Origin of the sequence: Pseudomonas sp. NPDC090201 (assembly GCF_044746825.1) — a bacterium.
Lineage (GTDB): Bacteria > Pseudomonadota > Gammaproteobacteria > Pseudomonadales > Pseudomonadaceae > Aquipseudomonas > Aquipseudomonas putida_AD.
On the sequence record NZ_JBIVCX010000013.1, the window covers coordinates 1 to 56007 of the forward strand.

At 59.6% G+C, this 56007-nt stretch carries 56 protein-coding genes, 3 tRNA genes and 2 pseudogenes (1 of these 61 only partly in view); 21 read left to right on the forward strand and 40 right to left on the reverse strand.

The annotated features are described in order from the left end of the window. Positions 1 to 243: 243 nt before the first annotated feature. Entirely contained in the window at positions 244 to 627 is a 384-nt protein-coding gene (locus ACIPOO_RS23440; RefSeq protein ID WP_400610143.1) for a winged helix-turn-helix transcriptional regulator, read from the reverse strand. Between the two features lie 87 nt (positions 628 to 714). Here ACIPOO_RS23440 and ACIPOO_RS23445 point away from each other — a divergent pair, with 87 nt between their 5' ends. Then, complete coding sequence (locus tag ACIPOO_RS23445; protein ID WP_400610145.1) at positions 715 to 1884, forward strand: alkene reductase; 1170 nt, start codon at positions 715 to 717, stop codon at positions 1882 to 1884. Positions 1885 to 1949: 65 nt separating this feature from the next. On the opposite strand, the gene ACIPOO_RS23450 is transcribed toward ACIPOO_RS23445, so the two are convergent. Then, positions 1950 to 2660, reverse strand: a complete 711-nt coding sequence (locus tag ACIPOO_RS23450; RefSeq protein ID WP_400610147.1) for an SOS response-associated peptidase family protein — start codon at positions 2658 to 2660, stop codon at positions 1950 to 1952. A gap of 97 nt (positions 2661 to 2757) precedes the next feature. On the opposite strand from ACIPOO_RS23450, the gene ACIPOO_RS23455 reads away from it, so the two are divergent. Further along, a complete protein-coding gene (locus ACIPOO_RS23455; RefSeq protein ID WP_274134351.1) occupies positions 2758 to 3189 on the forward strand; it encodes a LexA family transcriptional regulator in 432 nt (143 codons plus the stop codon). Further along, entirely contained in the window at positions 3176 to 4456 is a 1281-nt protein-coding gene (gene umuC, locus ACIPOO_RS23460) for a translesion error-prone DNA polymerase V subunit UmuC (protein WP_400610150.1), read from the forward strand. Before ACIPOO_RS23455 ends, umuC begins: the two co-directional genes overlap by 14 nt. A 107-nt stretch (positions 4457 to 4563) precedes the next feature. Here umuC and ACIPOO_RS23465 read toward each other — a convergent pair whose 3' ends face one another. From ACIPOO_RS23465 to ACIPOO_RS23525, 13 genes and pseudogenes are all read right to left on the reverse strand, one after another. Then, a complete protein-coding gene (locus ACIPOO_RS23465) occupies positions 4564 to 5421 on the reverse strand; it encodes an SDR family oxidoreductase (protein WP_400610152.1) in 858 nt (285 codons plus the stop codon). Positions 5422 to 5635: 214 nt separating this feature from the next. Next, complete coding sequence (locus ACIPOO_RS23470; protein WP_400610154.1) at positions 5636 to 6832, reverse strand: ATP-binding protein; 1197 nt, start codon at positions 6830 to 6832, stop codon at positions 5636 to 5638. Between the two features lie 107 nt (positions 6833 to 6939). After that, positions 6940 to 7164, reverse strand: a complete 225-nt coding sequence (locus ACIPOO_RS23475; RefSeq protein WP_274134356.1) for a DUF6555 family protein — start codon at positions 7162 to 7164, stop codon at positions 6940 to 6942. A gap of 171 nt (positions 7165 to 7335) precedes the next feature. Continuing rightward, the gene (locus ACIPOO_RS23480) at positions 7336 to 9693 is read right to left on the reverse strand and encodes an FdhF/YdeP family oxidoreductase (RefSeq protein ID WP_400610156.1); all 2358 of its coding nucleotides are present in this window, start codon (positions 9691 to 9693) and stop codon (positions 7336 to 7338) included. 13 nt (positions 9694 to 9706) lie between these two features. Next, on the reverse strand, positions 9707 to 10804 hold the full coding sequence (locus ACIPOO_RS23485; protein WP_400610158.1) for a catalase family protein: 1098 nt from the start codon (positions 10802 to 10804) through the stop codon (positions 9707 to 9709). 85 nt (positions 10805 to 10889) lie between these two features. After that, positions 10890 to 13094 (reverse strand): xanthine dehydrogenase family protein molybdopterin-binding subunit, encoded by a 2205-nt coding sequence (locus tag ACIPOO_RS23490; RefSeq protein ID WP_400610160.1) that lies wholly within the window; start codon positions 13092 to 13094, stop codon positions 10890 to 10892. Further along, on the reverse strand, positions 13094 to 14080 hold the full coding sequence (locus tag ACIPOO_RS23495; protein ID WP_400610162.1) for an FAD binding domain-containing protein: 987 nt from the start codon (positions 14078 to 14080) through the stop codon (positions 13094 to 13096). The genes ACIPOO_RS23490 and ACIPOO_RS23495 overlap by 1 nt, the downstream gene beginning before the upstream one ends. Beyond that, complete coding sequence (locus ACIPOO_RS23500) at positions 14077 to 14601, reverse strand: (2Fe-2S)-binding protein (protein WP_400610164.1); 525 nt, start codon at positions 14599 to 14601, stop codon at positions 14077 to 14079. The genes ACIPOO_RS23495 and ACIPOO_RS23500 overlap by 4 nt, the downstream gene beginning before the upstream one ends. A 163-nt stretch (positions 14602 to 14764) precedes the next feature. Next, a complete protein-coding gene (locus ACIPOO_RS23505; RefSeq protein WP_400610166.1) occupies positions 14765 to 15196 on the reverse strand; it encodes a DUF1810 domain-containing protein in 432 nt (143 codons plus the stop codon). Between the two features lie 113 nt (positions 15197 to 15309). Next, positions 15310 to 15480, reverse strand: a complete 171-nt coding sequence (locus tag ACIPOO_RS23510) for a hypothetical protein (RefSeq protein WP_274134364.1) — start codon at positions 15478 to 15480, stop codon at positions 15310 to 15312. Positions 15481 to 15663: 183 nt separating this feature from the next. Further along, positions 15664 to 15894, reverse strand: a complete 231-nt coding sequence (locus ACIPOO_RS23515) for a hypothetical protein (RefSeq protein WP_274134365.1) — start codon at positions 15892 to 15894, stop codon at positions 15664 to 15666. Positions 15895 to 16069: 175 nt separating this feature from the next. Beyond that, positions 16070 to 16468 (reverse strand): annotated as a pseudogene (locus tag ACIPOO_RS23520) (DUF72 domain-containing protein); the annotation flags it as partial. Next, on the reverse strand, positions 16464 to 16889 hold the full coding sequence (locus ACIPOO_RS23525; RefSeq protein WP_400610289.1) for a DNA methylase: 426 nt from the start codon (positions 16887 to 16889) through the stop codon (positions 16464 to 16466). The gene ACIPOO_RS23525 and the pseudogene ACIPOO_RS23520, both read right to left, overlap by 5 nt. A gap of 291 nt (positions 16890 to 17180) precedes the next feature. On the opposite strand from ACIPOO_RS23525, the gene ACIPOO_RS23530 reads away from it, so the two are divergent. Then, the gene (locus ACIPOO_RS23530; protein ID WP_400610169.1) at positions 17181 to 18404 is read left to right on the forward strand and encodes a zinc-dependent alcohol dehydrogenase; all 1224 of its coding nucleotides are present in this window, start codon (positions 17181 to 17183) and stop codon (positions 18402 to 18404) included. 20 nt (positions 18405 to 18424) lie between these two features. Further along, positions 18425 to 18646 carry a PLD nuclease N-terminal domain-containing protein gene (locus tag ACIPOO_RS23535; RefSeq protein WP_400610171.1) on the forward strand — a complete coding sequence of 74 codons (222 nt, stop codon included), beginning with the start codon at positions 18425 to 18427 and terminating at the stop codon, positions 18644 to 18646. 83 nt (positions 18647 to 18729) lie between these two features. On the opposite strand, the gene ACIPOO_RS23540 is transcribed toward ACIPOO_RS23535, so the two are convergent. From ACIPOO_RS23540 to ACIPOO_RS23550, 3 genes are all read right to left on the reverse strand, one after another. Beyond that, a complete protein-coding gene (locus ACIPOO_RS23540; protein ID WP_274134371.1) occupies positions 18730 to 19173 on the reverse strand; it encodes a DUF421 domain-containing protein in 444 nt (147 codons plus the stop codon). A gap of 7 nt (positions 19174 to 19180) precedes the next feature. Beyond that, positions 19181 to 19693, reverse strand: coding sequence for a hypothetical protein (locus ACIPOO_RS23545; protein ID WP_400610173.1), 513 nt, complete (start codon positions 19691 to 19693; stop codon positions 19181 to 19183). 85 nt (positions 19694 to 19778) lie between these two features. Next, complete coding sequence (locus ACIPOO_RS23550; RefSeq protein ID WP_400610175.1) at positions 19779 to 20093, reverse strand: glycosyltransferase; 315 nt, start codon at positions 20091 to 20093, stop codon at positions 19779 to 19781. Positions 20094 to 20345: 252 nt separating this feature from the next. Here ACIPOO_RS23550 and ACIPOO_RS23555 point away from each other — a divergent pair, with 252 nt between their 5' ends. Both ACIPOO_RS23555 and ACIPOO_RS23560 read left to right on the forward strand, forming a co-directional pair. Next, a complete protein-coding gene (locus ACIPOO_RS23555; RefSeq protein WP_400610177.1) occupies positions 20346 to 20783 on the forward strand; it encodes a short chain dehydrogenase in 438 nt (145 codons plus the stop codon). Between the two features lie 286 nt (positions 20784 to 21069). Next, positions 21070 to 21666, forward strand: coding sequence for a chemotaxis protein CheB (locus ACIPOO_RS23560; protein ID WP_400610179.1), 597 nt, complete (start codon positions 21070 to 21072; stop codon positions 21664 to 21666). Positions 21667 to 21778: 112 nt separating this feature from the next. Here the strand turns inward: ACIPOO_RS23560 and ACIPOO_RS23565 are convergent. The 17 genes from ACIPOO_RS23565 to ACIPOO_RS23645 all read right to left on the reverse strand — a co-directional run bounded on the left by ACIPOO_RS23565 (position 21779) and on the right by ACIPOO_RS23645 (position 35538). Then, positions 21779 to 21854, reverse strand: a tRNA-Lys gene (locus tag ACIPOO_RS23565). Positions 21855 to 21917: 63 nt separating this feature from the next. Next, positions 21918 to 22592: a 7-cyano-7-deazaguanine synthase QueC gene (gene queC, locus ACIPOO_RS23570; protein ID WP_400610182.1), complete on the reverse strand. Its 675-nt coding sequence runs from the start codon at positions 22590 to 22592 to the stop codon at positions 21918 to 21920. Between the two features lie 16 nt (positions 22593 to 22608). After that, positions 22609 to 23256: a 7-carboxy-7-deazaguanine synthase QueE gene (queE, locus tag ACIPOO_RS23575; RefSeq protein ID WP_400610184.1), complete on the reverse strand. Its 648-nt coding sequence runs from the start codon at positions 23254 to 23256 to the stop codon at positions 22609 to 22611. Between the two features lie 179 nt (positions 23257 to 23435). Next, entirely contained in the window at positions 23436 to 24266 is an 831-nt protein-coding gene (gene ybgF / locus ACIPOO_RS23580; RefSeq protein ID WP_274134378.1) for a tol-pal system protein YbgF, read from the reverse strand. Between the two features lie 6 nt (positions 24267 to 24272). After that, positions 24273 to 24773: a peptidoglycan-associated lipoprotein Pal gene (pal, locus tag ACIPOO_RS23585; RefSeq protein WP_074752666.1), complete on the reverse strand. Its 501-nt coding sequence runs from the start codon at positions 24771 to 24773 to the stop codon at positions 24273 to 24275. 52 nt (positions 24774 to 24825) lie between these two features. Then, on the reverse strand, positions 24826 to 26127 hold the full coding sequence (tolB, locus tag ACIPOO_RS23590; RefSeq protein WP_274134382.1) for a Tol-Pal system beta propeller repeat protein TolB: 1302 nt from the start codon (positions 26125 to 26127) through the stop codon (positions 24826 to 24828). Beyond that, on the reverse strand, positions 26124 to 27194 hold the full coding sequence (gene tolA / locus ACIPOO_RS23595; protein WP_274134384.1) for a cell envelope integrity protein TolA: 1071 nt from the start codon (positions 27192 to 27194) through the stop codon (positions 26124 to 26126). Before tolA ends, tolB begins: the two co-directional genes overlap by 4 nt. Further along, positions 27194 to 27649, reverse strand: a complete 456-nt coding sequence (gene tolR / locus ACIPOO_RS23600; protein WP_274134464.1) for a protein TolR — start codon at positions 27647 to 27649, stop codon at positions 27194 to 27196. Before tolR ends, tolA begins: the two co-directional genes overlap by 1 nt. Before the next feature lie 23 nt (positions 27650 to 27672). Next, positions 27673 to 28368: a protein TolQ gene (gene tolQ / locus ACIPOO_RS23605; protein WP_274134386.1), complete on the reverse strand. Its 696-nt coding sequence runs from the start codon at positions 28366 to 28368 to the stop codon at positions 27673 to 27675. Beyond that, complete coding sequence (ybgC, locus tag ACIPOO_RS23610; RefSeq protein WP_274134387.1) at positions 28358 to 28828, reverse strand: tol-pal system-associated acyl-CoA thioesterase; 471 nt, start codon at positions 28826 to 28828, stop codon at positions 28358 to 28360. Before ybgC ends, tolQ begins: the two co-directional genes overlap by 11 nt. A gap of 139 nt (positions 28829 to 28967) precedes the next feature. Next, positions 28968 to 30023 (reverse strand): Holliday junction branch migration DNA helicase RuvB, encoded by a 1056-nt coding sequence (gene ruvB, locus ACIPOO_RS23615; RefSeq protein WP_274134389.1) that lies wholly within the window; start codon positions 30021 to 30023, stop codon positions 28968 to 28970. Then, the gene (gene ruvA, locus ACIPOO_RS23620; protein WP_274134391.1) at positions 30024 to 30632 is read right to left on the reverse strand and encodes a Holliday junction branch migration protein RuvA; all 609 of its coding nucleotides are present in this window, start codon (positions 30630 to 30632) and stop codon (positions 30024 to 30026) included. Positions 30633 to 30746: 114 nt separating this feature from the next. Then, positions 30747 to 31271 (reverse strand): crossover junction endodeoxyribonuclease RuvC, encoded by a 525-nt coding sequence (gene ruvC, locus ACIPOO_RS23625; protein ID WP_110947335.1) that lies wholly within the window; start codon positions 31269 to 31271, stop codon positions 30747 to 30749. Positions 31272 to 31397: 126 nt separating this feature from the next. Beyond that, positions 31398 to 32144: a YebC/PmpR family DNA-binding transcriptional regulator gene (locus tag ACIPOO_RS23630; RefSeq protein ID WP_400610189.1), complete on the reverse strand. Its 747-nt coding sequence runs from the start codon at positions 32142 to 32144 to the stop codon at positions 31398 to 31400. Between the two features lie 135 nt (positions 32145 to 32279). Further along, positions 32280 to 34055 (reverse strand): aspartate--tRNA ligase, encoded by a 1776-nt coding sequence (gene aspS / locus ACIPOO_RS23635; protein WP_400610191.1) that lies wholly within the window; start codon positions 34053 to 34055, stop codon positions 32280 to 32282. A gap of 280 nt (positions 34056 to 34335) precedes the next feature. After that, entirely contained in the window at positions 34336 to 34677 is a 342-nt protein-coding gene (locus ACIPOO_RS23640; protein WP_274134398.1) for a ribbon-helix-helix domain-containing protein, read from the reverse strand. Between the two features lie 387 nt (positions 34678 to 35064). Then, positions 35065 to 35538 carry a Dps family protein gene (locus ACIPOO_RS23645; RefSeq protein WP_274134400.1) on the reverse strand — a complete coding sequence of 158 codons (474 nt, stop codon included), beginning with the start codon at positions 35536 to 35538 and terminating at the stop codon, positions 35065 to 35067. 412 nt (positions 35539 to 35950) lie between these two features. Here ACIPOO_RS23645 and ACIPOO_RS23650 point away from each other — a divergent pair. Then, positions 35951 to 36274: pseudogene (locus tag ACIPOO_RS23650) on the forward strand (cold shock domain-containing protein membrane protein); the annotation flags it as partial. A 60-nt stretch (positions 36275 to 36334) separates the two neighbouring features. Beyond that, positions 36335 to 36556 (forward strand): cold-shock protein, encoded by a 222-nt coding sequence (locus ACIPOO_RS23655; protein ID WP_218568412.1) that lies wholly within the window; start codon positions 36335 to 36337, stop codon positions 36554 to 36556. A gap of 55 nt (positions 36557 to 36611) precedes the next feature. Here the strand turns inward: ACIPOO_RS23655 and ACIPOO_RS23660 are convergent, their stop codons facing one another. Continuing rightward, the gene (locus ACIPOO_RS23660; RefSeq protein ID WP_274134404.1) at positions 36612 to 36818 is read right to left on the reverse strand and encodes a SlyX family protein; all 207 of its coding nucleotides are present in this window, start codon (positions 36816 to 36818) and stop codon (positions 36612 to 36614) included. Further along, complete coding sequence (locus ACIPOO_RS23665; RefSeq protein WP_274134406.1) at positions 36815 to 37246, reverse strand: HIT domain-containing protein; 432 nt, start codon at positions 37244 to 37246, stop codon at positions 36815 to 36817. The genes ACIPOO_RS23660 and ACIPOO_RS23665 overlap by 4 nt, the downstream gene beginning before the upstream one ends. Positions 37247 to 38231: 985 nt before the next feature. On the opposite strand from ACIPOO_RS23665, the gene ACIPOO_RS23670 reads away from it, so the two are divergent. From ACIPOO_RS23670 to ACIPOO_RS23680, 3 genes are all read left to right on the forward strand, one after another. Continuing rightward, entirely contained in the window at positions 38232 to 39554 is a 1323-nt protein-coding gene (locus ACIPOO_RS23670; RefSeq protein WP_274134408.1) for an OprD family porin, read from the forward strand. Positions 39555 to 39726: 172 nt separating this feature from the next. Next, on the forward strand, positions 39727 to 41442 hold the full coding sequence (locus ACIPOO_RS23675; protein ID WP_274134410.1) for a proline--tRNA ligase: 1716 nt from the start codon (positions 39727 to 39729) through the stop codon (positions 41440 to 41442). Positions 41443 to 41537: 95 nt separating this feature from the next. Next, positions 41538 to 42488 (forward strand): hypothetical protein, encoded by a 951-nt coding sequence (locus ACIPOO_RS23680; protein WP_400610195.1) that lies wholly within the window; start codon positions 41538 to 41540, stop codon positions 42486 to 42488. Between the two features lie 9 nt (positions 42489 to 42497). On the opposite strand, the gene dinB is transcribed toward ACIPOO_RS23680, so the two are convergent. Then, positions 42498 to 43556: a DNA polymerase IV gene (gene dinB / locus ACIPOO_RS23685; protein WP_400610197.1), complete on the reverse strand. Its 1059-nt coding sequence runs from the start codon at positions 43554 to 43556 to the stop codon at positions 42498 to 42500. Between the two features lie 240 nt (positions 43557 to 43796). On the opposite strand from dinB, the gene ACIPOO_RS23690 reads away from it, so the two are divergent. The 4 genes from ACIPOO_RS23690 (at position 43797) to ACIPOO_RS23705 (ending at position 48474) form a co-directional block, all read left to right on the forward strand. Beyond that, positions 43797 to 43873: transfer RNA gene (locus ACIPOO_RS23690), tRNA-Met, on the forward strand. 247 nt (positions 43874 to 44120) lie between these two features. Further along, positions 44121 to 44197, forward strand: a tRNA-Met gene (locus ACIPOO_RS23695). A gap of 333 nt (positions 44198 to 44530) precedes the next feature. Continuing rightward, complete coding sequence (gene mprF, locus ACIPOO_RS23700; RefSeq protein ID WP_274134414.1) at positions 44531 to 47173, forward strand: bifunctional lysylphosphatidylglycerol flippase/synthetase MprF; 2643 nt, start codon at positions 44531 to 44533, stop codon at positions 47171 to 47173. Then, entirely contained in the window at positions 47173 to 48474 is a 1302-nt protein-coding gene (locus ACIPOO_RS23705; protein WP_400610199.1) for a virulence factor family protein, read from the forward strand. The genes mprF and ACIPOO_RS23705 overlap by 1 nt, the downstream gene beginning before the upstream one ends. Before the next feature lie 219 nt (positions 48475 to 48693). Here the strand turns inward: ACIPOO_RS23705 and ACIPOO_RS23710 are convergent, their stop codons facing one another. Then, positions 48694 to 50592, reverse strand: coding sequence for a potassium transporter Kup (locus tag ACIPOO_RS23710; protein WP_274134418.1), 1899 nt, complete (start codon positions 50590 to 50592; stop codon positions 48694 to 48696). A gap of 271 nt (positions 50593 to 50863) precedes the next feature. Here ACIPOO_RS23710 and rimO point away from each other — a divergent pair, with 271 nt between their 5' ends. Both rimO and ACIPOO_RS23720 read left to right on the forward strand, forming a co-directional pair. Further along, positions 50864 to 52201: a 30S ribosomal protein S12 methylthiotransferase RimO gene (rimO, locus tag ACIPOO_RS23715; protein WP_274134419.1), complete on the forward strand. Its 1338-nt coding sequence runs from the start codon at positions 50864 to 50866 to the stop codon at positions 52199 to 52201. 185 nt (positions 52202 to 52386) lie between these two features. Continuing rightward, positions 52387 to 52842, forward strand: coding sequence for a GNAT family N-acetyltransferase (locus tag ACIPOO_RS23720; RefSeq protein WP_400610202.1), 456 nt, complete (start codon positions 52387 to 52389; stop codon positions 52840 to 52842). Positions 52843 to 52980: 138 nt separating this feature from the next. Here the strand turns inward: ACIPOO_RS23720 and ACIPOO_RS23725 are convergent, their stop codons facing one another. Then, positions 52981 to 53976, reverse strand: coding sequence for an alpha/beta fold hydrolase (locus ACIPOO_RS23725; RefSeq protein ID WP_400610204.1), 996 nt, complete (start codon positions 53974 to 53976; stop codon positions 52981 to 52983). A gap of 163 nt (positions 53977 to 54139) precedes the next feature. Here ACIPOO_RS23725 and ACIPOO_RS23730 point away from each other — a divergent pair, with 163 nt between their 5' ends. The 3 genes from ACIPOO_RS23730 to tsaA all read left to right on the forward strand — a co-directional run. Beyond that, positions 54140 to 54850: an rRNA pseudouridine synthase gene (locus ACIPOO_RS23730; protein WP_400610206.1), complete on the forward strand. Its 711-nt coding sequence runs from the start codon at positions 54140 to 54142 to the stop codon at positions 54848 to 54850. Between the two features lie 64 nt (positions 54851 to 54914). Continuing rightward, on the forward strand, positions 54915 to 55376 hold the full coding sequence (locus tag ACIPOO_RS23735; RefSeq protein WP_400610208.1) for a DUF1456 family protein: 462 nt from the start codon (positions 54915 to 54917) through the stop codon (positions 55374 to 55376). Positions 55377 to 55392: 16 nt separating this feature from the next. After that, positions 55393 to 56007, forward strand: partial view of a tRNA (N6-threonylcarbamoyladenosine(37)-N6)-methyltransferase TrmO gene (gene tsaA, locus ACIPOO_RS23740; protein ID WP_400610210.1) — the 5' portion only. Its footprint extends 90 nt past the window's final position; the window shows 615 of its 705 coding nt (coding positions 1–615); its start codon is at positions 55393 to 55395; its stop codon lies off the right edge, out of view.

The following is a 56007-nucleotide window of genomic DNA, read 5'->3' on the forward strand; positions in this document are numbered from 1 at the left end:
GTCAACCACCTTTTTCACCGCTGCCGATTCAGTGACCTGAACCGAAGCACTTCCTCGCTATCCTGAACGTCTAACTCGTTGATATTCAAGGAGTTTTCCGTTCCGACTGCGCCGGAAGTGGGGCGAATTATAGAGAGATTCGAGGGGGCGTCAACACTTAATGTGAACTTTCTATGAAATAGACGAAACACGAGGAAAATCAGGGGGTTTCTTCTGTTTATATAAGAAATAAATGCCATCCCCTCAAGGCTCACCGCGATAACTGCGCAAGACGGCATCACAGGGCAACAGGTTATCGGCCTCCTCAAGCTCGTTGGCATGATGAGTCCCCCACTCCATCAATGAGTCAAGCACCGGACGGAAGCTCTCACCCAAGGGAGTCAGGAAATACTCGACAGCTTGTTTCTCATCCGCAACGGATTGACGACAAACCATTCCATGCTCTTCCAGTGCCCTGAGTTGCTCGATCAGAACTTTTTGAGAGATTCCCACGATGCGCTTTTCCAGCCCGCGAATGCGCTGCGGCCCGTCGAGCAGTGCATGGAGAATCACTGCCTTCCAACGCCCGGACAATACCGCCAGCGCGCGCTCCACCGGCAGGCCGGGCAACTTGTTGAGTATCTTCATCTGCGTTTGCTCACCAAAGGGTGTGTGGATCGGACACCCCGCAAAAAATTAGTCTCCAGGCTGGTAACTCACTGAAGGAAGACCACTATGGCAGACCTGTTTGATCCCCGACACCTGGGCAGCTCGCTTACGCTTGGCAACCGCATCGTCATGGCCCCAATGACCCGCACGCGCACCTCAGAGGGTGATGTGCCCAATGCATTGATGGCCACCTACTACGGACAACGCGCCGGAGCGGGACTGATTATTGCCGAAGCCACCGACATTGATCGATCAGCCAAAGGCTATGCAATGACGCCGGGCATCTACACGCAAGCGCAAAAAGAGGGCTGGCAACTGGTGACCGATGAAGTCCATCGCAAGGGAGGAAAAATCTTCCTGCAGCTTTGGCATGTGGGCAGGATATCTCATCCGTCCATTCATCCTGACGGTCAAGCGCCCCGCGGGGTGACCGAAGAGCGCGCCGAACATTCGGATGTCTTCGTCCACGACGACAACGGCAAATTGGGGTACATCCGCGCAGGGGTTCCCCAGCGCATGGAAACCAGTGAAATCGAGTCTCTGGTATCGGACTTCTCCCGTGCATTTGAGCACGCCCACCAGGCGGGCTTCGATGGTGTCGAGATCCACGCGGCGAACGGCTACCTTTTCGACCAGTTCATGAACTCGGCGCTGAATACTCGCGATGACCGATACGGGGGAAGCACGGTCGAGAATCGCGCGCGCTTCCTGATGGAGGTCGTTGATGAAGCAATGCGCATCTTCGGAGAAGGACGAGTTGGCGTACGCCTGGCACCATTCGGCAGGTTCAACTCGATGCCGGCAGACCCGCTTACCGAGCAGACACTGCTTTATGTGTCCGAGCACCTGGCGCGGCGCAATGTGGCGTACATGCATCTGGTCTACGAACTCATGCCCACCGAGAACATGGAGAATGCAGAGTTCAAGCAGAGCTACCTTGACCACGGTCTTTTGACCAAGGTCAGGGCTGCCTTTGACGGAGCGATCATCTGGTGTGGTGGTTTCGCCTCCAGGGAGAGTGCCCAGGCTGCCCTGGATACGGGGCTTGTGGACCTGATCGGTTTTGGCAGGCCCTACATCGCAAATCCAGACCTTGATCAGCGACTCAAACAGGGCTGGGAATTAAGCGAGGCAGATCGCTCCACCTATTACACACGCCGTGGCGAGGTGGGATTCACGGATTTTCCTTCTTATGTAAATGAGGATCAGCACGTCGCAGACTCTATCAGTCAGTAACGTTTCGATTGGAGGGCCAGGATCAGAGGCCTGGCCGTTCCTGTTGTTCAGCTTCGCCTTTGTGCTCATTCATCTGGATCGTCATCCTCCATCAAAGGACCAATCAACCCCTCTCCCTGATTGCGCACGTTCCCCACATCCTTCCCCACTTTGAACCAGGTGAATTCTTCGGTCGCCCGGCAACACTCCTTCACAATCTCCGCCGCCCGCACCGGTGACGTCTGCGGATCGACCCATTCCCTGGCATGCTCGGGGCTCAGCACCACCGGGCGGCGATCGTGAATGTCGATCATGCCCTGGTCGCTGTCTGCAGTGATGATCACGAACCCGTCCCTCTCGTCCGGCTCTAACCCGGCATGCACCTCGGCCAGCGCGGCGAAGAACATCGGCTGCTCTTCCTTCAAGCGAATGTAGTACGGCTGCTTGCGCTTGGGATCATTCGGATCTTTCACCCATTCGAACCAGCCGTTCGCCGGCGCCAGGGCGCGCCCGTTCGGCCACAGCTGTTTGAAGAACCTGCCGGTCAATGCCGTTTCGACACGAGCGTTGATGGGATCTGGCCGATTGCCCCTGGCCCAGAACGGTGACCACCCCCAACGTACCTTGTCGACGCTCAACCCCTCGCCCACAGGCCTGATGATTTCGACCCGAGTAGTCGGCGCGACGTTGTAGCGTTCTATCGGCCAGAGGTCATAGCCGTTGATGACCAGTTGCGCGCAAGCAAGCGCCTTGAGGTAGTGGTCCATCGGCTCATAGATCGAGTAGCGTCCACACATGCTGTCACCCGTCGAAATTTCCTACATATGAGATTGACCGCAAGCGGGCTAGATCGTTAACTGTATATACATACAGCTAACGCATGCAAGGTGCATCATGAGTGTTTCCATCCTCGGCCCGGTGGCCGCCAGCGGCGAAAGGTTTCCTCTTTATTCGTTCCAGGTGCCCGCCGGGTTTCCCTCGCCAGCCGCGGACCATATCGAGAAACACATTTCTCTGGATGAGCTGTTCGAGATCCGCGCGCCCCATGTCTATCTGGCGAAGATCGAGGGCGACAGCATGCAGGGAGCGGGGATCTACAGCGGTGACCTGGTCATCGTCGACCGCAGCCTGTACGCCGAGCACGGTGACATCGTGATTGCGGCGCTCAATACCGAGCCTGTCTGTAAACGCCTGCACATGCGTGAGAACGAGGTGATCCTGATGTCGGAAAACCCCAGATACCCGGCACGGCATGTGATGGAGGGCGATGAGTTGGTGATCTGGGGCGTGGTCAAGTACAGCATCCGCGATCATGACAAAGCCTGAGCCCGTCTTCGCGCTGATCGACTGCAACAGCTTCTACGCAAGTTGCGAGCGTGTGTTTCGCCCGGATCTGGCCAAGACACCCATCGTGGTGCTGTCGAACAATGACGGTTGCGTCATCGCCCGCAGCTACGACGCCAAGCCCTTCGTGAAAATGGGCCAGCCCTACTTCCAGATCAGGGACCACCTGCGCAGCAACGGCGTCGTCGCGTTCAGCAGCAACTACGCCCTGTACGGCGACATGAGCGAACGGGTGATGACCATCATCGAGTCGATGGTGCCGGCGCTGGAGGTGTACAGCATCGACGAGGCCTTCGCCGACCTCACCGGTATTCCCGGCGATCTGACTGCATTCGGCCGGCAGATCCGGGCCACGATCTATAAACGCACCAGCATTCCGGTCGGCGTCGGCATCGCCCGCACCAAGACCCTGGCCAAACTTGCCAACCACACCGCCAAGCGATTGCTGGACAGGACCGGTGGTGTCGTCGACATCTGCGATCCGTTCAAGCGTGACTGGACCCTGCGCAACACCGACGTGGGCGAAGTGTGGGGCATCGGAAAACGCATGAAGGCGCACTTGGAAAGCATGGGCATCAAGACCGCGATGGACCTGGCCAAAGCGGACTCATGGACGTTGCGCCACAAATTCAGCGTGGTGATCGAGAAAACCGCCCGCGAACTGGCCGGCACGCCCTGCCTGGAGCTGGGTGAAGCCGAACCGCCGAGGCAGGAAATCTGCTGCAGCCGAATGTTCGGCGACCGAGTGACCACCATCGAGCCTATAAAAGAAGCCGTGGCCACCTACACCCAACGCGCCGCAGAAAAACTTCGTGTGCAAAATTCGCTGTGCAAGAAGATCCGGGTCAGCATTCGCACCGGCATGTTCAACCCCGACGAGGCCAAGTACGCCAACGCCGCATTGGTGGAGCTGCCCTACCCCACAAATGACGTGCGCCTGATGACCAAGGCAGCGACCGAGGCAGTCAACCGTCTGTTCAGGGAAGGTTTCAAATACAGCAAGGCAGAAGTGCTGTTGATGGATCTGCGTCAACCAGGGGAATTTACCGATGATCTGTTCGCGGCAGCGCAACCTGAGGCTTGCGGGAAAATAATGAGGGTCCTGGACCGGATCAACGACCGCTGGGGGCGCGGCACCTTGCGCGTGGCGACGGTGCCGCCCTCTCCGGATTGGGCGATGCGCCAGGATCTGCTGAGTGCACGGTTCACGACGAACCTGGGTCAACTGTTCACGGTGAAGTGTTATTGACACGCTCGTCAATCAACGACCGATAGGCCCCAGTCCGGCAGTGAACAGCAATGCCCCCCGCCGGAAGGCGCCTGTTTCATCGAACCGTCAAAAACTGTGATACCCGGTTACAGAATCGGTTTGCCACCTGTCACGCCATACCGCGTACCCGAGATGTAACTGCCTTCATCGGACGCCAGAAGCACATAGATCGGTGCGACTTCCACAGGCTGGCCCGGCCGCCCCAGGGGCGTGTTTTTCCCGAAGTGGGTAATGTCATCTTCTGTCATCGTCGACACGATCAAAGGCGTCCAGATCGGACCTGGGGCAACGCTGTTGACCCGGATGCCGCGCGGCCCAAGAGACTGTGCGAGCCCGGCGGTGAAGTTGGCAATGGCGCCCTTGGTGGTGGCATAGGCCAGCAGCGACGGACTCGGCGAATCGGAATTGACCGAACTGGTGTTGATGATCGAGCTGCCCGCCGGCATCGACGGCAGTGCGGCTTTACAGATTCGAAACATGGCGGTGATATTGATATCGAATGTCTTCACCCATTCCTCATCCGGGATATCCTCGAACGTCTCATGGGTCATCTGGAAGGCCGCGTTGTTCACCAGCACGTCGATGCGCCCGAATTTCTTGACGGTGTCGTTCACGATGGCTGAGCAATGCGCCTTGTCGGCGAGATCGCCCGGCAACAGGATGCATTGCCTGCCCGCCTCCTCCACCCAACGGGCGGTTTCTTTCGCGTCGTCGTGCTCATCGAGATAGGAGATCGCGACATCAGCGCCTTCACGGGCGAACGCAATCGCCACCGCTCGACCGATCCCGCTGTCCGCACCGGTGATCAAGGCGATCTTGTTCGCCATACGACCTGAACCCTTGTAGCTTTTTTCACCGCAATCGGGATACGGGTCCATCTTGCTTTGATCGCCGGGTACGGGTTGTTTCTGTGACTTGAAGGGTGGGGTTGGATAGTTGCTCATGATTGTCGTCCTCGGTATGCGATCGGATTCTTCACTGTGAAAAGTGGAGTCCGCCCGCAACCTCCGAGTTCGTTCTTTTTGTCGCTCGCATGCGCCAACGGTTGGCGCACCTCTGCATGACAACAGGTGCATGCCAGGCTCACATCGCAGGAATTGTCATTCTGCAGCGCCCAGCCGCTGGAGATCAGGTTTCCTTTTACGACCGCCTACAGAATCAGTAGACCCATTTGATGGTGCTGGGGAATCGTGCGACGAAAGCGGTACCCGCTTCGAGGGTGGAGGTCACTTGCAGGGTGCCGCCATGGGCTTCGGCGATCTGCGAGGCAATGTACAAGCCCAGGCCCAGCCCCTCTCCGCGCTGGCCGGCCTCCGAGCGCGTGAACGGCTCGAACAACAGCGGCATCAAGCGCTCGGCAATCGGCGGCCCCTGGTTGAGCACTGAAATGACCACGTCCGCATCTTCACACCACGCCTGGACCCGTATGGGGGACGACCTGGCCCCATGGGTCACCGCGTTCCCTACCAGATTCGACAACAGTTGGGTGATTCGCAGCGAGTCGCAATAGATGCCGCCCGGCAGATCAAGTGCGTGAGTAATCTGCGCCTCGGGGCTGGACATCTGCACTTCACGCAGCGCCAGTTCAAGGATGGGCCCCAGATCATCCACCAGTTGTCGTTTGACAGGAATTCCGCCGCCCATCCGCCCACGCGCAAAATCGAGGACGTTTTCGATCAGCATGCCCATGCGCACCGAACTGTTGCGGATGGCTGCGATGAGGTTCAGTGAACGTTTTTCCGTAGTTCGGCTTTCCAGCAATTCAGAGCTCATCCGGATGGCGCTCAGGGGCGTGCGCAAGTCATGCCCCAACACCGCCACAAACTGGTCACGCAAGCGCCCATGCTCCTTGGCTGCCGCCAACGCGAGTTGTGTGGCCTCCAGATTGTTCTGCGAATCAAGGCTCATGGCGATCAACTGCGCGAACAGGGTCAGCGTCTTGACGATGGCGGGCTCTTCCAGATTGGCAGGCACCGAATCGATAGCGCATAGCGTGCCGAAGAACTCTCCGTCGGCCATGATGATCGGGATCGAAATGTAACTTTCCAGGCCGTAGGTCCTGGGCGTGTGGTGCGTTGAAAACAGCGGATGCTCACTGGCGTGGCCGAAAATCACCGGCGTCCTGTGCTGACGTATCTCGTGACAGATGGTGGATTCGAGCACCAGTTCGCCGCCAGGCTTGAGGCCGAAATCGATGGAATCATCCACCGCGCAGGCGACCCAGTTCTTGTCGGTGACCCGCGCAACAGCGGCAAAGCGCATGCCGGTCATGTGCTTGACCATGCTCAGGATCACGGGCACCGCGCCAATGGCATGGACCGCTTCAACGTCAGCAGAGAAATCCGAACTATTCATGTGCACCGGGCCCCTCATCTGAAAGTCTGCCAAGACTACAACGAACGTCGCCCGGCAAGAAGATCGTTCACAGCTTGAGCGTTCCGGAGGGGCCGAGGTGAAACCTGTTACGCCTTGTGCCATTCCACATTGGTGATGCCGTGCTTCTCCGCCTGAGGCTTGCTCAGTCTGGACACGGGGTCGGTCCGGTACTTGGGTAACTGCCCGATCCCAGCGTCAACCGTGGCCCAATGCCAGGCTTCGGCATTGTCCATCTTCGCGGCCCGAATGTAGAAAGTCTTGTAAGCGCCCTGCAGCAGATAGTCGATTCGGTAATGGTGTTCCTGCGCCATGTTTTCTCTCCGTGGCAAAGACATTCACCCCTCAGAGATCGTCCTACAATAAAAAAATTCCCTTTTTAAAACAGATCATTACGCTTTCCACTCAGGTGAGTGGTGCAAGCGTCATGAAGTGTTTCAAATGACTGGCAAAGCTCACGCGCAGAAGCCTGTAGGGCGCTGTTCTCACTCCCGGACCTGATCGCCATCAGGGATTTCGTTCCGGCGATTCTGCTCTGTCGGCAGCGCCGCGTGCAGGCTCACCGGGACGGATTTGGCAGCGGGCACCTTGCTGCGTTCGGCGTGGTGCCAGAGCGGCACCAGTGGGTTGGACTCGGGGTAGTAAGACGCTGCACAGCCCTCGGGTATGTCGTAGTCGATGATCTGGAATGGCCCCACTTCACGACGGACCTCGGGCTCGATGGCGGTGCGCAACGTCACCCACTGCCCCGGCGCGAAGCCCAGGCGAACGATATCGTTACGATTGAGAAAGACCACGCTACGGGTGCCGTGCACGCCACGGAAGCGGTCGTCGTAGCCATAGACCGTGGTGTTGAACTGGTCATTGCTGCGCAGCGTCATGAGTTGCACCACGTCGCGCCGATCAGTCCCCAGCGATACGTCATCATCTTCATCCAGTCGGGATGGCGTCTTGAACTGCGCCTTGCCCGACTCGGTCGCCCACTTGCGCCGGGCCGCCGGGAGCGGGCGATGGAAACCACCCTCCTCCCACATCCGGGTTTCCATGTCGTGGAAAATCTCGGGGTAAATGTCGGCGATGGCCTGACGCACCTTCACATAGTCCCGGCGCCAGTCATCCCAGGGGATGCGCACCTCGTCACCGAGAGTCGCCTGGGCCAGCCCGGCAATGATCGCGGCTTCCGAGCGCAACTGCTCGGCGGCGGGCTGCGCGTGCCCCTGCCAGGCGCGGATGCATCCGGTACTGTCTTCGGTGGTGTAGACCTGCGGCGTGCCGTCCTGCTGGTCGATTTCAATCCGGCCCAGGCACGGCAGCAGCCAGGTGTGCTGCCCCGCAAACAGATGCGTACGGTTGAGTTTGGTTGCGACCTGCACGTTCAACGTCAGCCCTTTCCAGGCGGGCTCCATGCGGTCAGTGTCGGGGACGGCGCGCAGGAAATTCCCGCCCAGGCCAATGAAGCCTTTGACGCTGCCATCCTGGATGCCCTTGCAGGTATCGACGGTAGCCAGGCCTTTCTTGCTCGGCACCTTGAAGCCGAACCGCGCCTCGATCCTGTCCTTGGGCACCTTGGCCGGGTCTTCCGTTATGCCCACGGTGCGCTGGCCCTGAACATTGGAATGCCCACGAACCGGGCAGATCCCCGCGCCCGGCTTGCCGATATTGCCGCGCAGCAACAGCAGGTTCACCAGCATCTGCACATTGCCAACACCGTGGCGGTGCTGGGTCATCCCCATGCCGTAAATGATCATGACCTTCTGACTGCGGGCGTAGACAGTGGCAGCTGCCTCCATGGATGAACGACTCAACCCCGAGCGCTGTACAAGGTCGTCCCAGGAGTAGCCATCGACCTGCGCCACAAAGGCGTCGAAACCCTCGGTGTGTTCGGCGATGAAGGCATGATCCAGCACAGGCTGGGCGCCTGCTTCCATCGCCTGCCGATCCATGAACAACAGCGCCTTGGCGATGCCCATGACGGCCGCCGTATCGCCACCAATCGCGACCTGATGGTATTGCGTGCTGATGGCCGTCGATGAAGGGCCGACCATCTCGCTGACCGACTGTGGATTGACGAAGCGCTCCAGCCCACGCTCGCGCAGGGGGTTGAAGGTGATGATGGGCACGTGACGCTTACGCGCCTCCTGCAGCGGATGCAGCATGCGCGGGCTGTTGCTGCCCACGTTCTGGCCGAAGAAAAAGATGCAGTCGGTGTGCTCGAAATCGGCGAGGGTCACCGTTCCCACCGGCACGCCGATGCTTTCCTGCAAGCCAACCGACGTGCTCTCGTGGCACATGTTCGAGCTGTCCGGCAGGTTGTTGGTGCCGTATGCGCGGGCGAACAACTGGTACATGAAAGAGGCTTCCAGTGACGCGCGGCCCGAGGCATAGAAGGCCACCTCGTCCGGCGCCAGCTGTTTGAGCTGGACGCCGATGGCAGCATAGGCCTCCTCCCAGGTGGTCGGCACGTACTGATCGATTTGCGCGTCATAGCGCAAGGGGTGGGTCAGCCGCCCGTGCTGTTCAAGATCGTAATCGCTCCATCCACGCAGCTCGCTCAGGGTGTGCCGGGCGAAGAAATCCGCGTCCGTGCGCAGTGACGTCAATTCCCAAGCCGTGGCCTTGGCGCCGTTCTCACAGAATTCCAGCGCATGGGGGTTGCCAGGTTTGGCCCAGGCGCAGCTGACGCAGGCAAAACCCTTGGGTTTGTTCTGCTTCATCAGCGCCGCGGGCGCCTTGCGCAGCGCCTGTTCACGCCAAAGAATGCTCATGACGGAATGCGCCGAACCCCAGCCTCCCGAGGCATTCTTGTAGGGATGGAAATGCGCGGTCGGGTGGATAAGCTGCATGCAAAGACCTCAATCAGCGGGGTTCGTGAATCGGGCAACCGTTGTGACTGCCGCGAAACTCAGACGACATCTCGTAGGAAGGTTTGCGCACCCGCATCACACCACCCAAGGGTCTGTGAGCCGCCAGCCCATGCCAGGGGCTGAACGCCATGCCATCGTCGATCTCCCGGACTTTCTCTTCGTCCCAGGCTGCCTGCGGATCGACCTCGACCCGCGCCACGGTGACGTAAGGGCTGAGCTCTTCCGGCCATTGCACGGAGGCATCTTCGATGGGCATCTTTTCGATATCGGTCGCCAGTTGCACTTGCAGCTCCCAGACGCCGCCTTGCTGACTGAAATACTCGCTCACCGCTGCCCGAAGCCCGTCCGGGTTGTCGCCGAAGTCCACATGCTGGTCAGTGAGTGCGGTCAAGGATGGCGACACCGGTACCATGGCCAGCTTGGCGTAATAGGGCCCGTAGAGAATCGGCGCGACGGTGGAAAAACTCTCGCCCAGAATGTGGGTTTGCGGATGGCCGCCGAGGCTCTTCAAGGTGCCGCTTTCGCCGCCCATGGATTCGATGGTCGACTCCACACCCCGCAGTACCGCCGACAGCGCCTTCTTCATGCCCGGCGCCTTGTCGGTAGTCTTGGCCAGCAGCTTCAAGGTCTTCAGGAATGCCTTGGGTGTGGCGGCAGTAAACGCCTTGGCGTTCTGCATGACGAAGTCCTGTGTCACCTCACCTTCGCTGCCCGGCAGACGCGGGCCATCGACACCCACCAGCTTGATTGCCAGACCGCGCGGCGTTGAAACCTTGTCATCGAGGATGTCCCCGGGGTTGGTCGAGAACCGCAGAAAAGCGGTCAGTGTGCCGGGGCGGGCGAACGCGCCCTGTGCCAGCTCCGGCGGAAGGTTGTCGGGCACCGTGACCCGCCCTTTCAGCAAGCCATGGCCCTTGGCGTGAACGCTGCGATTGGCATGGCCGTTGTCTTTGAAGGTGGTTTCCATGATCGAGTGGAGCGTTTCGGCCAGCTCCTTGCTGGTCTGCGCTTCGTCGTCAGGAATCTGCTCGAACGACGCGTCAAAGGGCAACGGCGCGGTCGCGGGACGTGTAACGGGAAGGTCGTTCATCGGGCCATCTCCATCAGGTTGGAAAGCACATCACGGGTACAAAAATCTCACACTCGGGTGCCATGCATCCGGGTGTTGTTCGCGGTCACTGCAGCAGCTTGTCGAGCGTCACGGGGAAATCGCGCACGCGCTTGCCGGTGGCATGGAACACGGCATTGGAGACCGCCGCAGCCACACCGACGATGCCAATCTCGCCCACGCCCTTGGAGCCCAGGTCGTTGACGATGTCGTCCTCTTCCTCGACGAAAAACGCATCAATGTCACCGATGTCGGCGTGGACCGGGATGTGATATTCGGCCAGGCTGTGATTCATGAAACGACCGAGCGTGTGATCGCTCAGGGTGTCTTCCTGCAGCGCCATGCCCAGGCCCCAGACGACGCCGCCCAACAACTGGTTCTGCGCTGTTTTCGGGTTGATCACACGCCCTGCTGCAACCGCGCTGACCACACGGCTGACCTTGATGGTGCCCAGGTCCTCATCGACCCGCACTTCGACGAACACCGCAGAGTGAGTCGCCGTGGCAAACCCGCTGCGCTTGGTGCTGGGCTCTGCATCGACCTGGACTTCCAGTGCGCCGCCTTCACAATGGGCAACCACTTCGGCGATGGCAAAACGCTGATCCCCGGCGTGCACGAACCCGTCCCCGAAGCCGATCTGCTCCACCGGAACATCAGCCACCTCGGGATGCAGCCGACGCAGCGCTTCCAGCACCTGGGTGCGCAAGATCAGGCACGCCTGACTCACGGCGGAACCGACCGAAGAAACTGTGAAGGAGCCGCCCTGCAAAGGCGCGGTGGGCAGCGAGGAATCGCCCAGGTTGAATGTCACGTCTTGCGGCATGACCCCGGCCGCATCAGCGGCGATCTGGGTCATGACGGTGTAGGTGCCGGTGCCAATATCCGTGGTGGCGCTGCTGACGGTCAGCTTGCCCGCGGCATCGATTCGCGCCTTGGCGCTGGCCTTCATCTGCATGGCCTCCCAGACACCACCTGCGACGCCCCAGCCGATCAGCTCCCGCCCCTGGCGCATGCTGCGAGGCACCGGATTGCGCTGGCTCCAGCCAAAACGTTCGGCGCCCTGGTCGTAGCAGGCCAGCAGCGCCTTGCTCGAATACGGTTTGCCCTCGTTGCCATTGCTGTCGGCAAAGTTGAGGCGGCGCAATTGCAGGGGATCGATGCCTGCCGCACAGGCAAGCTCGTCCAGTGCGCCTTCCAGCGCGATCACACCTGACGCAGCACCCGGCGCGCGCATGTCCAGCGGGGTGTAGACGTCGAGCGGCACCAGTTGATAATTCAGCGCCACGTTGTCGCAGCGATAGAGCATGCCGCTCCATTCGACCAGATGCTCGGTGAAGTCCTCGAAGCGTGAGGTCTGCCCGATCGCGTCGTGCCCGATCGCCATAAGGCGGCCGTTGGCATCCGCGCCCAGTCGCAGCCGCTGTGAGGTGCGTGGCCGATAACCGAAGGTGAACATCTGCTGCCGGGTCAGGGTCACGCGGACCGAGCGTTTCAGCGCCAGGGCCGCCATCACTGCCAGTGGCAACTGATACTGAGGGCGCAGGCCCGAGCCGAACGCGCCGCCGACAAAGGCTGCGAGGATGCGGATCTTGTCCTTGGGCAGGTCGAAAATCTTGTGCAGGTAATCCTGACAGTTCTGAGTGCCTTGGGTCTTGTCGTGAATTTCAAGGCTGCCATCGGGCTTGTAGAACACCGTCGAGGCGTGGGGCTCCATCGGGTTGTGGTGCTCCACCGGCGTGGTGTAGGTCACGTCCACCTGGGTGGCAGAGTCGGCGTAATGCCGCGCAAAATCGCCGCGCGGCTTCGGCGTTTCGGCCGGGGCTTTGTGTGCGTGGTCGAGGGCGGCATCCAGATCGGTCTGGTGCGGCTCTTCTTCATAGCGAATGCGCAAAAGCGAGCCAGCGTAGCGCGCCATTTCCAGCGTCTGCGCCACAACCAGCGCCAATGGCTGGCCGCTGTACAACACTCGGTCGTTATAGAGCGGGCGAAACGCGGAGCCTTCGGCCGAGTCGGCATCGCTGTAGTCATCGTCGTAGCTGGACAGCCGCGGCCGGTTGCGGTGGTCGAGAATCAGCACCACGCCCGGCACATTGAGGGCCTCGCGGGTATCGATATCGAGCACACGGCCTTTGGCGATGGTGCTGGACACCACGCTGCCGAACAGCAGCCCGTCCTCGGGGTATTCACCCGCATACCGCGCCTTGCCCGTTACCTTGGCCACGCCATCTACCCGATCCAGTGGCTGGCCCACCGCAGCATTGAATGTGTTCATCAGGCATTCCCTCCAATGGCGGCGTCGCTCAAGGCACGCACGATTGCACGATGGGCGAGCCGGACCTTGAAGGCGTTATGGGTCAGCGGCTGGGCATCGCGCAGCAACAAGTCAGCTGCGGCGGTGAAGGTCTCGCGGGACACCGGCTTGCCCACCAGCGAGGCCTCGACGGCCTTGTCACGCCACGGCTTGTGCGCGACTCCGCCCAGCGCCAGCCTGGCCTGGCGAACGGTGTCGCCATCAAGCTCCAGCGCTGCCGCCACGGAAACCAGGGCAAAGGCATAGGACGCACGATCACGAATTTTCAGGTAGCGATGGTGGGCGATGAACTGAGGGGGCGGCAGCTCGATGGACGTGACCAGTTCATCGTCAGCCAATTGATTGTCCCGCTCAGGCGCGTCTGCAGGTAAACGATGGAAGTCGGCAAATTCGATACGCCGTTTTCCGGCCTTGCCTTCGACATGGACCACAGCATCAAGCGCCGCGAGCGCGACGCACATGTCGGATGGATGGGTAGCGACGCAGGCATCGCTCGCCCCGAGGATCGCGTGGATACGGTTCAAGCCCGAACGCGCCGGACACCCGCTGCCCGGCTCGCGCTTGTTACAGGGCGAACCGGTGTCGTAGAAGTAGTAGCAACGCGTGCGCTGCAAGAGATTGCCACCCGTGCTCGCCATATTCCGCAGTTGCGGGGACGCGCCGGCCAGGATGGCCTGGGACAGCAACGGATAACGCTGTTCGATCAACGAGTGCCACGCCAAGTCTGCGTTACTCACCAACGCGCCGATGCGCAGTCCGCCATTGGGCAGTTCCTCGACCTCATCAAGGCCCAACCCGGTGATGTCAATCAGACGACCGGGGCGGACCACGTTCTCCTTCATGAGATCGACCAGATTGGTGCCGCCGGCGATGAACCGGGTCGTGGCGTCGGCCAGGTTGATCGCCTCACTGACATCCCGAGGCCGGGAATAATTGAAAGGCATCATGATTGCGCCCCTCCCTGCCCCAATTCCCCACCGCTGTGAGGCAACGCTTCCTCAACCGCGGCGATGATGTTGGTGTAGGCACCGCAGCGGCAGAGGTTGCCACTCATCAGTTCCTTGATGTCGTCACGGTTATTCGCCCGCCCCTCGCGGGCAAGGCCGACGGCAGAACAGATCTGCCCCGGCGTGCAGTAACCGCACTGGAAGGCATCGTGCTTGATGAACGCCCGCTGCATCGGATGCAGCTCGTCCCCCGTGGCAAGCCCTTCAACCGTAGTCAGCTCAGCGCCGTCGCACATCACGGCCAACGTCAGGCAGGCATTGATGCGCTTGCCATCACGCAACACCGTGCAGGCACCGCACTGCCCGTGATCGCAACCCTTTTTGGTGCCGGTCAGGTCGAGCTCGTCCCGAAGCAGATCGAGCAAGGTCACCCACGGGGGAATGTTCAGCGTTCGGCGATCGCCGTTCAGAGTGAACGCGATGGAATGCAGCTCGACGCCGGTGGAAGGACTTGGGCTCATGGTGACCTCACGGTAGGTAAGCAATGCGCGCAGTTCGCTGCGTCTAGCTGGTACGACTGGGAGGTTGACTTAAACGTTCAGCCTTTCTGGACGGGCGACCGTTTGGGTGGGATGGTGGGGATCATAATTGCGCGCTCCACTCACCCGTTCCAGTGCAAGGTTACTACCGGGAGGCCTGGAGTAACTGGATCGTCCTGTCATCCGGCTCTGCGTCAAAGAACTGATCGAGTGCTCGCTGAAACAAGGCGGATTCCGAATGCGCCTCGTTGAACAATGTCAGGCACGAGCGCAGCTTCAGATCATCTGGCGAGCCGAAGATCTCAAATGCGCTCAAGTTGCCGTGTTCAAGAAGAGTTTGCACGCACTCATCAAGTCGCCGCCCGAGCAATGGATGGGCGAGATAGGCACGAGCCTCGTCCATGTTGGTGATGCCAAAGCGCATCGCGGTTTCGCTTCTGCCCAACCCCTTTAGCTGCGGGAAAACGAACCACATCCAGTGGCTCGTCTTACGGCCTGCCCGCAGTTCATCCATGACTCGGCGGATAACCGGGCGCTGCGCATCAATAAATCGCGAGAGATTGAAAGAGTCGTTCATGCTGCGATTCCCAGGCATAGCATCAAGCAATGCGGATATCCTCGCCCCCATTGGCACCCGTTGAGGCCCGAGAGCGCCCTAACTAGACGTCGGTGTCACTGCCGGGTGTTTTCCTAACGCTCGGCGTCTACCTCGCCATCGGGATCCGGCTCGATTTCCTCGTCGTCCGCCTCAACAGACTCTCCATTCCTATTAGAGGATTTAGAAGAAGGCTTTTGGGGATCGTTGATGAACGGAACGCGGCTGGGGCCTTGTTCTTCAAGCCCTTCAGTTTTTGGTTGCATGCTGACTCCTCCACTTGTGAGCTTTAGAAGATTCATGAATCCATACGTTCACACTAATTGGTGAGAGGGTCGCTTGCTTGCACCCAAAGGTTCGCGGGCGACTGGTAGCAGATGACTTGGCCGACAAGTGGTGAGAATGGCGGTTCATATGAGCCCGCCACACCATCATTAACGCTTTTACCTTCAGCGTTGCGGTGGATGCTCCTGAGACACGGAGTCGTTGGCTTCTACGTCTGACATGTCCTCATCTATCAGGATGTCCCCGTCGAGGATTGGCGCCGGTTCGTTGTCCTTAGAGTCGCCCTCGTCGCTGCCAGGAGGCGGATTGGGCATCACGTCAGGACGACCTGGTTCCAATGGCTTGATCGCGTCATTGGCATCTCTGTCATCACCGGGTATTGCGGAACTGTTCATAAGCACCTCGCTCGACCACGAAAGAGTCGCGATCTACAGGTTTCGAAACCGCTTGGTGCTTCCCGTTCGATAAAGTTCTCGAACGGTCATTATCCAGTGTTAGATCGCGAACTCCGCTACCTGTAGACCCTCAGATGAGTAGGCTCGGACTGCTGGAAGGTACGCAACGGTGCACTGAAAAGCGAGCTCTCAGCGAGTCGAAGAAGCGGCCTGCGACCCGGGCATCGAATGAGAGTGAAGGCGGGAGCTGGATCAGCAGGCAGCCGAGCGCGCTACCCAGTGCAGTGACCTCCGACAAGAATTTATCAAGCAGCTCTGAGCAGTCCACGAGCCGACTCTCGTGGCTGATCGACTTGGGCATTTTCACTGAGAAGCGGAAATCGCTGCTTACCGATGATGCTCACTTCGCATAAGTTGCGGGTCTATGTGGGCGATAGAAGGAACTGTTGATCTCAGCAGCGCCCAACCGTAGTGCGTAACGTTGCAGGTGCGTACCTTCGCCTTCAAACTCAGGCGCGAATTCTTGGGCCAGCTTCCAGCCAGCGCACCCACGTAAACTTCTGCGGTTTTCAATACAGTACCTGTTGCGCGTCGCGCATGAAGATCTCAACCGTCTTAGGGCCAATGCCTTCGAATTCTTTGAGCCTTGCCTCAAACTCAGATCGGTCTTTGCTGGCCTCAAGAATGTTCAGCACTTTCCCACCGTAGTCGCGCGTCAAACGCTCGCTCAGCTTCAGTAGTCGGTTGGCGGTAGATTCGTCGTAACGGGTGTAACTGCCCTCTCCCAGCATCCTCACCAACTGGCCGTGCGTACATGCCGCAAGCTTGCCAGGCGTGTCACAATGGTGTTTCTCGACGATGATCCTGTAGGCCTGAGCGGCAACGTCACCTCGAATTCTCTTCCCCATCAAAAAACTTGCGATGAGCCACTTGAATAGTGCCTCTTCGGCTTTGTTGGCAAGGTCGACGTTTAGGTCTGCGGCACCAATCACCATCGTTTGTTCCTCAATGAGCAACACGGTCATATGTATGGCTGATATGACTTCTTGATCATCCCGCCAAGGGGCGAAAATTAGGATGCCCCTTGAGAACGCAGAAACACTCGCCGGATCTTGGGCCGAGCCTTTCGCGTTATGTTCATTTGAAGCGACGAACAGTCTCAAAAGAATGGTTTCACCAGCCAGCTGATTTTAATCGCAAGGTTGCGGCTATCCGAAGGCATGAACTTAACGGACGCTCCATAGCTCCGCTCTCTAGAGGCCACACTAAACAGCGGAGAAAACAATATGCGAGCTCTCACCTATCACGGTGCCCATGACGTCAAGGTCGACACCGTTCCCGACCCGATCATCGAGGCGCCGGACGACATCATCCTAAGGGTCACCGCAACGGCGATCTGCGGTTCAGACCTGCACCTGTATCGCGGCAAGATCCCGACCGTCGAGCACGGCGATATCTTCGGCCATGAATTCATGGGCATCGTCGAAGAGACAGGCTCAGGCGTGACGGCCGTCCAACCGGGGGATCGCGTTGTAATTCCGTTCGTGATTGCCTGCGGAGACTGCTTCTTCTGCCAGCAGGATTTATTCGCGGCCTGTGAAACGACAAATACCGGTCGTGGGGCGATCATGAACAAGAAAGCGATCCCGCCGGGCGCAGCGCTGTTTGGATTCAGCCACATGTATGGCGGTATTCCGGGTGGCCAGGCTGAATATGTGCGTGTGCCGAAAGCCAACACCGGGCCGTTCAAGGTTCCGGGCACATTGGCGGATGAGAAGGTACTGTTCCTCTCGGACATCCTGCCTACTGCGTATCAGGCGGTGACGAATAGCGGCATCGGCCAAGGCTCCAGCATTGCCATCTATGGCGCTGGCCCGGTCGGCCTCCTTTGCGCAGCGGTTGCCCGCATGCTCGGGGCCGAGCGCATCTTCATGGTCGACCACCACCCCTACCGACTCGCTTACGCGCAACAGACTTATAACGTGATCCCAGTCAATTTCGATGAAGACGACGACCCTGCTGACACGATCATCCGGCAAACCCCAGGCATGCGCGGGGTCGATGGCGTAGTGGACGCTGTCGGCTTTGAAGCCAAAGGCAGCACCACTGAAACCATCCTCGCCACCCTCAAACTCGAAGGCAGCAGCGGCAAGGCGCTACGCCAATGTATCGCTGCAGTACGGCGCGGGGGCACCGTCAGCGTGCCGGGCGTCTACTCCGGCTTCATTCACGGGTTCCTGTTTGGGGATGCGTTCGATAAGGGGTTGACGTTCAAGATGGGCCAGACTCACGTGCAGCGCTTCCTGCCAGAGCTGCTTGAGCACATCGAGCTGGGACACATCTCTCCTGAAGCGATCATCACCCACAGGATGTCCTTGGAGCAGGCCGCTGAAGGCTACAAGATTTTCGACAAGAAACAGGAAGATTGCCGCAAGGTGATTCTTACGCCGGGCAGGAACGATGTGGTGCTGCCGGAAACGGATTCCCCGGCTGCGATACCCGCCGTTTAATCAGGCAATGGAGGTGCTAAATGGAACTGACCGTTATCTGGTGGGCATTGGTACTCGTCCTCCTGCTGGTTGATATCTGGGCAATCGCCAGCGTCTGGCGAACGAGCAAATCTTCTGGCACCAAGGCAGGATGGGCCTTACTCATCCTGGTTCTGCCCGTGATCGGGTTGGCCATATGGGGAATCGCCGGGCCACGCGGCGTTGCTGAACCACCTACATCCAAAGAGCACAGCAAAGGCTGATTGGCCAGGATATGCTTCTGCAGCCTGCGGTAGGCTGCAGATGTGTGCGCATCGCTTTTCAAGAAGTATGAAGCGACAGCCAGTCACTCGTTGCGGATGATAGAAATCTTCCCATTGCGCTCGATAATCGCGAACTTGATCTGATCAACGCTTTCCACCCCCGGGCCTAATCGAGCAGCCTGCATGACGTCATCCTCTTGCACCCGCGCTTCGTGCATCCGGTGCCGCAGGAACACTCCATTCTCGACGATGATTGTTGGTCCACCATCGATAAGCTTTCCGATGCGTTTAGAGCGCCTCTTGAGAAGCGAGAAACCGATATCAATGGAAAGCAGCGTCACGATCACCAAAACGGCATTAGTGATTGAGAAGTCGTCGCCCAAGAGTGCCTGCTGAGTCGCTTCTCCAATAATCAATAAAAGGACGAAGTCGAAAGATGTCATTTCCCCCAAGGCTCTTCGTCCAGAAATCCGAAAGAGCACCATCAGTGCGAGATAAATGGCGGCTGCCCGCAGAACTGCGTCCATTTCGCACCTATGGATAGATGAATTGAGTGAGTGAAACTTTCCCACCGCCGTCGATGGCGATCTCGCTTTTGACAACACCTACGCCGTCGCTGCGCCAAGCCAAGTACAAAGCGCTTTCACCTTGAGAGTCTCCCATCAACCGGAGGCGCAGCCCCTGCCGGCTACCTGTAGAACCCACGGGCTGGGGTTGCATTGAGTCAATGCTAAAGCCCTCAAGCATATCCTCAGAAATAAAGACAGTATGGGTCTGGCCTGGAACCCCACGACTATGGATGATCATCGGATTGACCGCACCGCTGCGGTGAAACCTCTCGTACTCGACCACTAGGTCTTTTGCCGAAGAGGTAGCCGTGGCCGAACTAAGGGCTCCATGCGAAAACAGACCGCAAAGCGTCAGGGCGACGACGATGACTAGGGCATACCAGCCAATGCGTTCAAAACGCCAAATCCGCCGCTGAAGCGCGATATCTTCATCAACGGGATAACACCTGTCGAGCATCTCTCGTTCGTGAGTGTCCATCTGGCTCGCTCCATGTAACTTCCGTTCCTGAAACATAAACGCACCTGTCAGCCCTATCCCATTTCACGGAGCCAGCCGTCAAGGCTCACCCCATTGCGTGTTGAAGGGATGGGAAGATTCGAGCGCAGACGGGTTGGAACACAACGAAATCGCCAGGTTCGTAAGGTAGTTCTGCACCTGCTCCACGAGCCTTTCCGACATTTTTGTGGTGGACGTTCAGAACCATAGCACCCGCTGAAGCTGCCAAGCCCTCAGTAGCGTCCGTGCAAGCATCCAACACCACAACCAGCCGGACTGGCATGCCATTTAGGTCTGGGTGATTGGCGGCTTCGATTATGGAAATCACGCACTGGTGAATGTGATTTTCTTCATTGTGTGCAGGAATCACCACGCCGATCATTTACGCTCCCCCCCGCCCAAGTGCGAGAATCCTGCAATCGACAGCTGGTGAATCAGAAAGGTTTGGCGTAATTGGCTATTTGCTGTGAACTCAAAACTAAATCTCAGCCGAATCTGCCCCGTTTTGTGCCGCCAGGCATTTTTCTCGGACTGGCTTTGCGCCGAAAGTGACATTGGAACCACCCTTGATCCAGGAATAGGAACGTTCCCGCCACGCAGTACCTCTATCCTTCACTAACTGGAGGAATGATTTATGAACAACCCCACAGGCATGAAGACAGGTGAGCGATACATCATTGAAAACGTAGAGGGTGCTCCAGAATTCAGGGGGTTCTTTCTAGACGGCAAATACTTCCTTCATCCAGAGCTCCTAACCGCCGTCGGCTGGATGGATGGCGACCAGTTTATGGTTGATCAGGTGAGCTCCGTTGGGGAGTCAGCCTTTCCAGGCGGGCTGGCAGGCACAATTATCGACCTGACCCTCAAGCTGAAGGACGGTACAACACTCACATTGGCGGAGGTTGAAGTATCAGCCCAGGTCGATGACCCCGCAGATCAGTCATCTGATCAAGCCAATCAGCGCCTTGCCATTCAAAACCCAGCTCAAGCCTTCCTAATTGCGACCACTGCCGCCATGGTCGTTGTTGGGTACATCGTTGGCAGGCTTCTAGAAACCCGTCGAGGACGCTAATCGGACGTTCGACAGAGCGAAAATCTCATGACTGATAATTTGAGGATCCTGCAAGGCAGCGCCTCGGTACTGCACAACGTCAACGTTTCGACGGCAATTCGCTTGGCACGAACTCTCGCTCAACCTCGGTTCTAGCCTCGAAACCTCAAGCTGACGGAATGTTAAGGCCTGCCACAGGCGGCTCCCTTCGCCCTGCATTTCCTGGCGCATTGTTGATAAGCACCACCATAAGACTGAACGACTCCAAGGCCGTCTATGTCCATGATTTAGGTGAAAGGAGACGCCCATGGATATGCAGGTTGAAGCACCAGCTAGAGATATAGTTGTCATCGGCGGGTCTCAAGGCGCACTTGAGGTTTTGAGAACCTTACTAGGTGCACTGCCCCGAGATTTCCCCGCGGCGATCATGATCGTTATCCATTCCGGGCCGTCCAGTCCCGGATATTTGGCCGACATCATTGGCCGGTATACGGGGTTGCCAGTTGAGTATGCGAGAGAGGGTGAAATCATCGAGTCGGGCCGGATCTATGTCGCGCCCCCCGACAGGCATTTGCAGGTAGTTGATCCCGGCCTGCTACACCTGAGCGACGGGCCAAAGGTTCGATATTCACGGCCAGCAGCCGACCGTTTGTTCATGACGGCAGCAGAGGTATTTGGGCCACGCGTGATTTGCGTTGTTCTTTCAGGTGGAGACTGCGACGGCGTTCAGGGAGCCAATGCTGTGGCAGCAGCTGGTGGTCAGTGCCTGGTTCAGGAACCACAAGATGCGGTCGTAGCCAGCATGCCTATCAGTGTAATTCAGCGAGACCATCCCGACGCCATCGTCAACAAAGACAATATGGCTGCGGCGCTGGTGAGTGCGGTTATGGGCGTGCTTACGTAGTTAGGCGTTCAGGTCATCAAACGGCTGGCGGCACAAGTGCTCGGCCCACTTTGTTCCAGACGAAAAAAAACCCGAGAATTCACACTTACGTGGACCTCTCGGGTTTTGAAGATGGTGGGTCGTGTAGGATTCGAACCTACGACCAATTGGTTAAAAGCCAACTGCTCTACCAACTGAGCTAACGACCCGCTTCGTGGTGGCGCGTATATTACTGTAATTTCTCAGTAATTCAACACCTTATCGAAAAAAAGTTAAAAATAATTTGTCGGGTCTGGCAAACCGGCTGCGGCGAAGCCTTCTGCGCGCAGGCGGCAGCTGTCGCATTTGCGGCAGGCGCGGCCCTGATCGTCGGCCTGATAGCAGGAAACGGTCAGGCTGTAGTCGACGCCCAGGCGGGTGCCGGCCTTGACGATATCGGCCTTGCTGAGCATTTGCAGCGGCGCCTGGATGGTGAAGCCCTGCCCTTCCACGCCGGCCTTGGTGGCCAGGTTGGCCATGCGCTCGAAGGATTCCACGAACTCCGGGCGGCAGTCCGGGTAGCCGGAGTAATCCACGGCGTTGACGCCGATGAAGATGTCGCGGGCGCCCAGCACTTCGGCCCAGCCCAGTGCCAGGGACAGGAAGACGGTGTTGCGCGCGGGCACGTAGGTGACCGGGATGCCTTCACCCGGGGTTTCCGGCACGGCGATGCTGCTGTCGGTAAGGGCCGAGCCGCCGATGCCGTTCAGGTTCAAGCCGATCACCTTGTGCTCGACCACGCCCAGGTCCTTCGCCACGCGCTCTGCGGCCTTCAGCTCGGCGCGGTGGCGCTGGCCGTAGTCGAAGCTCATGGTGTAGCAGGTGTAGCCTTCGGCCTTGGCCATGGCCACCACGGTGGCCGAATCAAGGCCGCCGGACAGCAGGATTACCGCGCGTTTCTCAGTCATCGTGTGTTCACTCATGTCAGCGTCCCGGCTCATCGTCCCAGAGAATCTTGTGCAATTGCAGCTGCATTCTGACCGGCAGGTTATCCGCCACGATCCAGTCCGCCAGGTCCCGCGGGCGCAGGTCATGGGCAACCGGCGAGAACAGCACCTCACCAGCACGCCGCTCCAGGCCGTACTGGATCAGCTTGGAAACTGCCCAGTCGTAGTCCTCGCGGGAGCAGATCACGAACTTGACCTGATCGTTGGGTGTCAGCAGCTCGATGTTTTCATAGCGATTGCGCGCCACTTCTTTCGAACCCGGTGTCTTCAGGTCGACGACGCGACTGACACGGGGATCGACTTTGGAGATGTCCAGCGCACCGCTGGTTTCCAGGGACACCTCGTAGCCGGCATCGCACAGGCGCTCGAGCAACGGGATGGCATTGGGCTGGGCCAGGGGCTCGCCGCCCGTGACGCAGACATAGCGCGGGCGATAGCTGGCAACCTGCTCCATGAGCGAGTCCAGGGTCTGGATGGTGCCGCCGCTGAAGGCGTATTCGCTGTCGCAGTAGCCGCAGCGCAATGGGCAGCCAGTGAGGCGCACAAAAACGGTAGGCAAGCCTGCCGTGCGCGTTTCACCCTGCAAAGAGTAAAAGACTTCGGTGATGCGTAATGTGTCTTGCATATGGGCCACGGGCGTAACGGCTAAACAGGCCATCCGCCTCCGTCAGGCACTTTTGTACACCCTGCGCTCGCAGAATCTACAAAAGCGTAATCAATACCGGAATTTCGGGTGCGAGATTCTAACGAAAAAAGCCGCGCAACGCGCGGCTTTCTTGAATCAAGGGTCAAGCTGGCTGGCAATCAGAGACGCTGAAGGTCCCGTTGAGCCAGTTGAGCCGCCGAAGTACCGGGGTACTGGGCGACGACTTGTTGCAGAATGCCTTTGACCTTGTCGGTGTGACCCAGGCGGCGCTCGACATCTGCCAGCTTGTAGAGCGAGTCAGGCACCTTGGCGTGCTTTGGGTACAACTGGCTCACTTTGGCGAAGGCCTGGCCGGCACCTTGAAGGTCGCCCTTGGCCAGGTTCACCTCACCCAGCCAGTATTGGGCGTTGCCCGCGTACTGGCTGTTGGGGTATTTGCGCAGGAAAGCCGAGAACGCCTGGCTGGCCTTGTCGAAATCCTTGGCCTTGATGAGGTCGAAAGCAGCATCGTAGTAGAGCTTTTCTTTCGCTGGATCACCAGGCTCGGTGCTGGTTTGCGGTACTTGACCACCAGCGCCTGCGGCAGGTGCTGCGGGTGCTCCGCCGGCATTGACGCCGCCGTCGGATGCAGAATTGTTGGCAGCTGGCGCGGCAGGTGCGCCGCCAGCTCCGATGCGGGAGTCAAGGTCCTTGTAACGATCCAGCGCTTCCTGCTTCATCTGCTGGATATCGTTCTGCTGGACTTCGACGATTCCGCGCAAGCGCGAAATTTCATCCTGCATTTGCTGCAACTGCATGAACAGCTGACCTTGCGCCGAAGGCTGGGCCGTAGCCCCGCCTCCGGCGTAGGCGCCCGCCGTACCATAACCCGATGGCGGATAACTGCTGCCAGCGGAGCCAGAGTTGTCATCGACCACAGGAACCGCACCCATCGCTGCAAGAGGAAGGGTGAGAGCCAAAACGGTTAAAGCACGGCGGCACGTTCGCATGTCAAATTACTTACGCAGTTCGACGCGACGGTTTTGAGCCCAGGATTGCTCGTCGTTGCCGGTAGCAACTGGACGCTCTTCACCGTAGGAAACCAGTTCCAGCTGAGCTGGCGATACGCCTTGCAGAACCAGGTAGCGCTGAACGGCTTTCGCACGACGCTCGCCCAGTGCCAGGTTGTACTCGCGAGTACCGCGTTCGTCGGTGTTGCCTTCCAGAACGACGCGAGCGCCGTTGGCTTTCAGGTCCTTGGCGTGAACGTCCAGAGCGCGCATGGCTTCTGGCTTCAGGTCAGAACTGTCGTATTCGAAGTAGAAAGTGGTGATTGCGCGCAGAGCAGCTTCTTCGCTCAGGGAGCCATCAACGGCACCGGTGTTTGCGCCGTAACCAGCGTTTGGATCTACAGCAGCGCCTTGACCGGCATTGTCGCCGCCTTTGGACGAGCAACCTACAGCTACAGCCATGGCCAGAGCCAGCGCAGCAAATTTACCAAACTTCAGCATTTCCATCGTGAAACTCCTAATGAACCCCAGTGTGTTAAGTAAAACGTAAAGCGCCGCGTCAGTTCAGGTAAGGGGACCAGGAAGGTTCTCTGACTTCGCCTTGAGCGGTAGGAAGCGGGAGCCTTACGCGTCCATTAATGGACACGAGCATCAAGACTCCCCGGCCCTGCTGGCGGGTGGCGTAGATTACCATGGTGCCGTTGGGCGCAACAGTAGGCGACTCATCAAGGTTGCTGTCTGTAAGGATTTTTACGCTACCGCGCTGCAAATCCTGGGCTGCTACCTTGAAGTTTGTGAAGCCATCTTGACGATGGATCATGACCAGCGTCTTTTCATCAGCCGACAACTTAGGGTTGGCATTGTAGTTACCGATGAAAGTGACGCGTTCAGCGCCGCCACCGTTAATGCTCGTTTTATAGATCTGTGGTTTGCCACCACGATCGGATGTGAAGTAGATGGTCGAGCCATCTTTACCGAAGAAAGGTTCGGTATCGATGGACGAATCATTGGTGACTCGCGAAAGCTGACGCGAAGCCAGGTTCATCACATAAATTTCAGGGTTGCCGTCCTTGGACAGAACCATGGCCAGCTTGCTGCCGTCCGGGGACCACGCAGGTGCGCCGTTCAGGCCTTCGAAGTTGGTGATCTGCTCACGACGGCCAGTATCGATGTGTTGAACGAAGATGCGCGGACGCTTCTGTTCGAACGATACATAGGCAATGCGCTTGCCATCCGGCGCGAAACGCGGCGACAGGATCGGCTCGCGGGACTGCAGCAGGGTCACTGCGCGGGCACCGTCGTAGTCCGAACGCTGCAGGGTGTAGCGCGTGTTGTTACCACCGAAACGTTCGGCGGTGACGTACAGCATGCGCGTGGAGAACGCACCCTTGATACCGGTCAGTTTTTCGAACGACTGGTCGGAGATGTAGTGCGCCATGTCACGCAGTTGGTCGGTGGTGCCCGACACATTGCCGGTCAGCACTTGCTGCTCGGTGGCCACGTTGAACAGTGCGTACTGCACCTGCAGGCGACCGCCCGATGGCACGATGCTGCCAACCATCACGTACTGCGCGCCCAGCGCTTTCCAGTCGCGAAAGATGACTTCGCTGGCCTGGCTCGGCTGGCTGATCATGTTTTCCTTTGGAATAGGCGAGTAGTAGCCAGAGTTCAGCAAGTCGTTGCTGATGATCTGGGCCATGTCTTCCGGCAGGACGCTACCGCCCTGCAGGCCGAAAGGCACGACTGCGATAGGCGTGGCACGGTCGCTGCCGCTGGTGACCAGAATGTTCTTTTCGTCGGCAGCGGCGAAACCCGCTGCGCAACACAGAACGACAAGCAATCCTCGAAGAAGGTTAATCACAAGGCTAGATCCTCAGGTGTGAATGTCATCTTGAATGACCGGTAAGGTGCGAAATCCGAAGGTTTCAGCCCCTGCATCTCTGTCAAACGACCAATGTTCTTGACCGCTGCTACCGCCGAACTGTCGAACGGACCATCGCCACTGGATTTGGCCACGCTCACCGAAGTGATCGTGCCGTCCGGCAGCATGGCAATCTGCAACACCACTGTCATGCCCTTGCGCGCTGAAGGTGGACGTGCCCAGCCTTCGGCAGCTCGCGAGCGGATCAGATCGTCGAAGTTACCCGCAACCTCGTCACCACGTTCATCGGCCAGCGCCTGTTGGCGTTCCGGCTTGTCGGAGAGCAGGTCGGCCAGTGCTTGCGCCTTCTTGTCTTCCGCCGATTTACGGGCAGCGTCCTGGGCCTTCTTCTTGGCGTCCTCGGCAGCCTTTTTCTTGGCATCCTCAGCCGCTTTTTTCTTCGCGTCTTCGGCAGCCTTTTTCTTCGCGTCTTCAGCAGCCTGCTTCTTGGCATCCTCGGCAGCCTGTTTCTTGGCTTCCTCGGCAGCCGCGCGCTTGGCGTCTTCCTCGGCTTTCTTCTTCGCGTCGTCTTCAGCTTTTTTCTTGGCTATATCAGCCAATTGTTTCTCTTCGGCGGCTTTCTTGGCGTCGTCGGCTTTTTTGGCTTCGGCTTTCTTGGCGTCATCGGCCTTTTTCGCTTCTTCCGCCTTCTTCGCTTCCTCGGCCTTCTGTTCCTCGGCCTTTTGAGCAGCATCGGCTTTCTTTTGTTCCGCCGCCTTGATTGCCTCTTGCTCGACTTTCTTCTGCTCCATCTGCTCGACTTCGGTTTGTCGTGCAGCGGCTTTCTTAGCCTCGCCAGCTAGCTTCTGGTTGGTCTGGGTAGTCGCCTGGCTCTTGGACTTCAACTGATAGAGCGTTGCCTGAACGATGGGCCTGGCTTCAGGCAGCTCGGGCGTCATGGCAAAGCTTACGAACAACAGACCAAAAATCAGGACGTGCAGGGCCACGGCCCAGACAGACGGCCAGAAGTAGCTTTCCGAGGCTGATGGCTCTCGAATCGGCTGCATCAGGGCGCCTCGGTAATCAGACCAACGTTCCCGACCCCGGCCTTCTGCAACCCGCCCATGGTGCCCATGACGGCACCGTAATCGACGGATTTGTCACCGCGAATGAACACCTGGGTCTGCTTGCCGGCTTCACGGCCGGCAGCGATGATCTTGGTCACGGCGCTGGTCAGCTGCGGCAAGGTCATGGCCTTGTCCATCTGCTTGTCGGTGTCGACTTCGCTGCCAAGGTTCCAGTAATAGGTCTTGTCAGCCTTGATCGAAATGGTCAGGACCTGGTTGTTGTTGTCCTGCGGCAAGGCCTCGCTGGAGACCTTGGGCAGATCGACTTTCACGCCCTGGTTAATCATGGGCGCGGTCACCATGAAGATGACCAGCAGCACCAGCATCACGTCGATGTAAGGCACCACGTTCATTTCGGCGACCGGCTTGCGTTTGCCGCGTCGGCCGCGAGCGATTAAAGCCATTTGGAAATACCTGCTTAGTCTTCGCTGGTGTGCACTTTACGGTGCAGGATCGCCTGGAATTCATCGGCGAATGTGTAGTAACGGCCAATCAGGTTCTCGCCACGGGCGGCGAAACGGTTGTAGGCGATTACTGCAGGAATTGCGGCGAACAGACCGATGGCGGTCGCGATCAGTGCTTCGGCGATACCCGGGGCAACGGTTGCCAGGGTGGCCTGCTGTGCGGTGGCCAGGCCACGGAAGGAGTTCATGATCCCCCACACGGTGCCGAACAGACCCACGTACGGGCTGGTGGAACCGACGGTGGCCAGGAACGGCAGGCTCTGCTCCAGCTTCTCTTCTTCGCGAGAGATGGCTACGCGCATGGCACGCGCCACGCCTTCCATCACCGCGTCAGGGTCAACGCCAGGCTGCTGGCGCAGACGGGAGAATTCCTTGAAGCCTGCACGGAAGATCTGTTCGACGCCCGAATCCGGATCAGGGTTGCTGCCGGCCTGACGGTACAGCTTGGACAGGTCGATACCCGACCAGAAACGCTCCTCGAAGGTGTCCAGCGCACGACGGCCGGCACGCAGCATGGCGCTGCGCTGAAAAATCATGATCCACGAGGTGACCGATGCGGCCACCAGGATCAGCATCACCAACTGAACCACCACGCTGGCATTGCTGACCAAACTCCACATGGAGGTATGGTCGACGACGTTAGCTTCCACGCTGTATCTCCTGCTCTGAATGTGTACCCGCGCCGCCCTGGCCGGCAAAGGCCGCGCGCAGAGTTTCGGGAATGGCCCGGGGTTTGAAACTATCGGCGCGCACACACGCCACCAAAAACTGCCCCTCGCAGAGCAGTACATTATCCGCAGCCCGCCTGACGCTTTGCTGAAAGCGCAGGCTGGCACGGTTCAATTCGATCACTTCGGCGCTGACCAGCAGCTCGTCGTCCAGGCGTGCCGGGCTGTGATACCGCGCCTCACTGGAATGCACGACGAACAACAGGTTCTCGTCGCCGGCCATCGCGGACTGGGCAAAGCCCAATTCCCGCAGACGCTCGGTTCGAGCCCGTTCCATGAATTTCAGGTAATTGACGTAGTAGACGACGCCGCCAGCATCGGTGTCCTCGTAATAAACGCGACAGCGATGTGCGAACGACTGAGCCCCGTTTTGCGCGCGCATACTCTAGTGCTTACTCCTCAGGTTGCCAATCCGGCCAGGCAACTGTTTTTCATCGTTTTTTAACCACAAGACCGGCATCACATTGCCGTGACTGCCCGTCAGACCATCAAACGCCTGAATAAATCGGTCCGAACCGAATTTATTCGTCGGCATCGTCGGCCAGTTCGTCCGGCACCGGGCGCTCGCCCATCCGCGAAGGGATGTTCAGGCCGAAGTGCAGATACGCGTGCCGGGTGACCATACGGCCACGAGGTGTGCGCATCATATAGCCTTGCTGGATCAAATAGGGTTCCAGAACGTCCTCGATGGTGTGTCGCTCTTCACTGATCGCCGCCGCGAGGTTGTCGACACCCACCGGACCGCCATCGAACTTCTCGATCATGGTCAACAGCAAACGCCGGTCCTGATGATCGAAACCGCGTTCATCGACATCCAGCAGGTTCAATGCCTGGTCGGCGATGGCCTTGGTGATCTGGCCTTTTCCACGGACCTCGGCGAAATCGCGCACACGACGCAACAGGCGGTTGGCGATCCGCGGCGTACCGCGAGCACGACGGGCGATTTCGAACGCCCCCTCGTCCTCGATGGGCAAGCCCAGGATACCCGCGGAACGGGACACGATCGTGGACAGGTCGGCGATGCTGTAGAACTCAAGACGCTGCACGATACCGAAGCGGTCACGCAGCGGGTTGGTCAGCATGCCCGCACGGGTAGTCGCGCCCACCAGGGTGAACGGCGGCAGGTCGAGCTTGATCGAGCGCGCAGCAGGGCCCTCACCGATCATGATGTCCAGCTGGAAGTCCTCCATCGCGGGGTACAAAACCTCCTCGACGATGGGCGACAAGCGGTGGATTTCGTCGATGAACAGCACATCGTGCGGTTCCAGGTTGGTCAGGATCGCGGCCAGGTCACCCGGCCGCTCCAGCACAGGGCCCGAGGTGCTCTTGATCGAGACGGACATTTCCTGGGCAATGATGTTGGCCAGGGTGGTCTTGCCAAGGCCGGGCGGGCCGAAGATCAGGGTATGGTCCAGCGCTTCGTTGCGCCCGCGGGCGGCCTGGATGAACAGCTCCATCTGCTCGCGCACGGTGGGCTGGCCGATGTAGTCGGCAAGGCTCAGCGGGCGAATGGCCCGGTCCAGTTGCTCGTCTCGGTCGCGCCCGGTGGCGGCGATCAGGCGGTCGGCTTCGATCACTTACAACATCCCCTTGAGTGCGCGACGAATCAGATCTTCGCTGCTCAGATTCTTGTCCTTGATGGCCGTGATCGCCTTGCTGGCTTCCTGCGGCTTGTAGCCCAGGGACACCAGCGCACTGATGGCGTCCGACTCGGCGGTCGCCACCGGCAACGGTGTACCCGGCCCTTCGGAAACCAGCGTGAAAGCGCCTGGCAACGCGTCCCAGGCCTTGAAGCGGTCCTTGAGCTCGACCAGCAGGCGCTCGGCGGTCTTCTTGCCGACACCCGGCACCCGGGTCAGCGCGGAGGTGTCCTGCGCCTGGACGCAACGCACCAGTTCATCGACCTCAAGCGTGGACATCAGCGCCAGCGCAAGCTTGGGACCCACACCGTTGAGGCGGATCAGCTCGCGGAACATCTCGCGGTCACGCTTTTCATAGAAGCCGAACAGCAGGTGCGCGTCCTCGCGAACCACCAGGTGGGTGTGCAGGGTCACCGTCTCGCCGACATGGGGCAGACGATAAAGCGTGGTCATGGGCACTTCGACTTCATAACCCACGCCGTTGACATCCAGCACCAGGTGCGGCGGCTGTTTCTCGGCGAGCGTGCCGCGTAAACGTCCAATCACGTATCAGATCCTTTCCAGTAGCCCGTCACTGCAAGAGACAGGGCTGAACCCTGGCCGCCATGTTTGCAGGACTCGTGTGAGCTGCAAGTAAAAATTTATGAGCGAATGATGCTATCAGAGCCGCAAGCGGCCACCACGGCTGCGTGCGGTGTTCAGGCCATGGGGGATCAGGCTGGAACGGGTATGAGCATGGCACAAGGCAATCGCCAATGCGTCCGAGGCGTCTACCTGAGGCTTCTTGGTCAACTTGAGCAGGTGCATGACCATCATCATCACCTGATCCTTGTTGGCGCCGCCCGTCCCTGCCACCGCCTGCTTGACCTGGGTCGCGGTGTATTCGGCGATCTCCAGGCTTTCCTCGGCGCCCGCCACGATGGCAGCCCCTCGCGCCTGGCCCAGCTTGAGCGCAGAGTCCGGGTTGCGGGCCATGAACACCTTCTCGATGCCCATGGTCACCGGCCCGTAGGTCTGGATCACCTCACGCACGCCGCGATAAACGATCTGCAACCGTTCGTGCAACAAACCACTGCCGGTGCGGATGCAGCCCGAAGCCACGTACTCGCAACCCCGCCCCGTGTCCCGCACCACACCGAAACCGGTGATCCGCGAACCTGGGTCGATACCTAGAATTAAAGTCATAACGCCTGCAGCTTGAAGAGGGACGCGCACAATTGAACGCAGCTTAAAGGCAGAAGCCGGAGACCGATAGCGCTGATCGAATCGACGCTTCGTGCCTCCGGCCTCAAAACCCGAAAAGAGTGACGGTCAGCCCAGCTGCTCCATCACCTCATCAGGGATTTCCGCGTTGGAATAGACGTTCTGTACGTCGTCCAGGTCCTCGAGCATGTCGATCAGCTTGAGCACCTTTTCAGCCATTTCCAGATCCAGCACCGCGCTGGTGGTCGGCTGCATCACGATTTCCGCATCCGCCGCCGTGAAGCCCGCCGCCTCCAGCGCGTTGCGCACGGCATAGAAGCCGGCGAACGAGGTGAAGACGTCAATGGAACCATCCTCGTGCGTCACGACGTCGTCGGCATCAGCCTCCATGGCCGCTTCCATCAACGCGTCTTCGTCGACGCCGGGCGCGTAGGAAATCTGCCCCTTGCGCTCGAACAGGTAGGAAACCGAACCGTCGGTGCCCAGGTTACCGCCGCACTTGCTGAACGCATGGCGCACCGCCGCGGCAGTGCGGTTGCGGTTGTCGGTCATGGTTTCGACCATCACCGCCACACCGCCCGGACCGTAACCTTCGTAACCCAGCTCGACCATGTCGTCGGCATCGGCAGCACCGGCACCCCGGGCAATGGCGCGATCGATGATGTCGCGGCTCATGTTGGCGCCAAGCGCCTTGTCCTGCGCCAGGCGCAGGCGCGGGTTGGACGCCGGATCACCACCACCCTGACGGGCAGCGACCGTCAGTTCACGAATCCACTTGGTGAAGATCTTGCCTTTCTTGGCATCCTGACGCTCTTTGCGGTGCTTGATGTTCGCCCACTTGGAATGACCAGCCATAAAACGCTCCAAACCTTGAAACACGAACGCCCTCGCCGACTGCTCGAACGAGGACGCTTCACTCGAATTCTTGCCCGAAACGGGCGCAGGGGTCAGGGCGAAGTTCCGGAGAAGTCCGCCCTGCCCTGCCTTGCATCACTCGGCCTTTGGCGTCTCGCGCAGGCGGATGTGCAGTTCGCGCAGCGCCTTGGCATCGACGACGCCCGGTGCCTGGGTCATGACGTCGGCAGCGCTCTGGGTTTTCGGGAAGGCAATGACTTCACGAATCGACTGGGCGCCAGTCATCAGCATGACCAGACGGTCCAGACCGAATGCCAGGCCACCGTGCGGCGGTGCACCGTACTTCAGGGCGTCGAGCAGGAAGCCGAACTTCTCCTGCTGCTCGTCTTCGGCGATACCCAGCAGACGGAAGACCGCCTGTTGCATTTCCTTGCGGTGGATACGGATCGAACCGCCACCCAGCTCGGTGCCGTTCAGGACCATGTCGTAGGCGCGCGACAGAGCGGTGGCCGGGTTGGCTTCCAGTTCTTCAGGCGAGCACTTCGGCGCAGTGAACGGGTGGTGCAGCGCAGAGAAGCTGCCGTCGTCGTTCTCTTCGAACATCGGGAAGTCGACGACCCACATCGGCGCCCACTCGCAGGTCAACAGGTTCAGGTCGTGACCCAGCTTGATACGCAGTGCGCCCAGGGCTTCGCTGACGATCTTGAACTTGTCGGCACCGAAGAACACGATGTCGCCGTCGACCGCGCCAACGCGATCCAGGATCACGTTCAGGTTGGCCTCGGGGATGTTCTTGACGATTGGCGACTGCAGGCCTTCGACGCCCTTGGCGCGCTCGTTGACCTTGATGTAAGCCAGGCCACGTGCGCCGTAGATGCCGACGAACTTGGTGTAGTCGTCGATCTTGCTGCGCGGCATGCTCGCGCCGCCTGGAACGCGCAGTGCGGTCACGCGGCATTTCGGGTCGTTGGCAGGGCCGCTGAAGACCTTGAATTCAACTTCCTTGAGCTGGTCGGCGACGTCGACCAGTTCCAGCGGGTTGCGCAGGTCAGGCTTGTCGGAACCGTAGCGGCGCATGGCTTCTTCGAAAGTCATGTGCGGGAAATCACCGAACTCAAGGTCCAGGACTTCCTTGAACAGCTTGCGGATCATGCTCTCGGTCAGACCCATGATGTCTTTTTCGTCGAGGAAGCTGGTCTCGATGTCGATCTGAGTGAACTCAGGCTGACGGTCGGCACGCAGGTCTTCGTCGCGGAAGCATTTGGCGATCTGGTAGTAACGGTCGAAGCCGGCGACCATCAGCAGTTGCTTGAACAGCTGGGGCGATTGCGGCAGCGCGAAGAAACTGCCGGCGTGAGTGCGGCTAGGCACCAGGTAGTCACGCGCACCTTCAGGGGTGGCACGGGTCAGGATCGGCGTTTCGACGTCCAGGAAGCCGTTGCCATCCAGGAAACCGCGGATGCTGGACGTGATGCGCGAACGCAGACGCAGCTTCTCGGCCATTTCCGGGCGACGCAGGTCGATGAAGCGATAGCGCAGGCGAGTCTCTTCGCCAACGTCGGAGTATTCGTTCAGCGGGAACGGCGGGGTTTCCGACTCGTTCAGCACTTCCAGTTCATAGCCCAGCACTTCGATCGCGCCGGAAGCCATGTTCGGGTTGACGGCGCCTGCAGGACGCGCGCGCACCTTGCCGGTGAGCTTGACGACGTACTCACTGCGAACGCGGTCCGCGATGGCGAATGTGTCAGCGCGATCAGGATCGAAAACCACCTGGGCCAGACCTTCACGATCGCGGATATCGAGGAAAATCACCCCTCCGTGGTCGCGACGGCGGTGGACCCATCCGCAAAGGGTAATTTCCTGACCTTCCAGGCTTTCGTTCAGTTGGCCGCAATAATGGCTGCGCATCATGGTCGTCTGTTCACTTCTCGTAATTCGGAATTCGGTGGAGCTCTCGCCCGTCGCCAGTGCGCAATGGTGCAGGAGCCTTGGCATGCAGTTCAACCCGGCGGTCGGTTTCTGCCTGCCATGGTAAGGCGGGGGATTATATAGGGTTAATCAAGGCTGTGCAGCCGCGCTTGCCACCGGAGAATGAAGAAGTCGCCCGCAGCGGGGCCTGCGCTGCCGGGCGACTGTCGTCGGGAGCGGGTCCGCAAGGGGCGGACCCACAGGAATTAGGGCCTTGCCGGGGTCACGCTGGCGACAGTTGCAGGCCCTCGGCCTGCAACAGATGCGTCACACACACCACGCGAATCAAACCACTGAAGTTCTTCACGCCGCCATAACGCAGGTGAACCTCCCGATCGACATAAGACAGAACGGCATTGACCGAGCAACTGTTATAACTTGCGATCTCGGACAGGATATTCCAGTACACCCCCTCAAGGCGAAGGCAGGTTGCCAGGCCATTGAGCCTCACCGAGCGCGACTGAGGCTGCGCCAGGTCCATATTGAAACTTTCGACAAACGGAACATTCTGTACCTTGGGACATCGATGGCCATCCCTGATCTCCCGTATAGCGTCTTGACTCATGAACTTCTCCTCGTTGCCGCAAGAGCACGGCAATCGAAACATTTGAAATCAAATAAACAGCCCGTGTATCAAGCCCGATTAACCGGGGCTTAACCAGCAGAATCAGGGCCCACGGGGCGTAGGAGATGACTTCAATTGCAGGGCGAATCGCGAGGATAAAGAGGCGAAAAAGCGCTATCAGAGGCAGGGCGTTATATATGTATTTTGCGCTGTTTTAAAACAGGTAATGAGTACCATCACCAAGATGATAGTTGATACGAAAATACTGGGTGAACAATCGTTTCAGCGTCGAAAGTTACCTGCTAACACTCCGAACCGAAAGATGAATAAAAGAGTCAGCAGCACTACTGTCGAGTGGGCGGCATTGGCTGCCGCCCACTCCTGCGATCACTTGCCTTCGAGCATCGCGCGCAGCATCCACGCGGTTTTTTCATGGACCTGCATGCGCTGGGTCAGCAGGTCGGCGGTAGGCTCGTCGCTGACCTTGTCCAGCAACGGGAAGATCCCGCGGGCAGTACGGGTCACTGCCTCCTGGCCCTGGACCAGGGAACGGATCATGTCTTCGGCGGCAGGCACGCCCTCTTCTTCCTTGATCGAAGACAGGCGGGCATACGTCGAGTAGGTGCCCGGCGCCGGGAAGCCCAATGCGCGAATCCGCTCGGCGATGGAGTCAACGGCCAGCGCAAGCTCCGTGTACTGCTCCTCGAACATCAGGTGCAGGGTGCGAAACATCGGCCCGGTGACGTTCCAGTGAAAATTGTGGGTTTTCAGGTACAGCACGTAGGTATCTGCCAACAAGCGAGAAAGGCCGTCCACGATGGACTTGCGGTCTTCTTCACTGATACCGATATCGATAGCCATGCTTCTTCCTCTTTATATGACGATGGTTATTTCAAAAACTGCCGAACACTCTAGCAAGGTGCAACCCGCAGCGCAGCCATCTGTGTGTATGAAGCATCGCTGGAACAGGTTTGTTTGCGCCTGGCTGAAATCCGCTCAAGGATTTTGCTGAGTGCTCTGGAACAGGCCTCCAGACGCCATCGTTAAACAAGTGACGATTTGCCATCATCACCTTCGATCAACCGTGCTAAGCGCTTGATTTGAGTAGATCTCACCTTTGCTGTTAAATACAGCTGTGTCGCTACTGATGTGCCAACAGGCTGTAGCGCGCAGGCTGACCCAACGATCGTGCATCACGCCTCCTTTTGTTCTGAAGCGTACCGGCCGTGGTCGGCTGTTTCCTCGTGATCCAATTTAAATGTGAGTTATCCAAATGTTGAAAATAGTCCACCTGCTAACGGGCGCAGCTGCCCTGCTGCTGTCATTCATACCCAGCCTGCGTAGTGAAGCCTTGTCTTCTTACCTGTCCCAGCCGGATGCTCTTTATCTGGCATTTTTTGGCCTGATCAACCTGGTGCTCGCACCAGTGATTCCATACTGGAACAAAGGCCCGCGTCATCAATTGCAAAACCTGGTCAGTGCGTTGCTGGTGCTGGCCGTCGTGCTTCAAGTCCTCACCCTGCTCGTCCCGCTCGAAACCATCGCTGGCCAGCCAGCGGTACTGGTCAGCCTGCTGGCGGTAGTGATTGCCGTTGCCGTGCACCTGGCCGTCAGCTTTTACCGTTCTTCCCCTTCGCCAGCGCCACAGCAGCACGACCTGGGGCAACGCGATACCGGCACCGTGAAGTGGTTCAACACCTCCAAGGGCTTCGGCTTCATCTCCCGCGACTCGGGCGATGATATTTTCGTGCACTTTCGCGCCATCCGCGGTGAAGGCCACCGCGTACTGGTCGAAGGCCAGCGCGTGGAGTTCTCGGTGATGAATCGCGATAAAGGCCTGCAGGCCGAAGACGTCATCGCGGCGCTTCCCCGCCGCTGATCGTCACCCACAAAAAAACCGCGCTCAAGGCGCGGTTTTTTTATGCCTGCCATGCTCAGTAGTGAGGTGGCGGCGCTTCTTCTTCGACGGCCTCGAACTGACCGCCCATCTCGGCCTGGCGCTTGATCAGCGCGGCAATCTGCAGTTGCAGGCGCTCGACGCTGCGTTGTTGCGCCACCAGCACGTCGTTCAGCGTCTGGATCGTGTCGTCCTGAAAAGCCAGGCGGCTCTCCAGTTCCATCACCCGCTCTTCCAGGTTCATGCCTGCGTCTCCGCAAAGGTGAAGTCTTGAGTGAGCACCGTCTTCAGCCGGGCGATGACTTCGGCAGCCTGCTCCCGGGAGTACGGCACCGCAGGGTGCTTGCCCCAGACCGGCGCAGGCCACGCCGGATCGCCCTTGTGCCGGACGATGACGTGCATGTGCAACTGACTGACCACGTTGCCCAGCGCTGCGACGTTCATTTTGTCAGCGTCGAACAGTTGATCCAGGGTTTCGGACAACAAGGTGGTTTCTTTCCACAACTGCGCCTGCTCGCTCCCGGACAACTGGAACACTTCACTGATGTCCGCCCGGCGCGGCACCAGAATGAACCAGGGGTATTGCGAGTCGTTCGACAGTAACAGCCGGCACAACGGGAAATCACCTACTGGCAAAGTGTCATTTAACAAACGCTGGTCCAGAACGAACACGCATTAACTCCTGATCGCAAGGTTAAGTTTCCGACGTTCGACGCACGCCGAAGAAACAGTTGATTAGTCCGAGCAGGATACTCGGGAATTCTCCGGGAATCACGCCGGGGCTGCAGTTTGGCAACAGTTTGCCCGACTGCTGTTGATTTCGGGTCAGCAGAGCAGCCTCAGCATTGCTTGCGCCGTGCGCACTGAGTTGACGCAAGCGCTACATGCGTAAATGTCCGCGAACACACTGCTTATTCATCAGATTTTCTGAGCTGTATCAATGAGTTGTATTGAACCCAGTGCATCGCAACCGACGCCTGGGGCACAGGTGCCGTTTTTTGTCATGAATCGCCGTCCCATTATCAAGCGGTAGCGCCCCGCCGTGCACCAAAACGACTCACTCCGAAGACATGCGCAGCAACACCTATCCGCCTTTTACTCACTTGCTCGCGGTAACAGGTAACGCCAGTGACACTTTTGCGTAGTAATCTCATTCTCACAGCCACCGCAAAGTATTTTTTTGAAATTTTTTTCTCCATAAAAATCATAGGTTTATGGGTAAAACTCAATGTCATTAGGTGCTTTTCCACAAAATTTTCAGATTTCCGGGAACTTTGTGCACGGTTGTTGCTTTGTCACACACAGGACCGCAAAAGCATGGATCGGAGATCTGCGCGGCGGTCGAAAAGAAAAAATGGCGAGCAAGCTCCTGGGGGCGTTTGGATTGACAGGGTTCACACCACTGCGGATGCGGATCCTGACTGTCGAAAAGTACTGCGGTAGTTGTACGTCTGGTGGATATGGAGCTGTTCAATTGCGACCTGGACGGAGCAAATCGCGACAGGGTCGTAAAGAAATCGAAAGGATGGGTTCGTAACTATCGCCAATAATGTCAGCGTGCTATAAGTTTCGCCGACACCAAAAAGAAAGAAGCCGGCCAGATAAAAAAACAGGTGGACGGCAGTACTCTTCTTAAAACCAAAGGAGCAAAGTCACGATGAGAGTGATGAAGTGGAGCGCAATCGCACTGGCAGTCACTGCAGCCAGTACCCAATTGGCATCGGCTGCGGCATTCGTAAGCGATCAGTCCGAAGCAACTGGTTTTGTTGAAGGTAGCAAGCTGGACCTCAAGGCCCGCAACTACTACTACAACCGTGACAAGAAAAACGGTGCCGTAGACGACAAGGACTGGACCCAGGGTTTCTGGGGTGTTTTCAGCTCCGGCTACACCCAGGGCTTGATCGGTGTTGGTGTTGACGCATTCGGCTATGCCGGCTTCAAGCTCGACGGCTCCGACAAATACTCCGGTTCCGGCAACCTGGTAACCGACAGCCAGGGTCGCAACGAAGACAGCTTCGGCAAAGCCGGTGGCGCTGTTAAGTTCCGCGTCTCGAAAACCGAACTGAAAATCGGCGACATGCAGCCGCAGAACCCGGTGTTCGCAGTGGGCGGTTCCCGTCTGTTGCCACAAACCGCGACTGGTATCACTCTGCAGAGCAGCGAGATCAAAGGTCTGGACGTTGAAGCAGGTCGCTTCACTTCCGGCACCAGCCAGGACGAAACCAACCGTAACGGCGACATCTGGGCTACCTACGCTGGCGTGACTTCCAAGTCTGCCACCTACGGCGGCGGCAAGTTCGCGGTCACCGACGACCTGGGCGTTGCGTTCTACTACAACAAGCTCGAAGACGTCTGGAACCAGTACTACGGTAACGTCAACTACACCCTGCCACTGGGCAGCGACCAGTCGCTGGCGTTTGACGTCAACTACTACAACACCCAGGACACCGGCAGCAAGAAAGCAGGCGACATCAACAACAACGCTTTCTCCCTGTCCGCCGCCTACTCGTTCCTGGCTGCTCACACCGTCACCCTGGCTTTCCAGAAGGTTAACGGCGACACGCCATTCGACTACATCGGTATCGGCGACAACAACCGCGGTGGCGACTCGATCTTCCTGGCGAACTCGATTCAATACTCCGACTTCAACGCCCCGGGTGAAAAATCCTGGCAAGCTCGCTACGACCTGAACATGGCGCCGTACGGCGTTCCAGGCCTGAGCTTCATGGCTCGTTACGTCAGCGGTACCGACATCGACGGCACCCACACCCCATCGAACAGCACCTATACCGGTCTGTACGGTGCTGACGGTAGCCACCACGAGACCAACGTCGAGGCCAAATACGTCGTTCAGACTGGCCCGGCCAAAGACCTGTCGTTCCGCATCCGTCAAGCGTTCCACCGTGCCAACACGGACGAGGGCGAAGGCGATGTAAACGAGTTCCGTCTGATCGTCGACTACCCGATTTCGGTCCTGTAATCGCGCTGTCTGACACTCGTTACAGAAAAGCCCGGCCTTGCGCCGGGCTTTTTCATGCCCGCAAAACCCTAAATCCCACAGGCTGTAGCGCCCGCCCGCCCTGTACTCGACCGTATCACCCCCGTACAATGCCAGGTCATTTCCCAGTCACAGCAACCGACAACGGCCGACCATGCGTACCAGTCAATATTTGCTCGCCACACAAAAAGAAACGCCGAACGATGCGGTCGTTATCAGCCACCAGCTGATGCTACGTGCCGGCATGATCCGCAAACTTGCTTCGGGCCTCTACACCTGGCTGCCGATGGGCCTGCGCGTGCTGCGCAAGGTCGAAGCGGTCGTGCGTGAAGAAATGGACGCGGCCGGTGCGCTGGAAGTCTTGATGCCCGGCATCCAGCCGGCCGAACTGTGGCAGGAATCAGGCCGCTGGGAACAGTACGGGCCTGAGCTGCTGCGCCTGAAGGATCGCCATGATCGCGACTTCTGCGCCGGCCCGACCCACGAAGAGGTCATCACGGATCTGGCTCGCAACGAGTTGAGCAGCTATAAACAGCTGCCAATCAACATGTACCAGATCCAGACCAAATTCCGTGACGAGATCCGTCCACGCTTCGGCCTGATGCGCGGTCGCGAGTTCATCATGAAGGACGCCTACTCCTTCCACGCGACCCAGGAATCCCTGCAGGAAACCTACGACCGCATGCATCAGGCGTACTGCAACGTCTTCACCCGCCTGGGCCTGAACTTCCGCCCTGTGGTCGCGGACAACGGCTCGATCGGCGGCGCCGGCTCCCACGAGTTCCACGTACTGGCTGCATCGGGCGAGGACGATATCGTGTTCAGCGATACCTCCGACTACGCCGCCAACATCGAGAAGGCCGAGGCGATCCCGCGCGAAAAGACCCGCGCAGCCGCCACTGAAGAACTGCGCCTGGTCGATACCCCTGACGCCAAGACCATCGCAGCCCTGGTCGAACAGTTCGGCCTGGCCATCGAGAAAACCGTCAAGACCCTGGTGGTGCATGCCGCCGAGGAAGGCAAGCTGATCGCGCTGATCATTCGTGGCGACCACGAACTCAACGAGATCAAGGCGTCCAACCACCCACTGGTGGCCAGCCCGCTGGTCATGGCCAGCGAAGCCGAACTGCGCGCAGCCATTGGCGCGGGTGCAGGCTCTCTCGGCCCGCTGAACCTGCCGCTGCCTTGCATCATCGACCGCTCCGTCGAGCTGATGAGCGACTTCGGCATCGGTGCCAACATCGATGACAAGCACTACTTCGGCGTGAACTGGGAACGCGACCTGCCGGTTCCGGAAGTGGCCGACCTGCGTAACGTGGTCGAGGGCGATCCAAGCCCGGACGGCCAGGGTACAGTGGTCATCAAGCGTGGCATCGAAGTCGGTCACATCTTCCAGCTGGGCACCAAGTACAGCGATGCGATGAAGTGCCAGGTTCTGGGCGATAACGGCAAGCCTGTGACCCTGACCATGGGCTGCTACGGTATCGGTGTCTCCCGCGTGGTGGCCGCCGCCATCGAGCAGAACTACGACGACAACGGCATCATCTGGAGTGACGCACTGGCACCGTTCCAGATCGCCCTGGTACCGCTGCGCTACGAGACCGACGCCGTGCGCGAAGCCACTGACAAACTGTACGCAGAACTGACTGCCGCAGGTTTTGAGGTGCTGCTGGACGACCGTGACAAGAAAACCAGCCCGGGCATCAAGTTCGCGGACATGGAACTGATCGGCATCCCGCACCGCATCGTGGTCAGCGACCGTTCCCTGGCCGAAGGCAACCTGGAATACAAGAGCCGCACCGAGTCTGAAGCCCAGGTTCTGCCTGTGGCCGATGTACTGTCCTTCATCAAGGGCCGGATCAAGCGCTGAGTCGAAGGCGCGCCCGCTGCAGGCGGGCGCGCCATCACTTGAGCCGCATCCCGATTTGCCCAGGCGAGTCCGTCTTACCTGCAATCAGAGATCTCATGCTAAAGCGAAGTCCCCTCGCAGGCGCCGTGTTGTGCGGCACTCTGCTCGTCAGCGGTTGCGCCAACCATCTGTCTCAACGCAGTGAGCAGGAAGAGCGCGTCGACCGCAAGTTGCTCGACCACAGTTTCCAGATCGACGTCGGCGAACCCAAGACCCTTGAGTTGCCGCAGCGTCGTGTGCGTATCCACGAGTTGAAGACCTTCGACATCACCGAATTCGAAGTCACTCGTCATTACGATCGCTACACCCCCTATCAGCCCTGGCGCGAAATCTACGAGATTCCGCTGGGCGCAGTGACCATCGTCGCCGGTGTCGGTGCCAACGTGGTCAACGTACTCACCTTCGGCAGCCTGCCCGACAGCGTGACCAAGGACTGGCTCAGTTACGGCATCGCCGGTATCAACCCGTTCATGAACGCTCCGTCCCACGGCCGGGCGCAGCAGAACCTGGCGGGAATCGATGAAGTGCAGCGCGATCACCGCGTCGAGCACACCACCCTGCCATGGAGCGAAAGCCCGGTTCAGGTCAAGGCCGGCAAGGACACCAACGAGCTGAACACCGACCGCAACGGCGTGTTGCGTATCAATCTGCTCGACAGCCCGTTCGCCGAACAGGACCTGAGCCGCATCACCCAGTTGAACATCAAGGTCGAAGACGAACAGACCAACGTGCAGGCCAGTACCAACCTGCCGCTGAGCAAGACATTGCGCGGCAAGCTGATCGAAGCTCACGGTTTGATCTACGACGACCTCGAAGACGACGAAGTCAGCCAGTGGGTGCACCGGGTCAAGCGCCTGTCGGAGCTGGGCCTTGAAGAGGAAGCCAGTGACCTGGAACAGTCGCTGATTGAAATGACCCGCAACGATCCGCAGCTGCAACACGAGTTTCTGCGGGCGCTGGCCAAGGATGCAGGGCGGCTGGTGGCGGTGCCGGTCGGCAGCGAGTAAGGGCCGACCTCAGGTGAACAGTTGAAGCTGCTCGTGCTTGCCGCGCAAGTCGTGCAGCCGCACACCAATACCCAGCAATCGCACCGGTTTACCGCCGCGTGCGAATGCCAGGGCGAGCAATTGCTCGTAACTTTCCAGATCCCTCCCCGCCCCTGACTGCTCAAGAGTGGTCTGGGTGAAATCGTGGAACTTCACTTTCACGAACGGCTTGCCAGGCCGGTACAGCGTGTCGATCCGGGCGATGCGCCCATTGAGGTTTTCCAGCAACTCAGGCAGCCGGGCAAGGCAACTGGCCAGATCCGGCAAGTCGGTATCGTAGGTGTTTTCCACGCTGACCGATTGCCGGCGGCTGTCGTTCTGCACCGGGCGCTCATCGATACCGTGGGCCAGGTTCCACAGCCGCTCACCAAATGATCCGAACTCGCGCACCAGCGACAACTTGTTCCAGCCCCGCACATCCTGGCAACTGAGGATCCCCATGCGGCCGAGCTTGTCGGCGGTCACCTTGCCCACGCCATGCAGCTTCGAAACCGGCAGGTCTGCGACGAAGTCCTCGACCTGATCAGGAGTGATGACGAACAGCCCGTTGGGTTTCTTCCAGTCACTGGCGATCTTGGCCAGAAACTTGTTCGGCGCAACACCTGCCGAAACCGTGATGTGCAACTGATTGGAGACGCGCCGACGAATGTCCTGGGCGATGCGTGTGGCGCTGCCGGAAAAATGCTCGCACTCGGACACATCCAGGTAGGCCTCATCCAGCGACAGCGGCTCGATCATGTCGGTGTAGTCACGAAAGATCGTGTGGATTTCCTTCGATGCTTCTTTATAGGCATCCATTCGCGGCTTGACGATGGTCAGGTCCGGACACAACGACAGCGCATGGCGCGAAGACATGGCCGAACGCACCCCATAGGCCCGGGCTTCGTAGTTACAGGTGGCGATGACCCCGCGCCGATCCGCCGAACCACCCACTGCCAACGGCTTGCCGGCCAGGCGCGGGTCGTCGCGCATTTCGATGGCGGCATAGAAGCAGTCACAGTCGATGTGGATGATTTTGCGCTGCGGCATAACGTACAGTCGTAGGAATACGGTTGAGCAGTATCTCATTCAAGCATCTATCTGACACGCTCCTGCCATATCCCCTACGAGCACGGCTAACCATAGCTGACCGCCCTGTCAGGCCCGTATTGCATGGCCTGGAAGCCTGCCAGCCCCGTTGCCGATCGCTAACTATTTGAACAAAAAGCAATTTTCTCAGGCCTTTCGCTTGACACCCCGGCATTCCTCTGTAGAATGCCGCCACACAGACGCGGGATGGAGCAGTCTGGTAGCTCGTCGGGCTCATAACCCGAAGGTCGTCGGTTCAAATCCGGCTCCCGCAACCAAACATCAAAAAAGGCTACTCGAAAGAGTGGCCTTTTTTGTGCGCGTCGATTTTCCAGGTACTTTTCCTTCATACGCCTGAAACATTCCACCGGGATGATGGCCACCTGCTAAGCGCTGGCCGTTGCGATAAAAGCCTTGTCCGACCGTCACTTAGGCGTTTCACCCATGCGAATGTGGTTAATTTGTCGATCTTTGGCATTAAAGGTTGACACTCGGGCGTTCGACTGTAGAATGCCGCCACACAGACGCGGGATGGAGCAGTCTGGTAGCTCGTCGGGCTCATAACCCGAAGGTCGTCGGTTCAAATCCGGCTCCCGCAACCAAACGTTTGAAGAAGGCTACTCGAAAGAGTGGCCTTTTTTTTGCCCTGACGAAAGCGACCGAATGACAGAGCTAAACCCTTGTCACATTTCATTGTCGAAATCGCTTCGGTCTGAGGTAGCTTGTTACCCTGTGTTACCAGGCACGAGAGTTTTTTGCTTTTGTGCCGATACGCTTGCCAGTAACTGAACCTAGACTGAACAGTCACAGAGACGTCACTGCCGTATTCGCCCGTTAGACGTTGAAGCGCTAACATCCTGAATTATTTTTTGCGTAGGGATTGGTAACTTGGCTGTATACCCCCATCCTGTCGCGCACGATCCAAGGAGTGATTGATGCGCGCCAACCCATCCGACACCAACGAAGCAGCTCCAGAGATTTCTCCGGTTTCCCCTGCCCGACCGCGTCTTCGCGAATTGGTGAGCAAATATCGTCAACCCATTGGGGTGGCCGTCACCATTCTGCTGTTTGCCCTGGCCTTGATCGCCTGTCGGCACATGCTCACGGAACTGGATATCTACGCGCTGCAGGACTCGCTGCTCAGCGTTCCGTTGCCTTCTCTGGGCGGCGCCGTGCTGGCGACGGTCATCGGCTTTACCATTCTGCTGGGCTACGAGTGGTCGGCCACTAAATATGCCAACGTCGACCTGCCGCCCAAATCGATGATCATGGGCGGGTTCTGTGCGTTTGCCATCGGCAACGCCGTGGGCCTGTCGATGCTGTCCGGCGGCTCGGTCCGCTATCGCCTGTATTCCCGTCTCGGGCTTGGGGCGGGTGAAGTCGCGCACATGACCCTGTTCGCCAGCCTGTCGCTGGGTTGTGCGCTTCCGCCACTGGCGGCACTGGCCACGCTGAGCGACCTGCCCGCCGCCTCCCTGGCGCTGCATCTGTCGGTTCCCGTGCTGGCAACGATCGCAATCGCGGTACTGGCATTGAGTGTGATTCTGGGCGTTGCGGTCTATCGCCGGCGTCTGCCGGAACAGACCATCCCGCACAACCTGCTGGTCCGCGCCGGGCGTCGTACCCTGCGTCTGCCGGGGCTGCGCCTGACCCTCATGCAACTGGTGATCACCGCGCTGGACGTGGCCGCCGCCGCTGCCGTGCTGTACCTGCTGCTGCCATCTGCCCCGCCATTCGGCGCGTTCCTGCTGGTGTACCTGCTGGCCCTGGCCGCCGGCGTGCTCAGCCATGTGCCGGGCGGTGTGGGGGTGTTCGAGGCGATCCTGCTGACCGCCTTCGCCGACGAACTGGGCGCCGCGCCACTGGCCGCCGCGCTGCTGCTGTATCGCCTGATCTACGTGCTGCTGCCGCTGCTGGTGGCGTGCCTGGTACTGCTGTTCAGCGAGGCCAAGCGCCTGCTGTTTGCCCGCCAGGCCATTCGTGTGGCCTCAGGGCTCGGCGCGCCGATCCTGGCATTGCTGGTGTTCCTGTCTGGCGTGGTGCTGCTGTTTTCCGGCTCGACCCCGGAAATCGACACCCGACTGGAAAGCCTGGGCTTTCTGATCCCTCATCGGCTGATCGATGCATCGCACTTCGGCGCAAGCCTGATCGGCGTGCTGTGCCTGCTGCTGGCCCAGGGCCTGCGTCGACGCCTGTCCGCCGCCTGGATGCTGACCACGATCCTGCTGTTCGTGGGTTCGGTGCTGTCGATCCTCAAAGGTTTCGACTGGGAAGAGGCCAGCATGCTGCTGCTGACCGCTTGCCTGCTGGCCATTTTCCGCCGCTCCTTCTATCGGCCGAGCCGCTTGCTGGAGCTGCCGTTTTCACCGCTGTATCTGGTGGCCAGCATTTGCGTACTGGGCGCCTCGTTCTGGCTGCTGCTGTTCGCCTACCAGGACGTGCCCTACAGCCATCAACTGTGGTGGCAGTTCACCCTGGATGCCGACGCCCCTCGCGGCCTGCGCTCGGCGCTGGGCAGTGCGGTGCTGCTGGTGATCGTCTCGTTGACCTGGCTGCTGCGCACCGCGCGCCCGCAGATCGACCTGCCTGACGAAGCCCAACTGGCCAAGGCCGCCGAAATCATCAAGGCCTCCAGCCAGCCTGATGGCGGTCTGGTTCTGACCGGCGACAAAGCCGTTCTGCTGCACCCGGACGGTAACGCTTTCCTGATGTACGCCCATCGCGGCCGCAGCCTGGTGGCGCTGTATGACCCCATCGGCCCGACCCAACAGCGCGCCGAGCTGATCTGGCAATTCCGCGACCTGTGCGACGTGCACCACGCGCGCCCCGTGTTCTATCAAGTGCGTGCCGAGAACCTGCCGTTCTACATGGACATCGGCCTGACCGCGATCAAACTGGGCGAGGAAGCCCGGGTCGACCTGCTCAAGTTCGACATTGAGGCCAAGGGCAAGGAAATGAAGGACCTGCGCTACACCTGGAACCGCGGTGGTCGCGATGGTCTGTCGCTGGAAATCTACGAAGTCGGCCAGGCGCCGATGGATGAGCTGAAGGTGATTTCCGACGCTTGGCTCACCGGCAAGAACGTGCGGGAGAAAGGCTTCTCCCTGGGCCGTTTCAGCCTCGATTACCTCAAGCACTTCCGCATCGCCATCGTTCACTTCCAGGGCAAGCCGGTTGCGTTCTCCAACCTGCTGGAAACCTCGCGCAACGATCTGGCGAGCCTTGACCTGATGCGTTCGCACCCGGATGCGCCGAAGCTGACCATGGAGTTCATGATGGTCGGCCTGATCCTGCATTACAAAAAGGAAGGCTACACCCGCTTCAGCCTGGGCATGGTGCCGTTGTCGGGCCTGCAACCTCGGCGTGGCGCGCCCTTGACCCAGCGCCTGGGCTCGATGGTGTTCACCCGCGGCGAGCAGCTCTACAACTTCCAGGGCCTGCGCCGCTTCAAAGACAAATTCCAGCCTGACTGGGAACCTCGTTATATGGCCGTGCCCGCCGGACTCGATCCGCTGGTGGCACTGGCGGACACTGCTGCCCTGATCGCGGGCGGCCTGACTGGATTGGTGAAACGCTGATGATTCAACGCTACTGGCGCTTTTTGCTCGCTGCCCTGGTAATTCTGGCGGTGGCACTGGGTTTCTGGCTGTGGAACCGCCCTGCCGCCCAACCAACACTGGAACGCATTACCCTGGATGACGGCTCGGCGCTGATCCGCGCCACTCCGTCGACCAAGGTCAAGACCCGCGTGGCCCTGGCCGTGACCACCGAAGACGCACTGACCGAGAAACAGGTCCTGGCGCTGAGCTACGACGCGTCTGCCCAAGTGGTTCAGGTGGTCCTGCCAAAAGACGATTGCCAATTGCAGGAGAAGGCCTTCACGGCTGCGCTGCAAAAGCTCGACGGAGCGCCGGACGTGGTCGCCGGCATCAGCGCAGGCGGCTCGGTGGCCTGGGACTGGCTGGCCGGCCAAAGCAACGACAAGGCCCAGGCCATTTCGGTGAACTTCGTCCTCAATCAGCCTGATTGCAAGGTCCCTGCACCGAAAGCCGCCGCCCACGGCAAATGGACCGTGGCCTGGAACGACGGCCCGGACGATGAAACCGCCGTGTTCGTTCGTGACACGCCCAACGCCGAAACCAAGATCAGCGACTACGACATCAAGTACCCGCAGATCCTCAACACCGAAGTCCGTCATCTGCTGATCGCGGACGACGCCAGTGGCGGCCTGAACATCCCGGTGGTTGAAGTGCCTTCGAGCCAGCCTTCGGACACCGTCACCCTGTTCCTCTCCGGTGACGGCGGCTGGCGTGACCTGGACAAGGACGTGGCAGGCGACATGGCCAAATCCGGTGGCTACCCGGTGGTGGGCATCGATACCCTGCGCTACTACTGGGAACACAAATCCCCTGAGCAGACCGCAACCGACCTCAGCGAGCTGATGGCGCACTACCGGCAGAAATGGGGTGCCAAGCACTTCGTCCTGGCCGGTTACTCCTTCGGTGCCGACGTGTTGCCCGCCATTTACAACCGCTTGCCTGAAGAGGACAAGGCGCGGGTAGACGGCATCATTCTGCTGGCCTTCGCCCGCAGCGGCAGCTTCGAGATCGCTGTAGAAGGCTGGCTCGGCGCCTCCGGCAAGGAAGCGGCCACCGGCCCGGAAATGGCCAAGCTGCCGGCTGACAAGGTGTTCTGCGTGTATGGCGTGGAAGAGAAGGACGAAAGCGGCTGCACCGAAGCCACCGCCCCAGGCCAGAAGCAGCAATTGCCGGGCGGTCACCACTTCGATGAAGACTACCCCGCCCTGGCAAAACGCCTGATCGCGGTCATCGACAAGTGGAAAGGCAAGGAAGCGCCGGAGTCCGCCAGCGCCGAATAACCCCGCCACAAAAAATCCCCGCATTCTCACGATTGCGGGGATTTTTTATGGGCGTTCACAAAAGGGGCGGATTACCGCGATCCCGTAGCAGCACGGCTTGCCGGCGGGGGCGGCCTTGAAATCGCCATCGCGGGCAAGCGCGCTCCTACAGCGATCCGTAGCAGTCCGGCTTGCCGGCGTCAGCGGCATGGAGACCGAAACCGCCGCCAAGCCTTGCGACTACATCTCCACCTGCGTACCCAACTCGATCACGCGGTTGTACGGCAGTTTGAAGAAGCGCAGGTTGCCGTTCGCATTCTTCAACATGAACGCGAACAGGCCTTCGCGCCAGCGGGCCATGCCGGCCAATTTGGTTGAAACCACGGTTTCACGACTCAGGAAGTACGTCGTGCGCATCGGGCTGAAATCCAGATCCGGCAAATGACAGAGCTTCAGCGCCGCCGGAACATCCGGTTCGTCGATGAAACCGAAGTGCAGGATGACCCGGAAGAACCCCTCGCCATAGGCTTCAACCTCGAAACGCTGCGCCGCAGGGACACGTGGCGTGTCTTCGTAGACCACGGTCAATAACACCACCTGTTCATGCAGCACCTGGTTATGCAGCAGGTTGTGCAGCAACGCATGTGGGACGGCATCCGGACGAGCTGTCAGAAACACCGCCGTCCCCTGAACACGATGGGGCGGTTGCACGCTGATACTGCTGATGAAGATCGGCAACGGCAGGCCGCCTTCGTCGATACGCTCGACCAGCAGCTGCTTGCCGCGCTTCCAGGTGGTCATCAGGATGAACAGCGCAATACCGGCCAGGAACGGGAATGCGCCGCCCTGCACCACTTTCGGAACGTTGGCCGCGAAGAACATGCCGTCGACGAACAGGCAGCCCGCCAGGATCGGAATCGCGATGAATGGCGACCATTTCCACGCCAGCAGCATCACCGAGGCCACCAGGATCGTCGTGCAGAGCATGGTGCCCGTCACCGCCACGCCGTAGGCCGAGGCCAGTGCGCCGGAAGACTCGAAACCCAGCACCAGCAGGATCACGCCAACCATCAGCGTCCAGTTCACCGCGCCGATGTAGATCTGGCCCTGGGCGTCACTGGAGGTGTGCTGGATGTACATGCGCGGGATGTAACCCAGCTGGATCGCCTGCAGGGTCATGGAGAACGCGCCGGAGATCACCGCCTGGGACGCGATAATGGTCGCCAGCGTAGAGAGGCCGATCAACGGCAGCAGCGCCCAACTCGGCGCCAGCAGGTAGAACGGGTTACGCACCGCTTCCGGGTTCTCGATCACCACGGCGCCCTGGCCGAAGTAGTTGAGCACCAGCGCAGGCAGCACCAAGGCGAACCAGGCACGGGAAATCGGCTTGCGACCGAAGTGGCCCATGTCGGCGTACAGCGCCTCGGCGCCGGTCAGCGCCAGCACCACCGCGCCCAGCACGGCAACACCGATGCCCGGATGGTCGAGGAAGAAGCGCAGCGCCCACAGCGGGTTGACCGCGTTCAGCACCTCGGGCTGCTGGATGATCCCGTGGATACCCAGAACGCCCAGGGTGACGAACCACAGCACCATGATCGGGCCGAACATCACGCCGATGCGCGCCGTGCCATGGCGCTGGATCAGAAACAGCCCCACCAGCACGATCAGCGCGATCGGCACCACCCAGTGATCCAGGCCGTCGAACGCCAGTTCCATGCCTTCGACCGCCGAGAGCACCGAAATCGCCGGGGTGATCATGCTGTCGCCGTAGAACAGCGCAGCGCCAAACAACCCGAAGACGATCATGGTCGCCTGCAGCCTTGGATATTTGGCCGAAGCCCGGCGGGCCAGCGCCGTGAGGGCCATGATCCCGCCTTCGCCGTCGTTGTCGGCGCGCAGCACCAGGGCCATGTACTTGAACGAGACGACCCAGACCAGCGCCCAGAAAATCAGCGACAGGATGCCCAGTACCGCATCATGCCCGGCCTGCACCCCATAACCGCCGACGAAAACCTCCTTGATGGTATACAGCGGGCTGGTGCCGATATCGCCATATGCCACCCCGACCGCCCCCACCAGCAAACTCAAGGGTTTGGCTGACGAATGACCGGTATCGGCCTGACTGGTTGCATGACCCATTAACTACTCCTGAAACCCCGACTCGAGTGCTGCGATGTGCAGTATCGGGATTGACCCGCCGCACACCGGTAAATTCAGATGTTCCCGGCCAACAAGGGTTGCCGGGTTCAACGCCGCGAAGCATAGCGCAGCACTCGTCGTAATTCTCGGTATAACGCTGGTCAATCGCGTCTCTCATCGCTAGAATTGCGCACTTTTTGATCAGAGGCGCACCAAGCGCCCAGTCAGTGCCCGGGCCAGACGCCGGGGCATACCTACGCCGAGGTTAGTCATGTCCACCGTCACCACGTCTGCCGCCCCCAAGGTCGGCTTCGTTTCCCTGGGTTGCCCGAAGGCCCTGGTCGATTCCGAGCGCATCCTCACCCAGTTGCGCATGGAAGGCTATCAGGTCGTGCCGACCTATGAAGACGCCGACGTCGTCGTGGTCAACACCTGCGGTTTCATCGACAGCGCCAAGGCCGAATCCCTGGACACCATCGGTGAAGCCATCGCCGAAAACGGCAAGGTGATCGTCACCGGTTGCATGGGCGTGGACGAGAGCGTCATCCGCAACGTGCACCCGAGCGTGCTGGCCGTGACCGGTCCGCAGCAGTACGAGCAGGTGGTCAACGCCGTGCACGACGCAGCGCCGCCAAAGCTCGATCACAACCCGCTGATCGACCTGGTGCCGCCGCAAGGCATCAAGCTGACTCCACGCCACTACGCCTATCTCAAGATTTCCGAAGGCTGCAACCACAGCTGCAGCTTCTGCATCATCCCGTCGATGCGTGGCAAGCTGGTCAGCCGTCCGGTGGGCGACGTGCTCGATGAAGCCCAGCGCCTGGTCAAGGCCGGCGTCAAGGAGCTGCTGGTGATCTCCCAGGACACCAGCGCCTACGGCGTCGACGTCAAGTACCGCACCGGTTTCTGGAACGGCCAGCCGGTCAAGACCCGCATGACCGAACTGTGCGTGGCCCTGAGCTCGCTGGGTGTGTGGGTGCGCATGCACTACGTCTACCCGTACCCGCACGTTGACGAGATCATCCCGCTGATGGCCGAGGGCAAGATCCTGCCGTACCTGGACATCCCGTTCCAGCACGCCAGCCCCAAGATCCTCAAGCTGATGAAACGCCCGGCCTTCGAAGACAAGACCCTGGCGCGAATCAAGAAATGGCGCGAGCAGTGCCCGGACCTGATCATCCGTTCGACCTTCATCGTGGGCTTCCCGGGCGAGACCGAAGAAGACTTCCAGTACCTGCTGGACTGGCTGACCGAAGCGCAGCTGGACCGCGTCGGTTGCTTCCAGTACTCGCCGGTCGAAGGTGCACCGGCCAACCTGCTGGACGCGCCGATCGTGCCGGACGACGTCAAGCAGGAGCGCTGGGATCGTTTCATGGCGCACCAGCAGGCCATCAGCGCCGCGCGCCTGCAGATGAAGATCGGCAAGGAAATCGAAGTGCTGATCGATGAAGTGGACGAGCAGGGCTTCGTCGGCCGTTCGTTCTTCGACGCGCCGGAAATCGACGGTAACGTGTTCGTCGAAAGCGACCGCGATCTGAAGCCGGGCGATAAGGTTCTGTGCCGCGTGGTCGATGCCGACGAGTATGACCTGTGGGCTGAGCCGGTCTAAAGGCCTCCACCTGTAGCAGTCCGGCTTGCCGGCGATATCGGCCTCAAGTACGCCGACGCCGGCAAGCCGGACCGCTACGGGCTCATACCCCAGGCTCGCCAACCCCGCCCTTGAACGGCGGGGTTTGTTTTTTCTGGCTATCGTCTCCACATAAGGACAACGAAAAGCACAGGAGACGCGGCAACATGGCCCACCACTCGGTCATTTACCTGCCCAAGAAACACGACTACGCCGAACTGACCCGGGTCTGGGAGGCGTCCGTGCGGGCGACCCATGACTTTCTGCCGGAAAACTACATCACCTTGCTGCGCAACCTGCTGGAAACCCAGTATCTGGATGCCGTGAACCTGTTCTGCACCCGCGACTCGCGCCTGAACATCACAGGCTTTGGCGGCACCACGCCGGGCAAACTGGAAATGCTGTTCATCGCGCCGGACTACCGCGGCATGGGGCTGGGCAAGAAGCTGCTGGATTACGCCATCGAGAACTACCGGGTGACTGAACTGGACGTCAACGAACAGAACCCGCAGGCGCTGGGCTTCTACGAGAAGCAGGGGTTCGAGATTGCCGGGCGCTCGGAAGTGGACGGCCTGGGCAGGCCGTACCCGATGTTGCGGATGAGGTTGAAGCAAAAGATCTGACGCGGGTTCGTATTGTAGGAGCGCGCTTGCCCGCGACAGCGATCAGTCAGCCCCATGTGCGTTGGCTGGCACACAGCGTCGCGGGCAAGCGCGCTCCTACAGTAAGCCGTGTTTTTTCCGACAGGCCGCGGGGTGGTGTCAGGGTTTGAGATTCTCCAGCAACACCCTGTTGAACTGCTGCGGATCCTGGATCTGCGGCGCATGCCCAAGCCCTGCGAACTCCACCAGGGTCGCCTGGGGGATGCGTCTGGCCACCGCCTTGCCAAGCTCCGGATAGTTGCCCAGCGTCTTGCGTAGCGCCTCTGGCGCGGCATCCTTGGCGATTGCGGTATTGTCCTTCTGCCCGATGAACAGCACGGTCGGCATCTTCAGCTTTTCGAAATCGTAGAACACCGGCTGGTTGAAGATCATCTGATAGGTCTGCGCCGAGGCGCGGGCCACTTCTTCCTTGCCCTTGCCGTTGAACATGCCCGCCTGCATCTGCACCCAGTGATCGAATTCAGGCCGCCATTCGTTGGCGTAGTAGGTCGATTGCTGATACTTGCGAATGCTCTCGGCGTTGGTCTTCAGCTCGCGAGCGTACCAGTCATCGAAGCTGCGATCCGGCACCCCCTTGGCTTTCCAGTCTTCAAGACCGATGGGGTTGACCAGCAGCAGTTGATCCACCTGCCCGGGGTACATCAAGGCAAAACGGGTCGCCAGCATGCCGCCCATGGAATGCCCGACCACGGTCACATGATCGATGCCCAACTGGGTCAGCAGCGCCCGGGTGTTCTGCGCCAGTTGCTCGAAGGAGTATTTGTAGTCCGCAGGTTTGCTGGAGCGACAGAAGCCGATCTGGTCCGGCGCCACCACCCGGTAACCCGCCGCGGTCAGCGCCTTGATGCTGCCTTCCCAGGTCGCGCCGCAGAAATTCTTGCCGTGCAGCATCACCACGCTGCGCCCGTTGGGCGTACCGGTCGGCTTGATGTCCATGTAGCCCATCTGCACCTGGACACCCTGGGATTCGAAACGGAAATCCTGAGCCGGATACGGGTAGGTGAAGCCTTCCAGTTGCGGGCCATAGGACTGTGCCTCAGCGGCCATCAGTGGCAGGCTGACACTCATCAGCAAGGCGGGTAGCCATTTGGTCATGAAAAAGCTCCAGACAAAGTGGGAATTGAGAGCAGACCTGCGCCGCCCCCGGAAAAATCCCCCGAATGGAGTCTTATTCGGTCTGCATTTTCAATGTTGCCGCGATTAACGGTGCTTGCACGGGTACAATAGGCACCTTTCCCTTCTTGCTACGGCTTTTCTCATGACTGATCCCATTCGCCTTTCCAAACGCCTCATCGAGCTGACCGGCTGCTCGCGCCGCGAAGCCGAGTTGTACATCGAGGGCGGCTGGGTCACGGTGGACGGTGTGGTCGTCGACGAGCCGCAATTCAAGGTCGAGAACCAGACCGTCGCCCTCAGCCCCGACGCCAAGGCCGTGACCCCGGAAGCGGTGACCATTCTGTTCAACGTAACCGCCGGCATGAGCCCGGAAAAGGCCCTGGCACTGATCTCCCCGGACTCGCTGTCGGCCGAGCACAGCATCGGCAAGCGCCCGCTCAAGGGGCACTTCCTGCGTCTGGAAGCGATCTCGACCCTGCAAGCCAATGCCAGTGGCCTGATGGTGTTCAGCCAGGACTGGAAAATCCTGCGCAAGCTCACCGATGACCGCAGCAAGATCGAACAGGAATACGTGGTCGAGATCGACGGCGAAATGGCTCCCCACGGACTCAACCGCCTCAATCACGGCCTGATGTACAAAGGCACGGAGCTGCCGAAGGTCAAGGCCAGCTGGCAGAACGAGACTCGCCTGCGCTTCGCCATGAAGAACCCGCAGCCGGGGATCATCGCCCAGCTCTGCCAGGCGGTGGGGCTCAAGGTCGTGTCGATCCGGCGGATCCGCATCGGCGGCGTGTCCATCGGCAAGGTGCCCGAAGGCCAGTGGCGCTACATGACCGACAAAGAGAAGTTCTGAGCCTTTTTTTCAGCGCGACGCCTGCGGGCGCGCGCTCATGCACGAACAACAGGAAACACGCATCATGATGAACAACGACGTACTGCGCAGCATTCGCTACATGCTTGATATCAACGACACCAAGGTGGTCGAAATCATCAAGCTGGGCGGGCTCGACGTCACCAAGGCGCAAATCACCGCCTTCCTCAAGAAAGACGAAGAAGAAGGCTTCGAGCCTTGCAGCGATGAAGTGATGGCCTACTTTCTCGACGGCCTGGTGTTCTTCAAGCGCGGCAAGGACGAGAGCCGCCCGCAACTGCCCGTCGAATTGCCGATGACCAACAACATCGTGCTCAAGAAGCTGCGCGTGGCCTTCGAACTCAAGGAAGAAGACATGCACGCAATCCTCAACGCGGCCGATTTCCCGGTTTCAAAGCCTGAACTCAGCGCGCTGTTCCGCAAGGCGGGCCACAACAACTACCGCCCGTGCGGCGATCAACTGCTGCGCAATTTCCTGCGCGGCCTGACCACGCGCGTTCGCGGTTGAGTCTCGCAGGCGCCCGATGACGACGGCCTACAGCGTCTCCCCCATTGGCTTCATGCGTTCCTGCTTCAAGGAAAAGTTCGCCATCCCGCGCCAGCCACAACTGGCGCCTGCTGCCCGTGGCGTGCTGGAACTGGTCGCGCCGTTCGACCAGGGCGACGCAGTGCAAGGGCTGGAACAGGTCAGCCACGTGTGGCTGCTGTTCCTGTTCCACCAAGCGCTGGAAGACAAACCACGGCTCAAGGTTCGCCCTCCTCGCTTGGGCGGAAACCAGTCGATGGGGGTGTTCGCCACCCGCGCCACCCACCGCCCCAACGGCATCGGCCAGTCGGTGGTCAAGCTGGAAAGGGTCGAAGCCAACCGGCTGTGGCTGTCCGGCATCGACCTGCTGGACGGCACGCCGGTGCTGGACGTCAAACCCTACGTGCCCTACGCCGACGTGATCGACGGTGCCACCAACACCATGGCTGCGGCGGCGCCCGAGCTGATTCGCGTGCAATGGGATGACAGTGCGCTGGTGCAGGCCCGCGAACACGGATTGCGCCTGGATGAGCCGCTGGTGGAACTGATCGAACAGTGCCTGGCCCAGGACCCTCGTCCGGCGTACCAGGTGCCGGTGCCAGAGCGTCGCTAC

Bases quoted from the DNA above. Each gene is read 5' to 3' on its own strand.
- ACIPOO_RS23440 (WP_400610143.1), bottom strand. From the start codon at position 627: ATGAAGATACTCAACAAGTTGCCCGGCCTGCCGGTGGAGCGCGCGCTG.
- ACIPOO_RS23445 (WP_400610145.1), top strand. From the start codon at position 715: ATGGCAGACCTGTTTGATCCCCGACACCTGGGCAGCTCGCTTACGCTT.
- ACIPOO_RS23450 (WP_400610147.1), bottom strand. From the start codon at position 2,660: ATGTGTGGACGCTACTCGATCTATGAGCCGATGGACCACTACCTCAAG.
- ACIPOO_RS23455 (WP_274134351.1), top strand. From the start codon at position 2,758: ATGAGTGTTTCCATCCTCGGCCCGGTGGCCGCCAGCGGCGAAAGGTTT.
- umuC (WP_400610150.1), top strand. From the start codon at position 3,176: ATGACAAAGCCTGAGCCCGTCTTCGCGCTGATCGACTGCAACAGCTTC.
- ACIPOO_RS23465 (WP_400610152.1), bottom strand. From the start codon at position 5,421: ATGAGCAACTATCCAACCCCACCCTTCAAGTCACAGAAACAACCCGTA.
- ACIPOO_RS23470 (WP_400610154.1), bottom strand. From the start codon at position 6,832: ATGAATAGTTCGGATTTCTCTGCTGACGTTGAAGCGGTCCATGCCATT.
- ACIPOO_RS23475 (WP_274134356.1), bottom strand. From the start codon at position 7,164: ATGGCGCAGGAACACCATTACCGAATCGACTATCTGCTGCAGGGCGCT.
- ACIPOO_RS23480 (WP_400610156.1), bottom strand. From the start codon at position 9,693: ATGCAGCTTATCCACCCGACCGCGCATTTCCATCCCTACAAGAATGCC.
- ACIPOO_RS23485 (WP_400610158.1), bottom strand. From the start codon at position 10,804: ATGAACGACCTTCCCGTTACACGTCCCGCGACCGCGCCGTTGCCCTTT.
- ACIPOO_RS23490 (WP_400610160.1), bottom strand. From the start codon at position 13,094: ATGAACACATTCAATGCTGCGGTGGGCCAGCCACTGGATCGGGTAGAT.
- ACIPOO_RS23495 (WP_400610162.1), bottom strand. From the start codon at position 14,080: ATGATGCCTTTCAATTATTCCCGGCCTCGGGATGTCAGTGAGGCGATC.
- ACIPOO_RS23500 (WP_400610164.1), bottom strand. From the start codon at position 14,601: ATGAGCCCAAGTCCTTCCACCGGCGTCGAGCTGCATTCCATCGCGTTC.
- ACIPOO_RS23505 (WP_400610166.1), bottom strand. From the start codon at position 15,196: ATGAACGACTCTTTCAATCTCTCGCGATTTATTGATGCGCAGCGCCCG.
- ACIPOO_RS23510 (WP_274134364.1), bottom strand. From the start codon at position 15,480: ATGCAACCAAAAACTGAAGGGCTTGAAGAACAAGGCCCCAGCCGCGTT.
- ACIPOO_RS23515 (WP_274134365.1), bottom strand. From the start codon at position 15,894: ATGAACAGTTCCGCAATACCCGGTGATGACAGAGATGCCAATGACGCG.
- ACIPOO_RS23525 (WP_400610289.1), bottom strand. From the start codon at position 16,889: ATGGTGATTGGTGCCGCAGACCTAAACGTCGACCTTGCCAACAAAGCC.
- ACIPOO_RS23530 (WP_400610169.1), top strand. From the start codon at position 17,181: ATGCGAGCTCTCACCTATCACGGTGCCCATGACGTCAAGGTCGACACC.
- ACIPOO_RS23535 (WP_400610171.1), top strand. From the start codon at position 18,425: ATGGAACTGACCGTTATCTGGTGGGCATTGGTACTCGTCCTCCTGCTG.
- ACIPOO_RS23540 (WP_274134371.1), bottom strand. From the start codon at position 19,173: ATGGACGCAGTTCTGCGGGCAGCCGCCATTTATCTCGCACTGATGGTG.
- ACIPOO_RS23545 (WP_400610173.1), bottom strand. From the start codon at position 19,693: ATGGACACTCACGAACGAGAGATGCTCGACAGGTGTTATCCCGTTGAT.
- ACIPOO_RS23550 (WP_400610175.1), bottom strand. From the start codon at position 20,093: ATGATCGGCGTGGTGATTCCTGCACACAATGAAGAAAATCACATTCAC.
- ACIPOO_RS23555 (WP_400610177.1), top strand. From the start codon at position 20,346: ATGAACAACCCCACAGGCATGAAGACAGGTGAGCGATACATCATTGAA.
- ACIPOO_RS23560 (WP_400610179.1), top strand. From the start codon at position 21,070: ATGGATATGCAGGTTGAAGCACCAGCTAGAGATATAGTTGTCATCGGC.
- queC (WP_400610182.1), bottom strand. From the start codon at position 22,592: ATGACTGAGAAACGCGCGGTAATCCTGCTGTCCGGCGGCCTTGATTCG.
- queE (WP_400610184.1), bottom strand. From the start codon at position 23,256: ATGCAAGACACATTACGCATCACCGAAGTCTTTTACTCTTTGCAGGGT.
- ybgF (WP_274134378.1), bottom strand. From the start codon at position 24,266: ATGCGAACGTGCCGCCGTGCTTTAACCGTTTTGGCTCTCACCCTTCCT.
- pal (WP_074752666.1), bottom strand. From the start codon at position 24,773: ATGGAAATGCTGAAGTTTGGTAAATTTGCTGCGCTGGCTCTGGCCATG.
- tolA (WP_274134384.1), bottom strand. From the start codon at position 27,194: ATGCAGCCGATTCGAGAGCCATCAGCCTCGGAAAGCTACTTCTGGCCG.
- ybgC (WP_274134387.1), bottom strand. From the start codon at position 28,828: ATGCGCGCGCAAAACGGGGCTCAGTCGTTCGCACATCGCTGTCGCGTT.
- ruvC (WP_110947335.1), bottom strand. From the start codon at position 31,271: ATGACTTTAATTCTAGGTATCGACCCAGGTTCGCGGATCACCGGTTTC.
- ACIPOO_RS23630 (WP_400610189.1), bottom strand. From the start codon at position 32,144: ATGGCTGGTCATTCCAAGTGGGCGAACATCAAGCACCGCAAAGAGCGT.
- aspS (WP_400610191.1), bottom strand. From the start codon at position 34,055: ATGATGCGCAGCCATTATTGCGGCCAACTGAACGAAAGCCTGGAAGGT.
- ACIPOO_RS23640 (WP_274134398.1), bottom strand. From the start codon at position 34,677: ATGAGTCAAGACGCTATACGGGAGATCAGGGATGGCCATCGATGTCCC.
- ACIPOO_RS23645 (WP_274134400.1), bottom strand. From the start codon at position 35,538: ATGGCTATCGATATCGGTATCAGTGAAGAAGACCGCAAGTCCATCGTG.
- ACIPOO_RS23660 (WP_274134404.1), bottom strand. From the start codon at position 36,818: ATGAACCTGGAAGAGCGGGTGATGGAACTGGAGAGCCGCCTGGCTTTT.
- ACIPOO_RS23670 (WP_274134408.1), top strand. From the start codon at position 38,232: ATGAGAGTGATGAAGTGGAGCGCAATCGCACTGGCAGTCACTGCAGCC.
- ACIPOO_RS23675 (WP_274134410.1), top strand. From the start codon at position 39,727: ATGCGTACCAGTCAATATTTGCTCGCCACACAAAAAGAAACGCCGAAC.
- ACIPOO_RS23680 (WP_400610195.1), top strand. From the start codon at position 41,538: ATGCTAAAGCGAAGTCCCCTCGCAGGCGCCGTGTTGTGCGGCACTCTG.
- dinB (WP_400610197.1), bottom strand. From the start codon at position 43,556: ATGCCGCAGCGCAAAATCATCCACATCGACTGTGACTGCTTCTATGCC.
- mprF (WP_274134414.1), top strand. From the start codon at position 44,531: ATGCGCGCCAACCCATCCGACACCAACGAAGCAGCTCCAGAGATTTCT.
- ACIPOO_RS23705 (WP_400610199.1), top strand. From the start codon at position 47,173: ATGATTCAACGCTACTGGCGCTTTTTGCTCGCTGCCCTGGTAATTCTG.
- ACIPOO_RS23710 (WP_274134418.1), bottom strand. From the start codon at position 50,592: ATGGGTCATGCAACCAGTCAGGCCGATACCGGTCATTCGTCAGCCAAA.
- rimO (WP_274134419.1), top strand. From the start codon at position 50,864: ATGTCCACCGTCACCACGTCTGCCGCCCCCAAGGTCGGCTTCGTTTCC.
- ACIPOO_RS23720 (WP_400610202.1), top strand. From the start codon at position 52,387: ATGGCCCACCACTCGGTCATTTACCTGCCCAAGAAACACGACTACGCC.
- ACIPOO_RS23725 (WP_400610204.1), bottom strand. From the start codon at position 53,976: ATGACCAAATGGCTACCCGCCTTGCTGATGAGTGTCAGCCTGCCACTG.
- ACIPOO_RS23730 (WP_400610206.1), top strand. From the start codon at position 54,140: ATGACTGATCCCATTCGCCTTTCCAAACGCCTCATCGAGCTGACCGGC.
- ACIPOO_RS23735 (WP_400610208.1), top strand. From the start codon at position 54,915: ATGATGAACAACGACGTACTGCGCAGCATTCGCTACATGCTTGATATC.